This is a genomic window from Pseudomonas sp. BCRC 81390, from assembly GCF_030341915.1.
Lineage (GTDB): Bacteria > Pseudomonadota > Gammaproteobacteria > Pseudomonadales > Pseudomonadaceae > Aquipseudomonas.
Genome location: NZ_JATAAG010000083.1, coordinates 1 through 56,503, shown reverse-complemented (window position 1 = coordinate 56,503; position 56,503 = coordinate 1). Strand labels below are relative to the sequence as shown.

Here is a 56,503-nt window from a genome sequence, read left to right as displayed (position 1 = left end):
CCAAGAAGTTGGACACCAATCCAACCCTTGGGGGGATCTATGGGTAAGTACACCGAGCAATTCAAGCTCACAGCGATCACAGCCTACCTGGATGGCAGCAACGGTTTCCGAAAGGTGGCTCAACACTTAGGTATCGATTTCAGCCTGCTTCGACGCTGGGTGGCCAGATATCAGGCCAATAATGGCATTGGTCCAGGCTCGCATGGGCGGCGCTATACCAGTGATTTCAAACAGCAGGTGCTCAGTTATATGCGCGAGCATCGGCTTTCGCTGCGCCAGACCGCTGCCCACTTTGGTCTTGGGCAGTCCTCTCAGATAGGCATTTGGCAGCGGCAGTACTACAGTGGCAGTCCTGCACCCTCAACTGCCATCAAGCCAAGAAAGCCAATCGACGTGTCGAAGAAGATCAAGCCTGTCAAACCCACCGATACCAATGATGATCAGAAGTCTCGAGATCAGCTGATGGCTGAGCTTGAGTACCTGCGCATGGAGAATGCTGTCCTAAAGGAGCTCAAGGCTCTGCGCGAGGAAAAGGAACGAATACGCGGGAAAAAGTCCTGATCGTTTCCAAACTCAAGCGCAGGTTTCCTTTGCCTGACCTCCTTCAGTTGGTCGAGCTGGCGCGCAGCACCTTCTGGATAAAGCAGAGCATGTCTCGAAAAGGCAATTGCCTGGACAACGCGGCCATGGAAAGCTTCTTCGGCACGCTCAAATCTGAGTTTTTCTACCTGAAGCGTTTCGAGAGCATTGATGAGCTGAGAGCGGGTCTGGATGAGTACATTCACTACTACAACCATGATCGCATCAAGCTGAGGCTCAATGGCCTGAGCCCTGTGGAATACCGGGCTCAGGCTGCAGCTTAAAACTGTCCAACTTTTGGGGGGCAGTCCACACCTGTGGGAGCAATTGTCTTGCTCAAATGTTCAAAGCTGGCGTTATTCCTGTAGGAGCGGGCTTGCCCCGCGAACACGGGCGAAGCCTGTGCCATCCACCGCGTCGCCTGCTTCGCGGGTAAACCCGCTCCCACACTGATCACGCAGAACTCTGCATCTGCGTTGGCTCCTCGGGTCCTGGCAGGCCATCCCGCCACGGCGTGCGCGTTCTGAGCATCGCGTTGAGCCGTACGATGAAGATTCTCATGCAGGTCACCAGCGCGACCTTGGCTAACTTCCTCGTCCACGCAGAACCTTATACCGGCCTTCGAGTGTTGGACACTGTGAGAGCGCTTTGGCTTGGCCCACGCTTGTGGCGAGATTCGCCCCTCATCCAACTGTTCGGGCGCTCGCCAAAGTGGAACGGTGAATGGCAGCTTGTGCTCCCACTCGTGCTCAAGGCACCTGCGGCATTCAGCTTGCCATTCACCGCTCTCATTCCAGATTCCCCCCTCAAGACACAAGCGGCATTACCCGCGAAGAGGCCGACACAGGCAAACACATCACCCGGCAGACAATTCCTCGATACTGATCTCACGCATGCGGAACTTCTGCACCTTGCCGGTCACCGTCATCGGGAATGCTTCGACAAAGCGGAAGTACCGGGGCACCTTGAAGTGGGCGATCCGCGCCTTCGCCCAGTCGCGCAGCTCTTCCTCGCTGGCCACCTGCCCTGGGTGCAGCCGCACCCAGGCGACGATCTCTTCGCCGTACTTGCTGCAGGGCACGCCGATCACCTGCACATCGGCCACCGCCGGGTGGGTGAAGAAGAACTCCTCCAGCTCCCGCGGGTAGATGTTCTCCCCTCCGCGAATGATCATGTCCTTGCTGCGCCCGACGATGCGCACGTAGCCCTGCTCGTCCATCACCGCCAGGTCGCCGGTATGCATCCAGCCGTCCTGGTCAATGCTTTCGGCGGTGGCCTCGGGGTTGTTCCAATAACCCAGCATCACACTGTAACCACGCGTACACAGCTCACCGATCTCACCGCGCGGCACGGTGTTGCCGGCGCCATCGACCACTTTGTTCTCCAGCCGCGGCTGGGTGCGCCCGACGCTGGTCACGCGACGTTCCAGGTCGTCGCTGGCGCCGGTCTGCAGCGATACCGGGCTGGTCTCGGTCATGCCGTAGGCGATCTGCACCTCGGCCATGTGCATCTCGCCGATCACCCGGCGCATCACCTCGATCGGACAGGTGGCACCCGCCATGATCCCGGTGCGCAGGCTGGACAGGTCGAATTCGCCGCGCTGCGGGTGGTCCAGTTCGGCGATGAACATGGTCGGCACGCCATACAGCGCGGTGGCCCGTTCTTCCGCCACCGCGCGTAGCGTGGCCAGCGGGTCGAACGCGTCACTGGGGTAGATCAGGGTACTGCCGTGGGTCATGCAGCCGAGGTTGGCCATGACCATGCCGAAGCAGTGGTACAACGGTACCGGTACCACCAGCCGGTCATGCTCGGTCAGGCCCAGGCTTTCGCCAACCATGTAGCCGTTGTTGAGGATATTGCTGTGGCTGAGCGTGGCACCTTTGGGGAAACCGGTGGTGCCCGAGGTGTACTGAATGTTGATCGGGTCATCGCAGTGCAGTTGTGCCTGGCGCCTGGCCAGGGCCTCGCGGCTGACGACCGCGGCACGGGCTTGCAGCTCATGCCAGGCGAGAAAGCCCGACGGTGGCGCAGCGGCCAGGCTGATCACCCCGCGCAGTTGCGGGAAGCGCTCGCAGGCCAGTGCCCCCGGCTGACTGCAGGCCAGGCCCGGCACCAGGCCCTGCAGCATGGCGTGGTAGTCGGAAGTCTTGAACGCGTCGGCGCAAATCACCCAGCGGCAACCGGACTGGCCGAGGGCATAGTCCAGTTCGCTGGAACGGTAGGCCGGGTTGATATTGACCAGTATCGCGCCGACCTTGGCACTGGCGAACTGGGTGATGCACCACTCGGCGCAGTTGGGTGCCCAGATACCCAGACGGTCGCCGGGCTGCACGTCCAGGGCCATCAGTGCCCGGGCATGCTGGTCGACGGCATCGGCCAGTTGCTGCCAGGTGTAGCGCAGGGCCTGGTGGCGGACCACCAGGGCCTCACGTTCGGGAAAGCGGGCAACGGTGCTGTCGAAGGCGTCGCCGATACATTGGCTGAGCAAGGGCTTTTCCGGGTCGCCCTGGGAGTAGCTTGGCTGGGGCATGGGTATTCTCTTGTTGTTCTGGTGTTGGTTGTACCGGCCCTATCGCGGATAAATCCGCGCCTACAGCCACCGCTAGCCTGTAGCCGCGGATTTACCCGCGGTGAAGCCAACACCTGCTTAGCGGATGAACACCTGCGGCGTAGTGGTCGACATGTCGCCACCGGGCAGCCTGATGTTCTTCACCTTCTCCAGCGTATCGGGGTTGAACACCGCCAGGTCATTGAAGGTACCGCCCAGGTACAGCTTGTCGCCCTTCTTGTCGAAGGTCACGCAGTAGTAGGTGTGCTCCAGATTAGCCGCCTTGATCAGCTTGCGCTGCTTGATGTCGTACTTGGCCAGGCGGTTGAGCACACCGTAGATCTGGTTCGGGTCTTTCGGCGAACGCAGCCCGGTGAAGTACAGCTCGGTGAGGTCGGCGAACTCCTGGGTGTGGGTCTTGCCGGTCTTCAGGTCGACGCTCAGGTAGCCATACAGCAGGTCGGCAGTGGCGGGGTCCTGCTTGTCGTCCTTGAACCGGGCAATGGTGTACAGCATCGAGAACTCGTGGAGCGGGCTCTGGTGCGGCCAGAAGTACAGCACGTCCGGGGCGCTGTAGCCCTTGCGCTGCCAGTTGCGCAGCGGTAGCGCCACCGTGTACTTGCCAGTGCGCACGTCCATCTTGTAGATGTCCGGCCCGGCAACGTACAGGCTGCCGTCGTCCGCGGCGCGCATCAGGTACACCTGGCGCGGCATCGGGAAGGTGCGTACGGGCTTCGCCTGCAGGCCATCGGCAGTACTGAACACCTCAAGCCGCGGTGGCTTGACCACGTAGTGGTCGTTCAGGCGCTGGGTCGGGTTGACCGTGGCGTACACTTCCTTGCCATCGGGGCTGATGGCAAACGAGTACATCGACTTGCCCACCTCGCCCGCCACGCTGGACAGGTTGGCATGGAAGGTATTCTTGCAGGTGTCCAGGTCGATGCCGTAGATGTCGCCGTAGTGGTTGTTGAGCACATAGGCGGTGCGGTTGTCCGGCGCCATCATTGCGGTGCCGGGGCCGAACTTGTCGGGCATGACGCAGCTCTTGAACACGCTGTCACTGGCCACATCGACCACATGCAGGTTGTTCGGGTAGTTGGTCACGATCATGTATTCGTGGCCAGCCTTCAGCGCCGGCCCGGTGTCGGCGGCCTGTACCAGCCCGGCGCAGGCCGTGGCGGCGATGGTGAGCGCGAGTGACGCGCAGCGTCCAGCTTTCATGCGGTTTCCCCTTGTCGTTCTTGTTGGGCCGGTCACTTGTCTTTCGGGAACACGGTGCCGAGGTTGCGCCAGTCTTCGGCAGAATTGCTCGCCTGGGCGTTCCAGTCCTGGTAGGTGCTCATCATGTCCGGCACCTGGGCCGGCCACCAGCAAGGGTCGGAACAGCCATACAGGTCGGCCTCCATCGGCTGGCACAGCGAGCTGACGCCGCCGAAGGCGTCCACTTCCCAACCCGGGTCGGTGGTGGCGGTGCAACCCGCCACTGCGCTCATGGCCATGACTTCTTCGACGCGGTCCTCGGCAGCGGCCTGCTCGAGGATGCGCGCCTTGTTGTTCAGGGGCTTCAAGTGCTTCATGTCAGTGCGCCTTCCGCGGGGTGATGTAGCGATCGATGAAGGCCGGGTTGGCGGCCATGATGCGGCTGTAGACTTCGATGCCGAAGTCGACCCAGTCGCGCATCAGTTCGCAATAGTGGTAGGTCGGGTGCTGCGGGTCGCCATAACGGGCGTAGCTTTCGTGATAGCAGCCGCCGGAGCACAGGTTGCGGATGCGGCAGCTGTCGCAGCCGGTGTTGCTGCGGTCCAGGCGCTGCGACAGGAAGTCGTTGAGCTGCGCCTGCTTCACCCCCTGGTGCACATTGCCGAAGGTTGGCAGGCTGGAACCGGTGAAGCGATGGCACAGGTTCAACTCGCCTTGGTGATCCACCGCCAGCATCTTCAGCCCGGCACCGCACGGCAGGGCCTTCTTGTGCCCTTCGTGGATGTCGGTGATCAACTGGTGCAGGTTGGAGAAGCCGATGTTGCGGTGCTCCAGCGCCGCCTGCAGGTACTGGCGACCGAGCGCCTTCATGTTGGCGAACACCTGCACCAGCTCTTCACCGGTGAGGTTGAAATCGGCCATGTCGCCGGAGGTCACCGGGGCAAAACCGACTTCGGCAAAGCCCAGCTCGTTGAACAGGTGGTTCCAGATGGTCTCGACGTCGGTGATGCCCCGGGTCAGGGTCACCCGCGCGCCCACCGGGCGGCTGTGGTAACGCGACAGCAGCAGGTCGACCTTGCGCCGCACCACGTCATAGGTACCCTGCCCGCCCACCGTGATGCGGTTGCGGTCATGCACGGTCTTGGGGCCGTCGATGCTGACCGACAGACCAAAGCGATGGGCATCGAGCCAGTCGATGATTTCTTCGCTCAGCAGGGTGGCGTTGGTGGTCATGATGAATTCCACCTGCTTGCCGGCTTCGGCGAAGCGCCGCTCGCAGTAGGCCACCATATGCTCGATCAACGGCCGGTTGGACAGCGGCTCGCCACCGAAGAACACCACGCTGTAACGCGGCTCGTCGGGCGATTCCTTGAGCAGCATCTCCACCGAAGCCTCGGCGGTGGCCGCGCTCATCTTCTTGCCCGCCGAAGGCTTGTCCAGGTCTTCCTTGTAGCAATAGGTGCAGCTGAGGTTGCAACCGGTGTTGACGTTGAGCACCACGGTGTTCAGCGCGGTGCGTTCGACCTGCCTGAGGGCGATTTCCGGGGTCAGCGGCGAGCCGTCGCTGACCAGCTCCAGCGCAATCAACTCGCGCAAGGTGTCCTGGATATCATCGCCTGCAAACCGCTGGCCAAGGCGCTGCAGCAGCTCCTCGGCCGAGCAGCCTTGCTGGCGCAGGGTGTCGATGATGCCGCCGGTCACCGCATCAGCGGTGAACAGCGAACTGCTGGGAATATGGAACAGCATGCGGTCGGCATCGACCTGCACTTCGTGCAGGTTGCGTTCGACCAGGTTCAGTAGTGCGCCCATGGCGGCCTCCCGATAATCGATTCGTTGGCAAAACCGTTGTGCCCTGCCCTCAAGGCAGCGGCGGGTTGTTCCAACGCTGGACGGTGACGATCATGTGCCCTTCGCCACTCTGGCCGCCGTCGGCCAAGGTGGCGATGACCTTCAGGTTGCCGGCATTGTTGGTCATCATCCTGCGCGCCGGGTTGGGGCCGGCCCCGCCGGGCACGAACACGCCATCGGCCTGCATCTGCCCAGCGAACTTGACGTCTTCGTCCTCGACCGCACGCTCGTTGAATGGCTCGACCTTCCAGTTGGCCGGCAGATAGCCAATGCGCAGCGGCTGGCCGTTGGCGTCCCTGCCCCAGGCTTCGGCTTCGAAACGGCCCTGGACCTTGGGCACCGAGGCACCGTTCTCGCCGATACGGGCGATGGAGAATGCCGGCACCACCTTCACTTCTTCGACCTTGTCGTAGACCGCCAGGCTGGCGCCGTTGAGCTCACCCACCGCCACCTCGCGCTGGCCAGGCTTGGCATCTGCCGCCGCACGGGCCTTCACTCGCACCAGGGTCGGGGTCTGCTCCAGCACCGCGGTCACCTCAACGCCAGCCCCCAGGTCAGGCTTGCCGGCCAGGCCGGTACCGACCAGGGTGATCTCGCTTTCGCCACCGGCCTTGATGAATGCCGGCTGTACCGCCAGCAGGCGCGCCTTGCCCTCCTTCACCGCGGTGAAGTCCAGGCCACGCTCGTCGTGATCGGCCTCGAACATGCGGCCTTTCATCTCGCCGTCCAGCGCAGCGAACACCTGGCGCAGGTTGCTGTCGCCGACCTTGACGTTGCCGCGCCATTCATAGCCGTTATAGAGCAGCGCCGTGCCACTGCCGTTGAACGGCGTGCCGTCGGCGTAGCTGCCTTTGACCTCGACCTTGAAGGTATCGTCCTGGTCGGCAACCACCGTCATCACCCCCCGCACATCGCCCTTGGCCAACATGTGGCCACTGAACGCCCACTGCCCGGGCAGCGCGTCGGCTTTCGGCCTTGCCTGCTGCCATGCGGCCCATGCCGGGCTTTCCAGTGGGTAGCGTTTGGCCAGCTCGGGCACCACTTGCTGCAGGGCAATCGGCAGCCAGTCGCGGTCACGCGCCTGGGCCTGGTACTCAAGCGATGGCCACTGGCCGAGGTGGAAGTTGACCAGATGTTCCCACTCCTTGGCCGGACGACGCTGCAAGGCAACGCGGGCACCGGAGTGGCAACGGCCACAGGTTTCGCTGAGCTGGGTGTCGAACTGCTCGACGGTATTCAGCCGGCGCTCCATGGCGTAACGCACCCCTTCGGTTTCGCTGGGCGCCAGGCCCTGCTTGTCGGCGAGGTACTTGACCAGGGTGCGGCGATCATCGTCACTGATCTGCAGGCCGTGCATCACCTGCATGCGCGCAATGCTCATCAGCCAGCCTTCGGGTGTTTTTCGCTGGTGGCTGATACGGCTGTAGCTGTCGTTGCCTTCAGGGATATGGCATCCCATGCACTTGTTCTGCAACAGGCTCGGGCCCTGCTCGGCCGCCATGGCCTGGGTGCTCAGCAGCGCGGCGGCGACCAGCGCCAGTTTGCCCGCATGCCGCCGGAGTCGAGTCGTCTTCAAGGTCAGACCTCCACGGTTGTTGTTCTTATGTTTTCGCACGCTTGGGTACAGCAGATGTGCATGTGTCGGTGGCGATACAGGAACTGTGCCAGTTGCGGTAAAAGTGTTTCCTTTCAACCCCTTAGCCGGTTTGCAGCGCTTGGCCGCCATCAGCCAAAGCCAATTGCAGCGTGCCATTTCGCGACAGGGTGTTTCATCCTGAGACAGCGCAGGCCCTCGCCGGCATGCGCGCGCAGAAGCCGGCAATACTCACTGTGTCACCACCGTCTCACACCGTCTCAATGTGCAACAGCGCAAGCCTGCAAGTTCAGCCTTGCAGCAGGACAAAAGCCAACCGCTTCAACGGTTTGCGACCATCGCGCCAGCTTGGCACGCCCATTGCGCCTGTGCCCGTCACATCCAATGACAAGAGGCACAGCCCAATGCTTTCCGAACTGCCCATCCTGCCCGCCACCCGCGCCTTCCTCGAGCGCAAGCTGAAGATGCGCATTGGCGCCGACTGGCAGGACGCCGCCAGCGGCCGCACCCTGTCGTTCCGCAACCCGGCCACGGGCGACGTGCTGGGTGAAGTGCCCAGCGCCGACGCCGAAGATGTCGACCGCGCCGTCCGCGCCGCGCGCCAGGCCTTCGACGACTCGCCGTGGAGCCGCCTGCGTCCACGAGAGCGGCAGAACCTGTTGTGGCGCCTGGCCGAGCTGATGGCGCGCGACGCCCGTCAACTGGCCGAACTGGAATGCCTGAACAACGGCAAGAGCGCCGCGGTGGCCCAGGTGATGGACGTACAACTGGCCATCGACTTTCTGCGTTACATGGCCGGCTGGGCCACCAAGCTCGAGGGTAGCACCGTCGAACCTTCGATGCCGTTGATGCCCGACGCGCAGTTCCACGGCTTTGTCCGGCGCGAAGCGGTGGGCGTGGTCGGTGCCATCGTCGCCTGGAACTTCCCGCTGCTGCTGGCCTGCTGGAAGCTCGGCCCGGCCCTGGCCACGGGTTGCACCGTAGTGCTCAAGCCCGCAGACGAAACGCCACTGAGCGTGCTCAAGCTGGCGGAACTGGTGGAAGAAGCCGGCTACCCGGCCGGGGTGTTCAACGTGGTCACCGGCACCGGCCTGAATGCCGGTGCCGCACTCAGTCGCCACCCCGGCGTGGACAAGCTCACCTTTACCGGCTCCACCGAGGTTGGCAAGCTGATCGGCAAGGCCGCCATGGACAACATGACTCGCGTCACCCTCGAGCTGGGTGGCAAGTCGCCGACCATCGTCATGCCCGACGCCAACCTGCAGGAGGCCGCCGCCGGCGCGGCCATGGCGATCTTCTTCAACCAGGGCCAGGTATGCTGCGCAGGCTCGCGGTTGTATGTACACCGCAAGCACTTCGACAATGTGGTGGCCGACATCGCCGGCATCGCCAATGGCATGAAACTCGGCAGCGGCCTGGACCCGGCAGTGCAGATGGGGCCATTGATCTCGGCCAAGCAGCAGGATCGCGTCACCGGCTATATCGAGCTTGGCCGCGAACTGGGCGCGACCATCGCTTGCGGCGGCGAGGGCTTCGGGCCGGGCTACTTCGTCAAGCCGACGGTGATCGTCGATGTCGACCAGCGCCATCGTCTGGTCCAGGAAGAAATCTTCGGGCCGGTGCTGGTCGCCATGCCGTTCGATGACCTCGACGAGGTGATCGGCATGGCCAACGACAACCCTTATGGGCTTGGCGCGAGCATCTGGTCCAACGACCTGGCCGCCGTGCACCGGATGATCCCGCGCATCAAGTCGGGGTCGGTGTGGGTCAACTGCCACAGCGCCCTCGACCCGGCCTTGCCGTTTGGCGGCTACAAGATGTCCGGCGTCGGCCGCGAGATGGGCGCGGCTGCCATCGAGCATTACACCGAGCTCAAATCGGTACTGATCAAGCTCTGATCTTCAGCCTGTTGCCGGCCTCTGCGCGGGGTATGCCCACGAAGAGGCCGGCCAAGGCAACAAAAACAACAATAAGAACCATGGAGCAAACCCATGAGGCACACCCTCGCCTGCACATTGGCCCTGCTGTTGGTCGCCCCCGTCAGCCAGGCCTACGAGTTGTACAACCACGGTGGCAGCATGCTCACCGCCGACCTCGAAGCGCTGTTCGGCAGCTTCCACAGCGATGAAAGCTTCAACCTGGCCGGCAACCGCCAACCCGGCAGCAGCGCCTGGCAGGAAGGCTACGTCAAGTACGGGCTCAGCGGCAGCCAGGCCATGGCCGATAGCGGTACCCTCTACGGCGCCTTCAACCTGCTCAGTTCCGCCACCTGGGGAGATGGCGATGCTGCCGGCCTGACGCTGGGTGATGAGCGCCGCACCGCCATCGAAGACCTGTACCTGGGCTGGCGTTCAGCCAACCTGTTCCCGGCCCTGGGCGAAGACGGCGTGGATATTTCCGGCGGCCGCCAGCTGGTGACCGTGGGTGACGGTTTCCTGATCCAGGGTGACCCGGTGAACCTGGGCAAGGTCGACCTGGGGGCCAACTTCGACCGCGGCGGCGCCTACTACCTGGCCGCACGCAAGGCCTTCGACCGCACGGCAGTCCTGCGCCTGGGCGGCAAACAGGGCTGGCGCGGCGACCTGATGTGGCTGAAGTCCGACAACCACTACCAGGCCGATACCTCGCTGGCGGTGGCCAATATGGAACACGTCGCCGATGCGGGTAGTGTCGGCCTGAGCTGGATCCACGGCCTCGGCGTGGACCAGCGCTACGCGCAGATAATGGGCCTGCAACACCGCGATGGCATGGACACGGCCAGCCTGCGCGGGCGCGGCAGCCTGGGCGTCAAGGATCTGGAGCTGGCCGCCGAATACGTGACCCAGGACCAGACCGGCGGGCGCGAGAACGCCTGGTACCTGGAGGGCAACTGGACCTTTTCCGAACTGCCCTGGACACCCACCGCGACCTACCGCTACAGCCGCTTTTCCGAAAACTTCGACCCGCTGTTCTACGGCCTGAGCCGTGGCTATGGCACCTGGTTCCAGGGAGAAGTGGCGGCCAACTATGCCGGGCCATTCAACAAGAATACCCAGGTACATCACCTGGCGCTGAAGGGCAAGCCACGGGACAACCTGACCCTGGGCGCGCTGTACTTCGACTTCGACACGCTGGACACCGACCGAGGCAACCAGGGCGGACGGGAGCTGGACCTGTATGTGGAATGGATGGTCAACGAGCACCTGCTGGTCAGCCCGCTGGTGGGTTTCTACAAGCCGGAGCGCAGTGCGGCCGATGGCGGCACACAGCTGGGTGGGCGGGATAGCGGGACCTATATGCAGGTGATCGTCGGCACCTTCTTCTGATCCGAAATCCCGGGGCTACTACGCAGCCCATCGCGACACAAGGCCGCTGCTACAGGAACCGCGTCAACTCGAAGCCGACGTGGTTCACACCTGTAGGAGCGGATCTATCCGCGAAGCAGGCGACGCGGTAGATGGCACCGTCGCGAATGGGCCGTAGAGCGGCCGGGCAATCTCAAGCCAGGCCCTGCTCCGACAACCAGCGCCGCACCCTCATCTGCTGCTCCCCCGGCAGACCTGCCAGCACTGCCTCAACTGGCCGACCGGCACAAAGTTCGCGCACTACCGGCGCCAACTCCACACCCTGCAAATGCCACACCCCCAACGGCTGGTCCGCCGTAACCACCACCTCGGCCTCGTCCACCAGCCCGTTACGCAACACCGGCCGTCGCTCCACCCGCAGCGCCTGCCAGTCCACCGCCACGTGCAGCGGTTGGCGGTCCGGCCAGCCCTGACGCCGCGCCCAGAACGGCTGCTCGGCCCGGCCCTGCTCCTGCCCATGGAAATCCCGGCCGATGCGGGCAAAGCGCAAGAACAGCTGTTCGACCCGCTGCTGGTGAAATTGCCGCGCCAATGCAGCCCGCCCGGGCCTGCGCAGCAAGGTATTGATCACCACCGGCGCCTGCAACGCCGAAGACAGCGACTGGAATATGCCGTTGCCCGACAATGGGTCGACAGCCATCGCGGCATCGCCTACCCGTATCCAGTCCTGGCCGGCACATTCACCCGCCAGAATCGCTGTACTACTGCGCGCATGCACCTGCGCCGGCGCCAGCGCCCGGCCATCGAACAGCTCGGCCACCAGCGCGCTGCGGGCTCGCCGCGCTGCGCAGTACGCCGACAACCCGGCCTTGCCCGGCAGGCCGGCGGCGTCCAGGGTGACCTGCCAGTAGCAGCGGCCATCTTCCAGCCGCGCCATCCATGCCCAGCCATCCTCCAGGCTTTCCACCGCCGAGGCAGGGGTCCCAGGGGCACCCTGCCAGGCATTGAGCAGGCTGACCGTCTCCGGCCCACGCAGGCGATCAGCCGCCAACGGGGCCTGACGGCCGCGGGCTTCGACCAGGAAATCAGCGCGCAGTAGCTGGCCATCGACCAGACGCACCTGATGACCTGCGTCGTGCCGGAGCTCGCCCACCCGCCCCTCGACCACGCTTACCCCGGCGCGTTGCAGATCGTCGCGCAGTGCCCGGTCAAACTGTTGCCGGTCGAGCAGGAACTCCTGGTTCAGCTGGAGTTGCTGGCCGCCCCAGTGCACCCGCCGGGTGGCCGCTATCGCCGCCTGGCTCAGGGCCCCGCCAAGGCCAGCATGACGCAAGGCGTCCAGCACCCGCTGCGAAACCCCTTCGACCGCGGCAAAGCGGCGCCATTCGGACACCACCGTGACCGCGTAGCCCAGGCGCCGCAGGCCAATCGCCGTGGCCGCACCGGCCGGGCCCGCGCCCAGCACCACAATGCACGGTTCAGGCATGCTCGGCCCCCCGTCGCTCGGGGCCGGCAAATGCCGCATGCTGGCGCAACCAGTCGTGCACCTGCTGCTGGCGCATGCCGGGCTGCTCACGCAGCAACGCGGCAATCCTGCCGCTCAGGGCCGCGCAGCCCAGGCTCGCGCCTGCCTTGCCGCCCACCCCCACATAGCCTCCGAAGTCGGCCTGCCGCGAGCCCAGCCATGACCATTGGCCTGGCGCGCAGCGCGCATCGCCCGTGACCCGAATCACTCCAGGGTAGCTGGCCGGGTACACCGGCCCGCCTTGTGCCGGGCTGGACGCGCACAGCAGCACTCCCGCAGCCACGGCTTCGGCACAAGCCTGGTGCAACACCGGCCGGTCCTGCTGCAGGCCCAGGCTGAGGTTGACCAGCGTGGCCCCCGCCTCCACCAGCCACAGCAACGCAGCCGCCACCTGCAATGCGCTGGTACTGGCCTGGCCGGCGAACACCTGGGCGACCAACAGCGGCACCGGCCCGGCCTCGCGCTGCAAAGCCTCCACGACCGCGCTGCCGTGCCCGAGCTGGTCGGGCAAAGGTTCCCCTTCGCGCAACTGGCCGTCCTCCAGCCAGAAGCGTCGTGCCACCAGCAGGCCGCGGCCCTGCGCCAGCGAGCAGCCGCTGTCGATGACGCCAACGCGCAGCTCAGTGCCCATGCCTGATTACCTCGCGGGGCAGTACCTGCAGTTGGCCAGCCTGCAGTTGCAGATACAGGTCGGCATCGGCCAAGGTCGAAGCGCGGTGGCTGATCAGGATGCGGGTGCGGCCGGCGAACAACTGGTCGATGGCGGCGATCACCTCGCGCTCGGTAGCTTCGTCCACGGCCGACGTGGCCTCGTCCAGCACCAGGATCGCCGGGGCCTGCAGCACCGCGCGGGCAATGGCGATACGTTGTTTCTGGCCGCCGGACAATTGCTGGCCGCGCTCACCGAGCAAACCGTCCAGGCCCAGTGGCAGGCTTTCGACCAGGCTGTCCAGCCGGGCCAGCTGCACGACCCGCTCAAGCTCGGCGCGGCTGGCCTGCGGCGCGCCGTAGGCGAGGTTCTGCGCCAGGGTGCCGCGGAACAGCACGATGTCCTGGCTGACCACCGCGATGCGCCGGCGCAACGCCACCAGGTCCAGCTCGCGCAGGTCGGTGCCGTCCAGCAGGATGCGCCCGGCGTGCGGGTCGTAGAAACGCTGCAGCAGATCGATCAGGGTCGACTTGCCCACCCCCGAGGCACCGCTGATGGCGACTTTCAGGCCGCCTGGCACACACAGCTGCACATTGTTCAGCACCGCGCCCTGGCGCCCTTCATGGGCGAAACTCAGCGCCTCCAGGCGCAATTCGCCCGGCCCATCGGGCATCGGCAGCGGGTTGGCCGGCGAGCGTACAGCCACCGCTTCCTGCTTCAGTTCCATGACCCGCCCCAAGCTCACGGCCATGCGTTGCACTGCCACGTACAGGCCCAGCAGGCTCTGCACCGGCCCGACCGCCATGCCCATGTAAGTGGAAAAAGCGATCAGCGCGCCCAGCTGCCAGGTGCCCTGGATCACCCACCAACCACCGACCAGGAACGCGCAGGCGCGGCACCAGGAGGTCAGCGTGCCCGGGATGGCCTGGGTGAAGAACTCGGTCACCTGGACCTTGAGCAGCTGGTGCATGTAGCCCTGGCCCAGTTGGTCCAGGCGCCCGGCCTCGCGGCTTTGCTGGCCAGCCGCCTGGATGAACTTCATCGCTGGCAGCGTTTCCACCAGAAATGACGACACATCCGCCGCACGCTCGCGCAGCTGGCGCACTTCACGCTCCACCTTGCGTCGCATCCAGCGCAGCCACAGCACCTCGATCGGCACCAGCAGCACCAACAACAGTGATAGCTGCCAGGACAGCATCAGCATCAGTACCACCGCGCCCACCAGGCCGATCACCGCCGATACCGCCGAGAACAGCGAGTCCACGGCAAAACGCTGGATTTCTGCCACGTCGCCATCCAGCCGCGAAAGGATGTCACCGGTACGCCGCCGGCCATAGAACGTCGGCGACAATTGCTGCAGGTGCCGGTAAAGATCATCGCGCAGGGCAAACAGGATGCGCCCCGACAGGCGCGTATGCAGGTAGCGGTTGATCCCGGCCAGCCCGGTGCCCAGCAGGCCGGCGGCGATCATGATCGCCGCCATGTGCCAGAGGGTCTGGTAATCCTTGGCCAGCAGGCCCTGGTCAATCAGCGTCTTGACCAGCCAGGGTTGCGCCAGGGCCAGCAGCGAGGCGCCCAGCGACAAGCCCAGCAACAGGCCAATGGCGCGCCGATGCGGGCGCACGAAACCATACAGCCAGGCCAGCGCCTGGCGCATGAGCAGCGGGTCGCTGGATTCCACCAGCCGGGCGAACAGGCCGCCCACGTCAGCCGCGCAACTGTTTGAGCTTGCGGTACAGCGTTGCCCGGCTGATGCCGAGCGCCGCGGCGGCAGCCGACACGTTGCCCTGATGGCGCGCCAGGGCGCCGCGGATCAGCTCCAGTTCGTTGTCCTTGAGGCTGCCGGAGGGTGTCGTGCCGCTGGCCAGTTCATCCAGCAGGCAATCGGTGAGGTGCTCCAGGGTCAGCACCTGCTCGCCGTCCTCGCGCATGGCCAGCGCGGTGCGTACGACCATCTCCAGCTGGCGGATGTTGCCCGGCCAGTCGAACCCTTCGAGCAACGCGGTCAACCCCGGGTCAAGCGTGACGCCACGCGCATCTGCCTTGTCCAGCAGCCCCTGGATGATCGCCGCCAGGTCATCCCGCTCACGCAACGCCGGCAGGCGTAGCGACACGCCATTGACCCGGTAGTACAGGTCTTCGCGGAACTGCTGCTCCTGTACCAGGCGCTTGAGGTCGCGGTGGGTGGCGCAGATCAGCGCCACATCGATATCCTGCTCGTCCCCTGCCCCCAGCGGCGCCACCCGGCGTTCCTGCAATACGCGCAGCAAGCGCGCCTGCAGGGCCAGCGGCATGTCGCCGATTTCGTCGAGGAACAGCGTGCCGCCATGCGCCTGCATCAGCCGCCCGACCATGCCGCCCCGGCGCGAACCGGTAAACGCCCCCTCGCGGTAGCCAAACAGTTCGGACTCGATCAGCCCTTCGGGAATGGCCGCGCAGTTGACCGCCACGAACGGCTTGCCGGCGCGCGGGCTGGCCTGGTGCAGGGCCCGGGCGACCACCTCCTTGCCGGTGCCGGTCTCGCCCAGCAGCAGCACCGGCAGGCCATTGCCCAAGCCCTGGCGGGCCATGCGCAGGTTGCGCGCCAGGCGCGCGTCACCCCCGGCCAGGGCATCGAGGGCCGGTGACTGCTGGCCCGGTGCCGGCTTGCTGGCCGGCGTGCCGGCATTGACCCGGCCATGGCGCGGCAGCTGCAGGGCGCGAAAGTGGAACTCGCCCTTGGCCGTTTGCACGCTGCTCACCCCACCCTGCCACAAGCGCGCAATGAAGGCTGGTGAACGCTCGCCCAGCAAATCGCTGCTGCGCCGGCCGATCAGCTCATGGCGCGGCACCTGCAGCAGCTGGCAGGCACTGTCGTTGGTGGCCAGCACTTCGCCATCCAGGCTCAGGGCCAGCAGGCCATGCCAGGCACTGTTGAGGTACTGCGGGCGGCTATGGAAGGCCAGCACCAGTTGCTCGGGGTGGCACAGGCCGAACAACCGGCTTTCGATGTTGCCGGCCGCCAGCATCAGCGTGGTCAGGCTGTCCTGCGGCTGCGCCATTACCCCCTCGCGGGTGATGTCCAGCACGCCGATCACCTCGCCGCGCGGGTCGCGCAGCGGCACGGAGGTGCAGGAGAACGGGCTGAGGCGGTCCAGGTAGTGTTCGCCGCAATTGATCAGCGTGGGCCGGCCTTCGACCACCGCCGTACCGATGGCGTTGGTGCCACGCAGCGACTCGCTCCAGCAACTGCCCGGATGCAGGTCGCGCAGGCCCTCACGGCTGAGCACATGGGTCTGGCCCTCGATCGCCAGCACGTTGGCCTGGGCGTCGCCGAGGATGACGATGCCGGCCTTGCCCTGGCGGGCGACCAGGTAGTCCAGTTCCGGGGTAACGGCATCGACCAGCAGGCGGTTACGCTCCAGCAGCATGCGCAGGTCGTGGCCTTGCTCCAGGCCCAGGCCGACCTGCTCGCCCTGCAGGCAGTCCAGGCCATGGCCGAGGCTGCGGCGCCAGGAGGCGTCGATTTCATCGCGCAGCATGCCCAGCGGCAGCTCGCCTTCGCTGGCCAGCCTGAGGCGGGCCTGGCGGGATTCATGCAGCGGGTCGTGGGCGTTTGTTATGGGAAATTGTCGCGCCATTTGTTGCTCCAGCTGTGCCCTGGATCGGGCAACGGGCTTGGTATTTTTTCCGCAGTGTGCGGGAGATTTTCATGGGCGTCGAGGTGCATGCCTCGTGAGGTGTGGCGCCTGTGAGATCGAGCCGCCCGCGCGGCGCATCGCGGACAAATCCGCTCCCACATGAGTTGCAACGTGGCCATGCCTGTGAAGCCAGGGTTGTCAGCCGGTTTGTATGGCTCAAGACCTGCACCAAGGCAGGCGTTTCAGGGTGTGTCTCCCGGGCCAGCATGGGTACGGGCGCCACCGGCGCTTTCACTGAACGGCTGCTCGGCGACGAACTGCCAGTCGCTGTAGTGTTCCAGGCCCTCGAAACCGGAGAACTGCGTCTCGAAGCCACTGCGCTTGAACGGGGTGGCGTCGGAGCGGCTGTGTATGCCGGTGATACGCCCGTCGAGCCCGCGCAGCAAGCCCCACTCCTGGCTGTTGGTGATCGGGTCGGGGTACAACCGGCGGATGTGCCGCCGGGCCTGCGGGAAGCGGTCGTCCTGCAGCAGGTCGGCCAGCGCCTGTGGGTACTGGGCCAACCCCGGCGAGGCGCGGTAGTAGCTGCGCAGGGCCTGGGCGTACTGGCCGCCGACCCACAGCAACTGGCGTTCACGATCGCGCTGGGCAGCACTGGTCCACAGCGTGCCGGTGGCGGCCAGGGCCACGCTGCTGACGGCAATCAGCAGCAGCACGCCAAGGTAGGTGAAGCCGCGGTTGGCCTTACCATTCCGCGAACAGGCTGCCATCGCGGGCCCTCCCGGTAGCACCGCTCTTGACATCGGCCACCCCGCCGGCCACGCCTTCGGGGGGCGGCACCAGCTGCCAGGCATCGCTGCGCTCGGTGATCGGGTCGACCGGGGTATTGCGCAAATAGCGTTGCTCCACCAGTTGCTCCAGCGAGTCCGGGTAGTGGCCGGTGTCGCCGTAGTAATGGTCCAGCGCTTCGCGGAGCACCGCCAGGCTCTGGCGCAAGGTGGCTTCGCGCGCGCTTTCCAGGCTGTTGAAGTAGCGCGGCATGGCGATGGTCATCAGCGTGGCGATGATCGCCAGCACCACCAGCAGCTCGATCAAGGTGAAGCCTGTGCGGCGTTTCATGGCTGTCACCATTGCCGGTAGGGAATGCCGTCGAGGCCTTTGCCACGGGCCCTGGAGTACACGTCGAACACGTCTTCACCTTCGCGCGGGTTGTCGGGGCTGCTGTCGTAGGCGCGCAGGCCCCAGCCGCCAGCGTCGTCATGCCTGGCGGCCAGCAGCGGGTCGTGCGGAATACGCCGCAGGAAATAGAACTTGGCGCCCTTGGCACTGCGCACATCGCGGACACCTTCGACCAGTATCTGCAGGTTCGGCGGGTAGCCGCTGGCATCCAGACGCTTCTCGATATAACCGGCATCGAACGCCCGCTTGTAGGCATCGATGGCATCGCGGATCTGGTACAGCGCCTCGCGCAGCTGCTGCTCCTTGCCGCGGCGCACCACGGTTTCGGTCAGCGGTGCGGCCATGCTGGCGAGCAGCCCGAGCAATGCCAGGGTCAGCACCACTTCGATCAGGCTGAAGCCGCGCATGCAGCGCTGCCCGGTCATGGCTGCGGGCTCCGTTTCACCGGGGCGACGGCCATCTGGCTGTCTGCCACCGGTGCATCGGTGGCGGGTGCATTGCCCGGCACGTCCGGCGGCGGCAACGGCGTCATCTGGCGCACCTGCATGGCCGACTCGGTGCCGGTGGCGAACTCCATGTCCGACGGGCTCTGGTACGGCAGGTTGCGCACGATGCGCGGGGTGATTGCCAGCACCAGCTCCGACTTGCTCATGTCGTCCTTGTTGCTGCCGAACAGCCGGCCCAGGCCGGGGATGTCACCCAGCCCGGGGATCTTGTTGCCACTGGCGTTGTGGTCGTTGCGCACCAGGCCCGCCAGCACCTGGGTTTCGCCATCGTGCAGGCGCAGGCTGGTCTGCGCGTTGCGGGTGTCGACCTGGACCGGGATGGTGCCCTGGCGCGTCGGTTCCAGCGGCGTGGCGTTGCTCACTTCCAGGGCCACCTTGATCGCCACTTCGTTGTTCAGGTGCACGGTCGGCTGCACTTCAAGCTTCAGGCCGACGTCCAGGTAGGTGACGCTTTCGGTAATCACCGGGCCCTGGGTGGAGGGCACCGACGTGGCGCTGATGATCGGTACCCGCTGGCCGATGTGGATGCGCGCCTGCTCGCGGTTGCTGACCCGGATCACCGGGCTGGCCAGGGTATTGATGTCCTTGTCCTGGGCGTTGATCTTGGCCTGTGGTGCCGGGGAAATGCTGATGCGGCTGGAATCGATGCCCTTGAGCTGGTCAAGCACGCTGACCGGCTGGCCATCGGAGGTGAGCACACCGAAGGTGTTGGGCCATTGCAGGCCGAGGTCGAGGATGCGCGAAGTGGCCACTTCCATCACCTCCACCTCCAGCACCACCTCGGGGTTGGACTGGTCCTGCGATTGCAGCAGCTTTTCGGCCATGCGCACGGCATCGGGGGTGTCGCGCATGGTCAGGGTATTGAGGCGTTCGTCGACGAACACGTCGCGGGTCTTGAGCATGGTCTTGACCATGTTCAGTGCGGTGTTGGCATCGATGCTGGTCAGGTAGAACGTGCGCATGACCAGCTCCTGGTAGTCCTTGGCCTTCTGCGGCGAGTCGGGGTAGATCATCAGGGTGTTTTCGTTGACGATCTTCTGGCGCAGCTGGTTCTGCTCGAGCAACAGTGCCACGGCGTCCTCGATGCGCAGATCGCGAACGAAAATGGTCGCCTTCATGTCCGGGCGCAGGTCCTTGTCGAAGATGAAGTTGATGCCGGCGACCTGGGACAGCACTTCGAAGATGCTCTTCAGGTTGGCATCGCGGAACTCCAGGGTCACCGGCCGCTCCAGCTTGCTGCGCAGTTGCGGGTAAGGCTGCGCGGTACGCGCCTGGACATTTTCGATGTCGCTGCGCAGGGCCAGGCCCTTCTGGTTCTGCGGGTCCAGGCGCAACACTTCGCGCATGTAGCGCTCGGCGCCGAACAGGTCACCCTGGCGAAGCGCCGCCTGGCCCAGCGCCACGCGCTCGTCGAGGGTGCGGATCAGCTCCAGCTGGCGGATGCCTTCCTGCGCGCGGCGGTTGTTCGGCTCCAGGGTCAGCACCCGCCCATACCCCATGCGCGCAGCGGCAAAGTCATGCCGGACGCGACTGGCATCGGCCTGGGTCAGCAGCGCCTCCACCGCAGCCTGGCGGCTATGTGCCAGGGCGATGTTCAGCTCGGTGTCGCGCGGGTCTTCGAGCAGGGCCTGCTCCAGCTGCGCAATGCCCGCCTCGTACTGGCCTTCCCGCATCAGCTGGTCACTGTCCTCGCGTACCGCATCGGAAGCGCAGCCGGCAATGGCCACGCACAGCGCCACGAGCAGGAACGGGGCCGGCTTGCACAGCGTTGACGACTTCATGGAGCGCTCCCTACAGACAAGGTCTGCGGCTGATGCAAAGGCAGGTAGACCAGGCTCAGCTCACTGGCCGAGACGCGGTCGAGGCGGTAGGTGTCATCGATGACGTCGCCCTGGCGCACGACGTAGAGCTTTTCGCCGCTCTGCAGGAAAATCTGCAGGTCGTCACGGTCGCCGATGCGGCCGATGAACTGGAATGGCAAGGCCGGCGCGGCGGGCGCCTGGGGTACGACCGGGGTGGCAGCCTCGGGCTGTTCGGTGATGCTGGCCAGGGTTTCGGGGTTGCTCCACTGCTGGGTCGGGAACAGGTCCTTGGGCGCCGGCTCCGGCCCTTTCGACGCTGAAGCCGCTGCCGCTGGCCCGGCATTGCCTGCCGGCTGGGTGGCCGCGTACTTGCCGGCGAACGCCACGACCCCATCCTCCTGGCCGAACCAGTGGCCCGGCGCCCAGGCCAGCGCCGCGCTCACGCCGAGAAAGCCGGCCCAGATGACTGCACGCTGTGTGTTCATCACGACCTCGACAGGTAAAGGGTCATGCGCAGGCGGGCGTCGAGCTCGCTGTCGCCGATGCGTTTGCGTTGCAGCTCCAGGTCTTCCAGCACCAGGGTCGGCAGTTGCCTGAGCAGGCCACGGACGAAGCCGCGAATCTGCAGGTAGCTGCCATGCACCGGCAGTACGATCTGGTAGCGTGCCAGCTGGGTCTTGGGGTCGATGCCCAGGGCGTATTCACCATGGGCCAGGCTGATCTGCTCGGCGCTGGCCAGGTGGTACAAGCGTTCGATCAGCGCGCTGGCCTGGGGCTGCCCCGGCAGTTGCTGGCGCAGGCTGTCGAGGGCCTGTTGCTCGGGCTGGGTGGCGATCTTCAGCTCGCCGCGTCTGACCCGCTCCAGCTGCAGCCGGGCATCCGCTTCGCTGGCACGCAGTTCGCGAATGGCCTGCCATTGCGGCAATACCCCGGCACACAGCACGCCCAGCGCCAGCAACGCGACGATGGCTGCCGCCACGCCGACCGGGCCGAGACGACGCAGCCGCTCCTGCAGGATCAGCCTGTTCAGCGGTTCACGGGCGCGCATGGCCGGTCTCCCAGGTGGCCGTGAGGGTGAAACGCACGGGCTGCTCGGGCTGGCTGGCCAGCACCTCGTGGTTGAGCAGCGACACGTCGCTGAGCTCGGCACTGGCCTCCAGGCGCTGGTGGTATTGCAGCATCGCTTCGAGGTTGCGCGCCTCGGCGGCGATGCGCAGCTGGCCCTTGCGCGCGTCAGGGGCCAGGCTGAGCAGCGCCACGTCGCCTTGCGGCTGCGCTTCCAGCATGGCGAACAGTTGCTGCCACGGCCGTTGCAATTGCTGCGAGACGCTTTGCATCTGCGCCAGACGCTCGGCCTGCTCACGGCTGGCCGCGCTGCTCAGCGGCGCGGCGCTGGCCGGGCGGCGGCCCAGCTGCAGTTCCAGGTTGTGCACGCTGGCCTGCCGTTCGACGTGCTCGGCCTGCAGGCGCTGTTGCAGCAGCAACAGGCCGACGACCACGGCGCAGCCCAGCGCAAGCAGCGACCAGGCCAGCGGGCCACTGCGCCGGGGCTGGAATTCCAGGTCGAGGCGGCGCATCTCAGGCCACCGCCCGCCACATGGCACACAACGGGTCGGCATCGCTGGCCGGTGGGCACAGCTGCAGCGCCGCCACCCGCGGCACATCAAGCCGGGCCGGGGCATGCAGGTAGACCGGTGGCAGAGGCTCGCCATACAGCTCGCAGGTCCGCTCGATCAGCGCCTGCAGGGCCTGGTCGCTGTCGGCACAACCCTGCGTCAGCACTTGCTGCCAGGCCCCCCCGGCGGCCAGCAGCAGCACGCTGCGCTGTGGCTCGGCCAGGACGAACAGAAAGTCGCCCTGCGCCAGCTGCTCCGTGCATCGGTTGTAGGCGGCCATCAGGTACGGCTGCACCGAGCGCAGGCTCAGGTGGTGGTCGCGGCCGAGCGCCTGCAGCCGCAACAACAAGGCTTCGGGCAGCGCCGTGGCGATACGCGCGGCACCGGCAGGCTCCGGCGACAGGACGATGCGCCAGTCGTCCAGGGTCTGCCCGTAGAGCGCTTCGAAGCAGGCCCGGGCATAGGCGTCCAGTTCGCGCGGGTGGCCGATGACATCGCTCCAGGGCACCAGGCAGAAGCGGCTGTAGCGGGCCGACAGCAATACCCGCAACTGCGCGCCGCCTGCGCCACGCTCGCTCAGCATGGCGGCCAGTGCGTCGACCGCCGCCACCCCGGGCGCTTGGCCGGCGGCGCAGGTGAAGGCACGGCTGCCCAGCCACTGCTGACGGTTGGCCTGCCAGCAACCCAGGCCGACCCCCTCGGCGCCGAGCACCGCCGTGTACCGACACGAACCATGATCAGATGAACGTGACACGGTTGATCTCCTCGAGGGTGGTACGGCCATCGCGGACCAGGTCCAGGGCCGAGGCACGCAGCAGGCGCAGGCCGCGCTGGCAGGCGAGCGCCTTGATCTGCGACAGGGGGCGGCGCTCGACGATCATCTGCCGCAGGTCATCGTCCAGGTGCAGCAGTTCGGCGATCGCGCTACGGCCACGGTAGCCACTGCCACGGCACTGGCCGCAACCCTGGGCGCGGACGAACCTCCAGCCAGCCACGCTCGCGCGGCTCAGGCCTGCCCCATCCAAGGTGTCGTCATCTACCTCGCACGGCGTGGCGCAATGCGGGCAGGCCAGGCGAATCAGGCGCTGCGCCAGTACCGCATTGAGCGCGGAAACGAAGCTGTACGGGTCGACCTGCATCTGGCTGAAACGGCCGATCACGTCGAACACGTTGTTGGCGTGGATGGTGGTGAACACCAGGTGGCCGGTGAGCGCCGACTGCACGGCGATTTGCGCGGTATCCGGGTCACGGATCTCGCCGACCAGGATCTTGTCCGGATCGTGACGCAGGATCGAACGCAGGCCGCGGGCGAACGTCAGCCCTTTCTTTTCGTTGACCGGGATCTGCAGCACGCCGGGCAACTGGTACTCGACCGGGTCCTCGATGGTGATGATCTTGTCCACGCCGTGGTTGATCTCGCTGATCATGGCGTACAGCGTGGTGGTCTTGCCGCTGCCGGTGGGGCCGGTGACCAGGATCATGCCGTAGGGTTCGGCGGCCAGCCGGCGCAAGGCGCGCAGGGTGTCCTCGGCAAAGCCCAGGGCTTGCAGCTGCACGCCGTTGACCCGGTCGGACAAGTCCTGCTTGTCCAGCACCCGCAGCACCGCGTCTTCGCCGAAGATGCTGGGCATGATCGACACGCGGAAGTCGATCTGCCGCTCGCCCACGGCAACCTTGAAACGGCCGTCCTGGGGCACCCGTCGTTCGCCGATGTCCAGCTCGGCCATGACTTTGATGCGCGAAATCACCTGGTCGGCGAAGGCGCTGCCACTGGCCTTGCCGGCAGCGTTGAGCACGCCGTCGATACGGTACTTGATGGTCAGCCCCTGGCCGGTCATGCCCAGGTGGATGTCGCTGGCGTGCAGCTTGAGGGCGTCGTACAGGGTGGAGTTGACCAGCTTGACCACACGGCTCTGGTCTTCACTGATGCTGGCCAGCGACAGGCGTTGCAGCGGGCCGCTGTCATTGCTGGCCTCGGCGTCGTGGCCCAGGGCGTCGACGGCGTGGAAGCTTTCTTCCTGGCGGGCGAGGAAGGTGGCCAGGTCGGCGGCATGGGCCAGGTACAGGGGCGCGCCCTGCAGTACATCGTCGATCCAGGCCAGCCGGGCAGGCTCGAAGGGGTCGGCGAACACGCCCAGCAGTTGGCCGCCCTGCTCGATCAACACGAATTCGCGCTTCAGGCACACCGCCAGGCTGACCTTGTCGAACCGTGGGGTGCTGGCCAGCAAGGTGTGGCTGTCCAGCACCGGGTAATGCAGGGTCAGGCCCAGGCGCCGGACGAACGTGTCAGGCGTGTCGCAGGCCAGTTGTTCCAGGCGGGTGAGCAGGCGTTCGTCGCTGCTTTGCAGACGGGCCTGGGCCAGGAGGTCGCGCGGGTAGGCTGGGCAGGGTGCCCGCGAAGAGGCCGGTGCAGGCAGTAGCGCGTCCCGTGATGCATCGAATGCTTCTGGCATGGCCTGCGACTCCGCTCAGGGGCGCGTCGCAGACTGGCTCGGCCAAGGGTGCGGGCGCCGCTATTCCCCGGTGAGCAGTTGGTCGTCGTCCGGGCCGGGGGGCTTGGCGCCGTTACGGCGGCGGTCGGCCAGTACCCAGCTGCCATCGTACAACTGCAGGGGGAACGACTCGTTGCTGTTATGGCGTCGCTCGACGAAGCCTTCAGCCGGGGTGTCCGTAGCCCTGTGCTGGCGCTCGATGCCCAACAGGTCGAAAATCGCACGGGCCAGTTCCACCAGCGGGAACGGCTTGAACAGGACATGACTCACACCCAGCCCGGCAGCTCGCTCACGTACCTCGACGGTGGGGTGGGCGGTAATCAGCACGAAGTGGCACTGCCTGTTCCTGCGTACGGCTTCCAGAACCTGAAAACCCTCCATGTCGGGCAAGCGATAATCCAGCACGATGACCTGGGGGGGCAGCTTTGCAGCCAGCTCGATACCACCGGCACCATCGTGGGCAACATGGACGTCCAGGCCTTGCGCCTGCAGATACGCCTGCAGGTTCTGCGCAAGAGTCCGTTCGTCATCGACTACCAATACGCTGTTCACCAAGGTCGACTCCCAAGAACTGCCCGGTCAGCCGGTCTGCGAAGTGCGCCCTCGTACAAGCTTGAGCAGGCTTCGTGCCAGGCGTTGAAGGTCATGCTGTATCGCTTCAAACCCTTGATACCGTTCGGCTTTTTTTCTGAAACCGGCACTGCGGCAGGCAGCCGCACCGGCCCGTTTCCCCATATCCGGGGAAACTGCCGGAACAGGGCAAATTGGTTAATCCCCAGTATTGGGGCAAGGCCATGCCTGACCTCAGTCGGCGATTTCCACTGTAGCGGATGCACGCAAACGTTGGCGCACGGCCTGGCGCGCATGCGCCTGGCGTTGGGCGATGAGCGTGGCCCTGGCCAGGGCCAGGCCGTGTTCGCGTATGACCGAAGCATTATCACTTTGGTTCTGCGCTCCTTGCAGTTTTTCCCGGTTGGCCTCGTAGAACGCCTGTACTTCGTCCGGGCCGGGCGCCTCGACCGCACTGAGCAGGTCATACACCTGCTGCGCGGCCAGTTCATACCGGGCGTAGTCATTGTACTGTGCCCTGTCCAGGCCCGCCTGTGCCAGCCGCCGCTCGAAAACCGCCACGCTGCCGACCGCGGCCTCGACCTCGCCGACATGCGCCGACACTTGCTGCGCGCTGACGGTGATGCCAAGGCGCATGGCCTCCTGCCACAGCAGTTCCTTGTCGATCAGCTCGTCCAGGGCCTGGTCGCGCCAGCGCTTGTACAGGGTCGGGTTGCCGATGCTGGTCACCGCGCGGCCCCGCGCCTGTAGGAATATGCCGAAATAGCACTCCAGGCGCAGCAACCCGATCACCACGCCATTGACCCGCGCCGCCGGCACATCGGCCCAGCTGGCCTTGGCCAGCACCTGCAACAGGCACAACAACAGCATATGCATGGCAACCTCCGTTCGAGGGTTGTCCGGCGGCGGCCGGTACGGGGTGACCGCAGTAAACCGGGGCCCAGCCAGGGCCACCGCCTTCGCTGCCCATCGCCGACACCTCCGGCTGCGGCTCCGGCCCCTGAGGCGCATGGCCCTGACGGGCGAACGCCACCGAGGCGAGGATCCACAGGCAAGCGCCCAGCACCAGCCAGTCGACACCGCGCATGGCCACCCGGCGGGAGGCTGCCTGGCTCATGGTTGCACCTCGTGATGGTCGGCAATGGCGGTGCTTTTGACGTGTACCCGGCGGGCGCCGAGGCGGTTGAGCTCATCGATCAGCACCGCCGGGTCGGTAACGCCGTAGTAACGTTTCCAGTGCCCGCTGCGCCCGTCACCCACCAGGATCAGTGGCGGGTGTCGGCTGAGGTCGGCGCTGAAGCCCAGGCCCTTGAGTGTTTCGCCTATGGCATACGGTGTTCCGGTCAGCCAGCTCCAGCCGGGGCCCTTCTGGAAGGCCCTGGCATAACGTTGCAGGCGCCTGGCGTCGTCGTGTTGCGGGTCGACGCTGATCGACACCAGCTGAATGTCCTGCCCTACCCGGCCACCCAGTTGCTGCTGGACCCTGCCCATGATCGCGGACACCACCGGGCACACCGTGGTGCAGCGGGTGTAGATGAAGCCCATGACCACCAGATGCTCGCCCACCAGGTCTTGTTCCAGGCGCACCGGCATGCCGTCCTGGTTCAGCAGCGATACATCGGCAAAGCGTACGCTGGCCTTTTCCTGGCTGGCCGCCGCTGGCTGCCCGGCATGGCCGCCCTGGCCACCAGAACCACGGTCGCCATGGGCCAGCGCCAGGTTGCTGGCCAGCGCCAGGCCCAGCGCCAATGCTCTACAAGCGTGCCTGGTAGTCATCGCAGATTCCTCGCACCTGTCTGGGAAGCGTTGGACGCTGCGGCCGGCATGACCCGCAGGCTGGTGTAGTTTTCTTCGGCGAACCTGCGCCCCAGCGACGGCGACTGCACATGCAGCTGCCAGGCGCCGGCTTCGGGCAGGCTCAGGGCCGTCTGGTAGATACCATCGCCCACCTCTTGCAGTTGCAGGTTGCGTGGCATGGAAGCCGGCGCCTGGAAATAGCGCAGGCTCAGGTCGCTCAGGCCCAGGCGGGGCTGGCCGTCGTCACCGATGATGCGCACCCGCGCGGTAATCGCGCGGTCCTGCGACAAGGGCCGGTCCAGGCCGATGAACTCGGCATGCGCGCCCTTGCGCGTGCCAGCATCCGGCGCTTCGGCCACCTCGGTGCTGAAGCAGTGGATGATCGGCGGCTGCTTGAGCAGGAAAGCCACGTCGAACTTGCCGGCCGCGGGCATCTTCACCGTCGAGCCGTACACCCCCGGCGCCAACTCGCGTAAGCTGCGGTCGACGATGAGCGCGGCGCGAGCCTGGTGGCCACGGTTGTTGTAGCCGGACATCGGCGCATTCATGCCCTCGGTATAGAAGTAGGTGGTGTTGTCCACCGGGTTGACCACGAACACCGAGTTGTCATCGCGCGACACCGCCATGCCCTGGGCCAGCGGCAGCTCACCGGCCTGGCGTGGCGCCGCCGGGCCGGCCTCGAAGCCCTGGATGATCGGCGTGCGCCCTTCGCCCAGGCTGGCCAGGTTGATCATGCTGACTTTCGGCGAAGCCAGGCTGCGCACGTAGGCGTAGTTGTGGGTAAAGGTCAGCTGGTACGGTTGCGCAGCCACCGGGATATGGTGGATCAGCTTGTCGCTACTGGCATCGATGACCAGGACCTGGTTTGCCAGGCTATCGAGCACCATGCCGTAACGCCCATCGTGGCTGAAGCGCATCGGCCCCAGGCCCGGTCCGGCCTGGACGGTGTGGCGCAGTTGCTGGCTGCGGGCATCGAACACCCGCACGCTGCCCTCTTCGCCATCGACCACGTACACCGCCTGGGACAGCGCCGAATAGCTGACCGACAGCGGCTGCGGCCCCACCTGGAGGGTCTTGGCCAGGCGCATTTGCGGGATGTCGATGACGCTCAGCGTGCCACTGGCGCGGTTGCTGACGTAGGCAAAGTGCGAGTCGGCGCTGAAGGCGATTTCGTGGTGCCCGCTGCCGGTGTTGAAGGTTTTCAGGGTGTTGCGCCCCGGCACATCGATCACCGTGACACCCCCCCTGGCCGGGTCGCTGCTGTCGTTGCCCACCCACAGCCGGTGCTGGTCCGGCTGCAGGGCCACGCGCAACGGCTGCTCGCCGGCGTCCAGGTCGGCCACGCGAGAGAAGGTTTCGGTGTCGATCACCGAGACCTTGCCACGCTCGGGGATGGACACGAACACCTGCTTTTCGTCCCCGGTGGCCACCCAGTCCATGGGTCGCCCAGGCAGCTCGATGCGGGCCAGGGTACTGGTCACGCCGCCCACCGACACCGTCGGGTCGATCACTGTCAGGCTGGCGTCCTGGTTCAGCATCAGCAGGAAGTAGCTGTTCAGGTCGAGCAACGGCCTTGCGCCGATGCTGCTTTTGAGAAACAGCGCAACCCGGGCCTTGCAGCTGTGCTCACGGTCGCCCTCCGTGCTCGCCTGGGTCGGGTCGATCCACGCCCCCGGGGCCATGCCCGACAGGGGTTGGCCACTGGCCTGGTCGCTGACCTTGAAGCGGATGCTGGCGATGCTGCCCTCCTGCAGCGCCCCCCCGGCCAGCGGCCTGGCCTCGAACTCCACGGTCACGCCGTCGCGGCTCAACCGGTGCAGGGCCAGCGGATCGGCGGATGCCTGCAACAGCTCGCGCGGGTCGCACCAGAGGCTTTCATAAGCCACACCCAACGCGATCAGTGCGCCTCCAAGTGCCATCCCCAGGTAAGCAGGGCGAGTGTGTGGCGTAGCCATGCCGGACCTCCGGGACACAGGATCTCTGCGTGGAGCCGGAGCAAGGTGTATGCCACAAGCCAATTGCTTTGTTTTTCAATGCGTCAGGTCGGCAAGCGAAACAGATTGGGGAGGATGCCCCAGCCGTATTCCCCGAATCAGGGGGGCGGCAGTGATGGTAGCGGGCCGCGCCTGGCACCGCTTCGCTGCCGCTACCATCACACTGTGCCATTGCCCGCCTTGGTCCGTCAGCCGACCAGGCCGCGTACGCAGAAGTACAGGATCGAAGGCCCCATCAGGCAACCCAGGCCGGTGTGGAAGGTAGCCGTCAGCGCGCCATACGGCACCAACCGCCGGTCCGTCGCCGCCAGCCCGGCGGTCACCCCCGACACGGTGCCCGCCAGGCCGCCGAACACCATCGCCGAGCGCGGGTTGTCCAGCGCCAGCAGCCGCGCCGACACCGGGGTGAACACCATCACCAGAATCGCCTTGATCAGCCCGGTGGCAATCGACAGGGCCATCACCTCCGAGCTGGCGCCCAACGCCGCGCCGGTCACCGGGCCGACGATATAGGTCACGGCACCGGCGCCGATGGTGGTCATGCTGACCGCATCGCGGTAGCCGAAGGCATAGGCCACCGCCGCACCGACGATGAATGGCAGCACCGTGCCCAGCAACAGCGCCAGCGCGCCGATCATGCCGGCCTTGCGCGCCTCGGTGGCCTGTACCTCGAAGGCCGTGGCGACAATGGCGAAGTCGCGCAGCATGGCCCCGCCCATCAGGCCGATACCGGAGAACAAGGCCATGTCGGCCAGGCCTTTCTGCCCGCCGGTAAGGGTGCCACCGACCCAGGCCAGCACCAGGCCGATGACGATGGCGATGGCCGAGCCATGCACGCGGCCGAAGGTCAGGTACTTCGACAGCAGCACCGACAGCCACATGATGGCGCCCACCACCGCGAACGCGGTGATCAGGGCGTTGTGTTGCAGCGCATTGTCAATGATCGGCCACATGATCAACGCCCTCCTGCAGGCGCAGCCTGCACGTTGCTTTCGGGGCCGGTGTCTGTCGGCAGAGGGGTGCCACGATGGCTGCGGCTGATCACGGCGATGGTGGCGCCGCACACCAGTACTGCGCCCACCGCCGCCAACAGCGCCACCGGCCCGCCGTGCAGGGCGGTGACCACGTTCTGCTGGGCCGCCATGGCAACCACCACCGGGATGTACATGGCGCCCCAGAAGCCCACGCCGAATTCGCACTCCTTGCTCATGCCACCGTTGCGGTGCATGTACAGGCGCGCACAAATCAGCAGGATCATGGCGATGCCGACCCCGCCCACGTTGGATTTGACACCCAGCAGCAGGCCCAGGAAGTCGCCGACGATGACGCCGGCAAGCGTGCAGACCGCCAGCAGAGCCACACCATAGATAATCATTGTTGTTGTCCTCAGGTAGTGTCGAAGTTGCTTGTTGTTGTCCTTCGTGAACACACAGCCGCCGGCAGGGACCAGCTGCCCTCATCGATCGTCGGCCACCCCCTGGCGCAAAAGCGCATCCAGGCTGTCCCAACGGGTGCCTTCGACGGTCACCACCCGGCCCGGTACGAACACCGGCCTGGCCAGCCCGCTGAGTACACTGCCGGGCGGCATTTCCAAGTGCAGGCGCACGCCGCGCTCATAGGCGTTGCGCAACGTACCACGCCAGTCGACCCGCCGCGCCATGTTGCCGGCGAGGTCGTCGCGCAGCTGCTGTGGGTCGCACACCAGGCGTGCGCTGCTGCCACTGAGATAGCGGATGCGTGGCCGCCGCAGCTCTACCCTGGCGAAGGCACCGGCCAGTTCCGCCGCGGCGCCCTCCAGCAGCGGGCAATGCGACGGCACACTGACCGCCAACCGCCGGGCCACGCCCTGCCCCAGCCGACGCGCCTGGTCGGCCACGGCAGCCATCGCCGCGTCGCTACCGGCGATGACGATCTGCTTGTCGCTGTTGAGGTTGGCCACATAAGCCTCGCCGCCTACCGCCATCAGCAGCCGCTCGACGCTGGCCAGGTCCAGGCCACTGAGGGCAGTCATGCCATAACCTTGCGGATAGGCGCGCTGCATCAGCTCGCCACGCAGCGCAACCAGGCGCACGGCATCGGCAAAATCCAGGGCGCCTGCCGTGACTGCCGCAGGGTAGGCGCCAATCGACAAGCCCGCCACGTAGTCCGGCGCGGGGCTGCGTTGCATCAGCCAACGTGCCCAGGCCACGCCAGCCAGCAGCAGGCACAGTTGCACGGCCCGGGTCGTCTGCAGCGACTGCTGGCTGTCCAGCGCCAGCGCCTGCTGGCCGAGGATGTCGCTGGCCTCTTCGAGCAAGCGCCCGGCACCGTCAGGCAAGCGCTGCAGCATGCCTACCTGCTGCGCGCCCTGGCCAGGGAAGGCAAACAGGCTACTCATGCGGCACGCCCCAGGCTTGCCCATGGGTCGCTGACCAGGCGTGGCCCCTGGGCTGCCCTGAGCAGCACGCGGCGGGCCAGGCCAGCCCACTCGCGCAAGGCGATGCCGCCCGCCGGCGTTTCCAGCTGCACGTCGATACGGCACGGCGCGCAATCGAGGGCATCCAGCAGCTCCCGCGCCTGCGCGCGGGGTAGCGGTTGGGGCGTATGCAGCAACACGTCGAGGTCGCTGGCGGCGTGGACCACCTGGCTACCGCTAGCGATCTGGTAGCCGACCGCGCCGGTAGGCCCCCAGGCCAGGCCGCTGGCGTCCAGTAACGGGGTGACCGAGCGCAAAGCCTGCAAGGCAGGCCAGCGGCTTTGCGCTTGCCAGCGCAGTGCTTCGGGGCCTTGCCGACGCTGGATATCCGCCAGGCGCATCATTGCCGCCAGGCGCTGTGCCCGGCCCTGGCCGCGCAGCCCCACCGCCACCCAGCCATCGTTAACGATGGCACGACGCACTACCACCGGCTGGCCGCCGAGCAATACCTCCCGTGCCCATTGCGGCGCATCGTCAGGCAAGCCCGAGGCGGGCATGCCCCAGAGCAGGTCGTGCGGCCTTGGCGCGTTCATCTCAAACGGCCTGCCATTGCTGGCGCAGCTGTTCGCGTACCTGGCGCGAGGCGCTGCGCTGCTCGCCCGCCAGCCGCGATGACAAATCGGTCGAGGTGCCGATATCCCGCACGGCTTCGGCCAGGCAGGCGCGCACCCGGGCGATGTCGGCGGCGCTCGGTGCCTCGGCGTCCGCTACCGCCAACCGCCGCCACAGCAAGCCGAGGGACGCGTAGCTGGCCAGGTCATAGGCCATCGGCGGCAGCTCGGCAGCCAGCGCTTCCAGTTGCTCGACGCTGCGCAGGGTAATCCGCGCTGCCGCCGCCTTGCCCATGGCGTGCACCATGACCCCGGCATCGTCCAGGGCGATCAGGCGCTGGGCCTGGTAGCCGTGGGCCAGGAAGGCACCGGACATGGCCTTGCCGACCAGCAGGCCGATCACCGGGTGCCCGGCCAGGCGTGCCTGGGCATAGGCCTGCACCGCAGCCGCCAGCGCCTGGTGAATGCCCAGCGCTTCCTCGCGGCGGCCATAGGCCTGGCTGGGCACGTCGATCACGGCGACGATCGCCCGCTTCTGGCTGTCACGGTCAGCCTCGACCGCCTGGCGCACCGCCTTGGCCAGGCCCCAGCCCTCCAGCAAGCCGACTTCGCCCGAGCGGGCCCGGGGGAACGGGTTGTCGGCATCCGGCACCACGGCGATGAAGCGCGCCAGGCGGTTATCCAGTTCACCGTCGACTACCCGCAACGACGCCGGGTAGCCCGGCAAGGCTTGCCCGCCGGCCAGGCCCGGCAGCCAGTTCAAGGCACGGTTCATTGGCGTTCTCCTTGGTAGAGGGCGCGCACAGCGGTGGCGTCCAGTTGCGGGCAGGCAGCACCCAGCCGGGCCAGGCGCGCAAGAAACCAGTCGTGCTGGCTGGCACGCTGCCTGGAAGGCTCGTCGAGCAGTTGCAGCAAACGTTCGCGCAGGGCCTCGAGGTCATCGGCCACATAGCCATCCGCCAGCCCGCTGGCATGGCGCTGCTCGCCACCGCTCAGGGCCCAGATGAACGGCCGGTCGCTGGCGTCGTATTCGGCGATGCCGGCCTCCTGTTCGATCACCTGTGGGCCGTTGAGGCCCAGGCGCGCCTCACGGGTAACCAGCAAATGGCTGCACAGGCCAGCGGCGATGGCCATGCCGCCGAAGCAGCCGACCGCGCCTGCGACCAGCCCGATCACCGGCTGCCATTCGCGCAGTTCGACGATCGCCGCCTGGATCTCGGCAATCGCGGCCAGCCCCAGGTTGGCCTCCTGCAGGCGCACACCGCCGGTTTCCAGCAACAACACGGCACAGGTGGGGATGCCGTTGCGGTTGTCTTCGCAGGCCAGTTCCAGCGCAGCCGCGATCTTGGCTCCCCCCACCTCGCCCATGCTGCCGCCCTGGAAGCCGCCTTCGATGGCCGCGACCACGGCGTTGCGCCCGTTCAACCGCCCCTTGGCGATGACCACGCCATCGTCGGCCTGCGGCACGATGCCCTGGCGTGGCAGCCAAGGCGACATCAGCCGGTCGAACGGCCCCAGCAGCTCGCGGAAGGTGCCGGGGTCGAGCAAGGCGCGGGCACGCTGGCGGGCGCCCAGTTCGACAAAGCTGCGGCTGCGCAGCAAGCGTGCGGTGTCAGTCATGGGCGATCTCCTCGAAGCCTTGTTCCAGGCGCAGGCGGACCACGCCTGGGGTGGCGCCGAAATCATGGATGTCTATATTCATGGCCGGCCAGGTGTGGCCCTCGAACAGGCGCTGGAATAACTGCGTCCAGCGGGCGCCGCTACCGTTGACCGAGGTCATCACCTGGATCTGCACGGTGCCAGCGCTACCCGGTTCGATCAGCACTTCGAGGTCGCCAGAGCTGACGCAACCCACCAGCGTGCGGCCACGGCCCGGTTCGGCGGCGGGGAATTGAAAGGTCAGGGTTTCCATGTCACAGACTCCCGGCTTTGTCGAGGAACAGGCAGGCGGCCAGCAAGTCGGCGGCACCGCCCGGTGAGGCGTTGAGGCGCAACAGTCGGGCATCCAGCGCACGCAGTTGGCGGCGACCGCCAAGGGTGGCACTACCGCCGGCATCCAGTACCGCGCGGGCACCTTGCTGCACGGCTTGCAGGCCTTGTGGGCCGGCGCGCCAGAGCACGCAGGTATCGCTGAGCACGGCCATGATCGCCAGCAAGGCGTCAAGCCGGGCGTGCGCCTCGCTGGCACCGTTGGCGCGGCTGCGCCGCAGTTGTGGCAAGCCGTGGCCGATGACCGCAGGGAAGCCTTGCTGGGCCTGTTCGCGGGCGCCTCCCGAGCCATAGCGGCGGCGCACCTGCTGGCCGTGGCTGTCGTGCGCAATCGTGGCCGGATCGTCAAGCAGTGCGATGCGCCCGGCGCGGGCGGCCAGGGTAGCGGCGTCGGCGCAGCTATCGAGGGCCCTGGACGCGACCAGCAGGCCCAGTGCCCAGATGGCACCACGGTGGGTGTTGACCCCGCCGGTGGCAGCCAGCATCGCCGCCTCGCCTTCCCGGCCGATATGGCCGAGGCTGGCACGCAGCGCCTGGCTGACGCTGCCGGTCGCCTGGGCGGCTTCGGCCATTTGCCGCAGGCACGGCCACAGGGCCAGCGCCGAAGCATGCATCAGGGCCAGGGTCATGTCGTGGTGGGCGCCGTTGTCGCGGCGGTCGACCAGGCCGGGCTTGGGCGACAGGTCGGCTTCGTCGATCAGGGCTTCCACGGCCAGGTCGGCCAGGTGGTCGGCCAGGGTGATTCCGCTTGGCCTGGCTGTGCTGTTCACCGGCAAGCCCGGCGCTACAGCGACCGCAGCGGTTTCAAGGATGTCGAGTGCGTTCATCACCAGCTCCTGAACCGTGCGGGCGGGTTGTACAGGCCGCCGGACCATTCGACCAGGTCGGCAATGCTGCGCGCGGCCAACAGCTCGCGGCGGGCGTCGGTGCGGCGGATGCCGAGGTCTTCCGGCAAGGCAACCAGGCCCTGCTGGCGCAGGCGCAAGGTATCCTTGGGGTCGTGACGCAGACCGATGACAGTGACCCCGGCCACAGCGGCGATCATCTGCTGGCGCTCTTCGAGGCTGCGCGCCTTGTACAGGTAGGCAATACCCTCTTCGGTCAGCAGGTGGGTGACGTCGTCGCCATAGATCATCACCGGTGCCAGCGGCATTCCGGCTGTCCTGGCCACCTCCACGGCATCCAGGGTTTCGACAAAGGTGGGCTTGCCGCCTTCCTGATAGGTCTCGACCATCTGCACCACCAGCTTGCGGCCACGTTCGAGCAGCGTTTCCGGCACGGTCATGTCCAGCCACGCCGGGGTTGCATGGCGCCGGCCACGCGGGTCGTGGCCCATGTTCGGCGCACCACCGAAGCCGGCCAGGCGGCCACGGGTCACGGTCGAGGAATGGCCATCGCCATCCACCTGCAGGGTGGCGCCGATGAACAGGTCGACGGCGTACTGCCCAGCCAGCTGGCACATCATGCGGTTGGAGCGCAGCGAGCCATCGCGGCCGGTGAAGAACACATCGGGGCGCTGGGCGATGTAGTCCTCCATGCCCAGTTCGGTGCCGAAGCAGTGCACGCTTTCCACCCAGCCGGTCTCGATGGCCGGGATCAGGGTCGGGTGTGGGTTGAGCGTCCAGTTGCGGCAGATCTTGCCCTTCAGCCCCAGGGACTCACCGTAGGTCGGCAGGATCAGTTCGATGGCCGCGGTATTGAAGCCGATGCCGTGGTTCAACGACTGCACCTGGTGTTTTTCGTAGATGCCGCGGATCGCCATCATCGCCATCAGCACATGCACCGGCTTGATATGGCGCGGGTCACGGGTGAACAGCGGTTCTATATAGAAGGGCCGGTCAGCAACCACCACGAAATCCACCCAGGATGCCGGAATATCAACCCGCGGCAGGTCAGCGGCGCGGTCCACCAGCTGGTTGACCTGGGCGATGACGATGCCGTCACTGAAGGCGGCAGGTTCCACCAGCGCCGGGGTGTCTTCGGTGCTGGGGCCGGTGTAGAGGTTGCCGTCGCGGTCGGCCATGAAGCCTGTCACCAGGGTGACGTTGGGAATCAGGTCCACCAGCAGCCGCGAGTACAATTCGATGTAGGTGTGGATGGCTCCCACTTCCAGCAGGCCGTCTTCCAGCAACTGGCCAATGCGCAGGCTCTGCGGGCCGGCAAAGGAAAAATCCAGTTTGCGCGCGATGCCGCGTTCGAACAGGTCCAGGTGCTCGGCGCGGCTGACACTGGGCATGATCATGTGCAGGTCGTGCAGGCGCCCGGGGTCGACCTTGGCCAGCGCACGCGAGAGAAAGTCGGCCTGCTTCTGGTTGTTACCTTCCAGTACTACCCGGTCGCCAGGGGCCAGCAGCAGCTCCAGGGCTTCGACGATACGTTCGCTGGGCAGCACGACGCCATCGGCGAGGTGGCGTACCCGGTCAAGGCGACGCTGTTTCTCGGCGCGCCGTCGCGACCATTGCGGCGGTGGATTCTGTGTTGTTGTCATGGTGACTCCACGGGTTCGCTGTCGTGGGGCCACCTTAGGGCCGGGGTGGCTGGCGCATCAATCAAGCTCACGGACTGATCGTTACGGTAAAGTTAACGAACGCCGGGCTTGGCTGCCTCACGTTCGAGTGCCGGACAAATTGTTGCTAGAGTGGCGATAGGCTTGCCCAAGGCAAAAATGCAGAATCCCCCTGCAGATTTGTCGATTGTGCACGGCAAATTCGCATGACAGGATTCTGCGATCCTTCAGCGAACTCCAGACTTCACTTGGAAAATCAATAACAAAGCAGGGAGAACGCAATGACTGCGCACGCTACTACCTCAGCCACCGACCCTGTGCTGGCCGAAGTCCGCAACCACATCGGCCACCTGACCCTGAACCGCCCTGCCGGCCTCAATGCCCTGACCCTGGACATGGTGCGCAGCCTGCGCCGGCATTTCGACCTGTGGGCCAACGACCCACAGGTGCAAGCCGTGGTACTGCGTGGCGAGGGCCCCAAGGGCTTCTGTGCCGGTGGCGACATCCGTTCGCTGCATGACAGTTTCAAGGCTGGCGAAACGCTGCATGAAACCTTCTTCGTCGAGGAATACGCGCTCGACCTGGTCATCCACCATTACCGCAAGCCGGTACTGGTGCTGATGGACGGCTTCACCCTGGGCGGCGGCATGGGCCTGGCCCAGGGTTGCGAGCTGCGCGTGGTCACCGAGCGCAGCCGCCTGGGCATGCCTGAAGTGGGCATCGGCTACTTCCCGGATGTCGGCGGCAGCTATTTCCTGTCGCGCCTCCCCGGCGAGCTGGGCACCTACCTGGGCGTCAGCGGAACCCAGATCCAGGCCGCCGATGCGCTGTACTGCGGCCTGGCCGACTGGTACCTGGCCAGCGACAAGCTCGCGGCCCTCGACCAGGGCCTGGACCAGCTGCGTTTTGGCGACCACCCGCTCAAGGACCTGCAGAACCTGCTGGCCAGGCTCGGCACCCAGGTGCTCGACGATGCCCCGCTGGAGAAACTGCGCCCGGTCATCGACCACTTCTTCGCCCTGCCCGATGTGCCGGCGATCGTCGAGCAACTGCGCGCGGTCAGCATCGGCGATAGCCACGCCTGGGCCGTGGCCACCGCCGACCAGCTGGAAAGCCGCTCGCCGCTGGCCATGGCGGTTACCCTGGAGATGCTGCGCCGCGGCCGCCACCTGGGCCTTGAGGACTGCTTTGCCATGGAGCTGCACCTGGACCGCCAGTGGTTCCAGCACGGCGACATCATCGAGGGCGTGCGTGCGCTGATCATCGACAAGGACAAGCAGCCACGCTGGAACCCGCCGACCCTGGCCGCCTTGCAGCGCCAGCGCGTCGAACAATTCTTCGAAGGCCTGTGAGCCGGGGAGTACACAGATGCAAGACCTGGAACTGAGCGAAGAACAGATCATGATCCGCGACATGGCCCGGGACTTCTCCCGTGGCGAGATCGCCCCGCATGCCCAGGCCTGGGAAAAGGCCGGCTGGATCGACGATGGCGTGGTACGCAAGATGGGCGAACTGGGCCTGCTCGGCATGGTCGTGCCGGAACAGTTCGGCGGCAGCTACACCGACTATGTCGCCTACGCCCTGGCCGTGGAAGAGATCGCCGCCGGCTGCGGTGCCACCGGGGCGATGATGAGCATCCACAACTCGGTGGGCTGCGGCCCGCTGCTGGCCTATGGCACAGCGGAGCAGCAACAGCAGTGGTTGCCGCGCCTGGCCAGCGGCGAAGTGATCGGCTGCTTCTGCCTGACCGAACCGCAGGCCGGCTCCGAAGCGCACAATCTGCGCACCCGCGCCGAACTGGTGGACGGCCACTGGGTAATCAACGGCGCCAAGCAGTTCGTCAGCAACGCCCGCCGCGCCGGGTTGGCGATCGTCTTCGCGGTGACCGACCCCGAGCTGGGCAAGAAAGGCCTGTCGGCATTCCTGGTACCCACCGACAACCCGGGCTTCAAGGTCGACCGCAGCGAGCACAAGATGGGCATCCGCGCTTCTGATACCTGCGCGGTGACCTTCGACAACTGCCGCATTCCCGCTGCCAATATCCTCGGTGAACGCGGCAAGGGCCTGGCCATCGCCCTGTCCAACCTCGAAGGCGGCCGGATCGGCATTGCCGCGCAAGCCTTGGGCATTGCCCGCGCCGCATTCGAGGCGGCGCTGCAGTACTCACGTGACCGCGTGCAATTCGGCAAGCCGATCAACGAGCACCAGAGCATCGCCAACCTGCTGGCTGACATGCAGGTACAGGTCAACGCCGCGCGCCTGCTGATCCTGCATGCCGCGCGCCTGCGCAGCGCCGGCAAGCCGTGCCTGTCGGAGGCGTCACAGGCCAAGCTGTTCGCCTCGGAAATGGCCGAGCGGGTGTGTTCGATGGCGATCCAGGTGCATGGCGGGTATGGTTACCTGGAGGACTACCCGGTGGAGCGCTACTACCGCGATGCGCGGATCACGCAGATCTATGAAGGCTCGAGCGAGATCCAGCGGATGCTGATTGCCCGGGAGCTGAAGCACTACCCGATTTAAGGCCTTGCGCGCCCCCTCAGCGGCCTTGTATCGCGACGGGGCCGCAACGCCGTTCCGAGGATGTCAGCTTCGAGACACAACTTGCCGGGGCCGCCATGCGGCCCGGTCGCGACATAAGGCCGCCGACAAAGGCCAGCGTTCGCCACCCCGCACTCGGCTATCGCCAATAGCGCGCATCATCCACCACCCTGGCATGCCCCTCGAACAACGCCGGCAACTGCTCCTTGAGGTAGTCGATCCAGGTCCGCACCTTGGCATCCAGGTAATGGCGTGATGGGTACACCGCGTACAACGCGTTCTCCCTCAGCCGGTACGGCGCCAGCAGCCGGCACAAGCGCCCTTGTTCGATCGCCTGGCTGGCGGTATAGAACGGCAGCAGGCCAATACCCATGCCCAGTTCGCTGGCCACCAGCATAGCGTCGGCGACGTTGGTGGAGAAACTGTCGTTAGGGGCGATCACGCACTGGTCCACCCCTTGCGGAAACACCCAGTCCCCTTCGTACATCGGGTAGGCCATGCGCAGGCAACGGTGCTGGTGCAGGTCTTCCGGGCGCTCAGGTACGCCATGGGCTTGCAGATAGCTGGGCGCCGCACAGGGGATGCTGAAGATGTTGCCCAGCGGCACGGCGATCAACTGTGAGTCCGGCAGGGCCCCGTCCACGGTGATCACCACGTCATGCCCTTCGGCCAGTGGATCCGGATTGCGCTGGGACAGGGTCAGCTCGATCACCACTTCCGGGCACAGCGCGTTGTAGCCGGCCACCAGCGGCATCAGCAACAACCCCAGCCCGTGCGGGCAATGCAGACGCAGGTGGCCACGCGGGGTCAGGTGTGCACCACGGGCTTCGCCCACCGCTTCTTCGGTCAACAGCAGGATCTGCCGGGCACGTTCGAGAAACCGCTCGCCGGCCTCGCTCATGCGCAAACGCCGCGTCGTGCGGTGCAGCAGGCGGGTCTGCAGCTGGTTTTCCAGCTCGGCAACAATGCGCGACACCTGCGCTGCGGAAATGTCCAAGGCATTGGCAGCCGCAGCGAAGCTGCCGCATTCCACTACCCGGGCGAAGGTACGCATGGCATGCAGCATGTCCATGAAGGGCTCCTTGTTCGATGTATTCTTGCGCCATAGGCAGGAATCTATCACGGATTGGCCCATTTATTGTGGATGACCAATGAATACATCATGAGTCATCCATTCAAGAAGGAGCCTGCCATGAAACGCTCGATCGCTGCCCTTGTCGTTGCCACTACCCTCGCCTCGTTCGGTGCCTTCGCCGATACCGGCAGTAGCCAGCCGGTGCGCAGCCAGTACCAATACGGCATGCCGCTGGACGTGGCCAAGGTCATTTCCATCACGCCACCCAGCAATGCCGCCGACTGCCAGGTTGGCACCGCGCACATGGTGTATGTCGACCATCAGGGGCAGAAGCGCGAGATCGACTACCGGGAAATGGGCAACTGCTCGCAGCAGTGAGTCAGGCCAGTACCGCGTTGATCCAGCCCACCTGCTGGTTGAAGTCATCGATCTTCGCCTGAGGCACCGCATCGCGGGCACGTTCGAAGTTGGCCAGGGTCTGCTGCTTCTGCCGCAGCATGCGCCGCCACTTGACCAGGAACGCCTCGCTCTTCTCCTGCAACAGCACCGGGCCGAAGTACAGCTGTTCAGCGCTGTATGTCGCCGTGCCGGGCGCGGCGACGATGATCTCGTAGTCGAAGCGGTTCTCCCGCAACAGCTCCTCGCTGACGATGCGCAAACCGTTGTCCATCAGCCATTGGCGCAGCTCGCGCTCACCGCCATTGGGCTGCAGCACCAGGCGGGTGACGCCGGCCAGGCGCTGCTTGCCGGCCTCGAGAATGTCACGCATGGTATCGCCGCCCATGCCGCAGATGCTGATCACCGAGATTCGGTCCTGCGGCTCGATCGCTGCCAGGCCATCAGCCAGGCGCACGCTGACCCGGCCTTCCAGGCCGTTCCTGCGCACGTTGCGCCGGGCCGAGGCGAATGGCGTTGATGCGACCTCGCCGGCAACCGCTGCCTCCAGCACGCCGCGCAACATCAAGGCCACCGGCAGGTAGCCATGGTCCGAGCCGATGTCGGCCAGGCGCGCGCCCTGTGGCACATGGGCTGCCACGCGCTCCAGGCGCCTGGACAATGTCTGTTCGTTCAAGGTAGCCCCCTGGCTTTGCAATGGGCCGCGATTCTGACGGCGAACGCCGCGCATTTCAAACACCGGGCTGCCCTCGACCGGGCCAGCATGCTCGCGTAGGCTTGCCGCTTTCCTTCCGTTGCAAGGCAAGACACACCATGGCAAATGCAGACATCATCTACACCCCGGACCCGGACGCCGAGTCGATCTCCTCTGACGTCGCCGAATTCAATGGCGTGCTGGTCTCCACCCAGATCCCGACCCACGCCGATGGCAGCCTGGAACTGGGCGACATCGTCGCGCAGAGCGAGTGCACCCTGCAGGCGCTGAAGGTTGCCCTGGAAAAGGCCGGCAGCGGCATGGACCGGGTCTTGCACCTGACCATCTACCTCACCGACATGGCCGACCGCGCGGCGTTCAACGAGGTGTACCAGCGTTTCTTCAGCAAGCCCTGGCCGGTACGCGCCGCAGTCGGCGTGGCCGCGCTGGCGGTGGAAGGCATGCGCGTGGAAGTGACCGCGATGGCCGCCAAGCGCTGATCGATCCATAGCGCACAATCCGTGCAGGAACGGCCTTGCGTCGCGAAAGGGGTGCGCAGCGCCCCCAGGCCATCAGCTATCGCCAGGGCCGCGTTGCGGCCCACCGCGACGCAAGGCCGCTCTACACCGAACCGTATCCGCTACCCGAGTTGCACCTCTCGGCAGCGCAATGATGCCGCCGGCCGCTTTCGCCGCTACAATGCCCGCCTAACCGTGCCAGCCCGAACCTAAAACGACATGTCCCTTCCAAAGAACCACCTGGAACTGCTCAGCCCTGCCCGTGACGTCGCCATCGCCCGCGAAGCGATCCTGCACGGCGCTGACGCCATCTATATCGGCGGCCCGAGCTTCGGCGCGCGCCATAACGCCTGCAACGAAGTCAGCGATATCGCCGGCCTGGTCGAGTTCGCCCATCGCTACCACGCACGCGTTTTCACCACCATCAATACCATCCTTCACGACAACGAACTGGAACCCGCGCGCACGCTGATTCACCAGCTGTACGACGCCGGCGTCGACGCCCTGATCGTGCAGGACCTGGGGGTGATGGAGCTGGACATCCCGCCGATCGAGCTGCACGCCAGTACCCAGACCGACATCCGTACCCTGGCGCGGGCCAAGTTCCTCGACCAGGCCGGGTTCTCCCAGCTGGTGCTGGCCCGCGAGCTGAACCTGCAGCAAATCCGCGCCATCGCCGCCGAAACCGATGCCGCCATCGAATTCTTCATCCACGGTGCGCTGTGCGTGGCCTTCTCCGGCCAGTGCAACATCTCCCACGCGCAGACCGGCCGCAGCGCCAACCGTGGCGATTGCTCGCAGGCCTGCCGCCTGCCCTATACGCTGAAGGATGACCAGGGCCGCGTGGTGGCTTTCGAGAAGCACCTGCTGTCGATGAAGGACAACAACCAGACCGCCAACCTGCGCGACCTGGTCGAGGCCGGCGTGCGCTCGTTCAAGATCGAAGGCCGCTACAAGGACGTGGGGTATGTGAAGAACATCACCGCCCACTACCGCAAGGAACTCGACGCCATCCTCGAGGACCGCCCGGACCTGGCCCGCGCCTCCAGTGGCCGCACCGAACATTTCTTCGTGCCCGACCCGGACAAGACCTTCCACCGGGGCAGCACCGACTATTTCGTCACCGACCGCAAGGTCGACATCGGTGCCTTCGACTCGCCAACCTTCACCGGCCTGCCGGTGGGCGTAGTGGAAAAGGTCGGCAAGCGTGACCTGCAAGTGGTCACCGAAGTGCCGCTGACCAACGGTGACGGCCTCAATGTGCTGGTCAAGCGCGAGGTGGTGGGCTTCCGCGCCAACATCGCCGAACTGCGCGGCGAGTTCGAGGAAGACGGCGAAAAACGCTACCGCTACCGCGTCGAGCCCAACGAAATGCCCGAAGGCCTGCACAAGCTGCGGCCCAATCACCCGCTGTCGCGCAACCTCGACCACAACTGGCAGCAGGCCCTGCAACGCACCTCGGCCGAGCGCCGGGTCGGCGTGCAGTGGCATGCGGTACTGCGCGAGCAGCGCCTGGCGTTGACCGTCACCAGTGAGGAGGGTGTCAGCGCACAAGTGGCACTGGACGGGCCGTTCGGCCCGGCCAACAAGCCGCAGCAGGCGCTGGAGCAGTTGCACGACCTACTCGGCCAGCTGGGTACCACGATGTACCACGCCGACAGCATCGAACTGGATGCCCCGCAGGCGTACTTCATCCCCAACTCGCAGCTCAAGGCCCTGCGCCGCGAAGCCATCGAGGCCCTGACCGCAGCACGGGTGCAGGCGCACCCGCGTGGCGGGCGCAAGGCCGAGACCAACCCGCCGCCGGTGTACCCCGAGTCGCACCTGTCGTTCCTGGCCAACGTGTACAACCAGAAGGCCCGCGACTTCTACCACCGCCATGGCGTGCAGCTGATCGATGCGGCCTACGAGGCTCATGAAGAGCATGGCGAGGTGCCGGTGATGATTACCAAGCACTGCCTGCGCTTCTCCTTCAACCTGTGCCCCAAGCAGGCCAAGGGCGTGACCGGCGTGCGCACCAAGGTGGCACCGATGCAGCTGATACAGGGTGATGAGGTGCTGACCCTGAAGTTCGACTGCAAGCCGTGCGAAATGCATGTGATCGGCAAGATGAAAAGCCACATCATCGACCTGCCGACCCCAGGCAGCGCGGTGGCCCAGGTGGTCGGCCACATCAGCCCGGAAGACCTGCTCAAGACCATTCCGCGCGGGCCACATTGACCTTGGCTTGCAAGCGCCGCTGCGGCTAGGCCCGGTTCTCCAGCACCGGGCAGGCCGCCCGTTCAGCGTATCTGGTGCTTGTGCAGCAAGCGATAGAAGGTCGGGCGCGAGATGCCCAGTACCTTGGCTGCCACGCTCAGGTTGTCACTGTGCCGGTCGAGCACATCGCAGAGGGCCTGGCGCTCGGCCCGGTGCTTGTACTCCTCCAGCGTGCCCAGTGGCGAGCGGGCCTGGTCTGGCGTTTCCAGGCCCAGGTCCTGCGCCTCGATTTGCCGGCCTTCGGCAAGTACCAGCCCGCGGCGAACCCGGTTGGCCAGCTCGCGGACATTGCCCGGCCAGTCATGCCGGCCCATCGCCGCCAGGGCGTTGTCGCTGAACGAACGCGGGCGGCGCCCGGTTTCCGCGCTGTAGAGCTGGGCAAAATGGTTGGCCAGCATGGGCAGGTCGCCATGCCGGTCGCGCAACGGTGCGGTTACCACCTGCAGGACGTTGAGCCGGTAGTACAGGTCTTCGCGAAAACGCCCTTGCTCGATAGCCCTTTCCAGGTCCACATGGGTGGCCGCGAGCACGCGCACATCAACCGGGATCGGCTGGCTGCCTCCCACCCGTTCGATGTGCTTTTCCTGCAGAAAACGCAGCAGATTGGCCTGCAATTCCAGCGGCAGGTCACCGATTTCGTCGAGGAAAAGCGTGCCACCGTGGGCGGCTTCGATGCGCCCGCTCTTGCGCTGGTGAGCACCGGTGAAGGCGCCCTTTTCGTGGCCGAACAATTCCGACTGGATCAGGTGCTCGGGGATCGCCCCGCAGTTGATGGCGACGAACGGTTGCTCGCTGCGCTGCGACTGGCGATGCAGGGTGCGGGCCACCAGCTCCTTGCCGGTACCGCTTTCCCCGCGAATCAGTACCGGTGACTCGGTAGGCGCCAGCTTGCCAAGCAACTTGCGCAACTCGCGGATCGGCCGGCTTTCACCGAGTAGCTCATGGCTGGAGCCGTCCAACTTGCGCACACCCCTGCCGCGCAGGCGGGCCATACCGAAGGCACGACCGAGGGTGACCTGGACCCGGGAAACGTCGAACGGCAGGGTATGGAAGTCAAAAAACCACTCGCAGACAAAATCACCGACCGCCGGCATGCGCAGCTGTTCGGCGCTGAGCACGGCAATCCATTCGGTATTGCTGCGTTTGATCAGGTCCTTGACCGCATCCGGGTGCCGCAGGTGCCCGGCCTGCAAGCGCAGCAGGCCCACATCGCACGGATGATGCAGCGCGGCGCCGAGCATGCAGCTGTTTACATCCCAGCCTGCGATACGCAGGCCTGGCAACAAACGGTGGCAGTCATCGCAAGGGTCAACGATGAGCAAACGGCGTTGGGCGGCTGGCTGTTGCATGACCGATCCTTGGCGCCAGTTTTTGGTTTTTTGAAATAAAACAGCAAGTTGTGGCGCCCGATTAACAGTAGCAACGAAGTTGACGGTTCCCAGTACCGTCTGTCTGCCGAATTATTTTTTTACAATCTGTCATGGGAATTTTCGCACTTTATCGACATCACATGGCGGCCAGGGCAGCAACGGAAGCCCGCCTTGCAAAAATTTTTACAATGCCTGTGTGACTTGCCCCCGGACATTGAGCATCAGTACACATAACCCCGCGCTGCAGTTCGCGACCACTGAGGCGACTTCCAGGCAACGCGGACTTTATCTGGATGTTTGGGACCAATAGAGAGACCGAACCATGAATGCCCCGCTCCGTGTCAACGAAGCACTGCTGATTGCCGACCACGCCTTCGAACCCTTCCAGTGCGTAGCCTGGGATGCACCCAACGGTACTGGTGAGCTGAGCCTGGCAGTGATCGACCGGACCAGCACTCGCATCGGCAGCAAGCAAGTGTCGTCGCGCATCTATTCCGACCCGGCCCAGTGGGCCAGCCTGCTCGAGGAAGTACGCGCCGAGCTGAGCGAAAAAGGCTACGACCTGCAACCGTGGTCGATGCCGAAATAATATAAGCCGGTCAATCAAGTGCGTGCGCCAGCACGCACTTGTACAACTAGCCTGTTGCTGTTCTGGCTATGTTTCCTGTTGCGACATAGTGTCGCGCAAACCGTTTTCAATCGACGATTCTGAACTGTTGCAAGTGCTGGTAATCCGCTTGCAGTTGTTCTGCCAGACGCTGCGCGCGGCCCAGACGCACCGGCGCCAGTTCCATATCCACCAGCAACGTGGCACACGGCATCGGCTGTACGCCATTGCAATGCTGCAGGCGGCCATCGGTAAACACCAGGCAGCGCTGCGCTTCATGCGGGTAGGCGCGTTGCCGCGCCTGCAGCCAATGCCGGGCCTGTGCCAGTGCCGCGAGCAACGGCGTCCCGCCACCGGCCCCCAAGGCTTGCAGCCACGGCTGCAAGGCGGCGGAAGCCTTCAGGCCATGGCGCTGCCATTGCGGCGCGTGCCCGCTGGCAGTCAGCAGGGCCAGCCGGGCGCGCTGGCGGTATGCCTGGTCGAACAACGCCGCCAGCAGCCCCTTGGTCTGCGCCAGCGCCTGGTGACGCCGGGTCGAGGCCGAGCTATCGACGATAACCAGCCACAACGCTGCGGGGCTGGCCTGGCGCTGCTGCCAGCACAGGTCCTGGCGCAGCCGTGGCCGGCCCTTGAGCAGGGTCGGCAGCCAGGCCACCCGGCCGCTGGCGGCAATGCGCGCGCGGCCCGTGCGGCTACCGTCCTGCTTGCCTGCGCCTGCTTTGGCATCCGGCCCCTTGGCAGTTGGCTGGGGGATGCTCAGGGCTTTTTTGCCCAGTTCGGCACCTCACGGCGGGCACCGCTGGCGACCGGCTGTGCCGGCAGCGCCCCCCAGTCACCCTGCCCGCCCTGCTCACCCGGCTGGCGGGCGCCTTGCGCCAGGGGATGCTGTTCAGCTTGCGGCGGCGCAGATGGGCTGGCCTGCGGCGTGACCCGGCGGCGGTGGCGCAAGGCAAACTCTGCCACCGCCTCGACATCGGCTTCTTCGATGGCTGCGCCGCCACGCCAGGCGCAGTGAGCGCGTGCAGCCCGCAACCAGACCAGGTCGGCGCGCAGGCCATCGACCCCGGCGGCATAGCAGCGCTCGGTGATCCAGGCCAGCGCCTGGTCGTCCAAAGCGATTTCGGCCAGCGCCTGGCGAGCGGCCTGGCAGCGTTCGCGCAATTGCGCCTGAGCCTGGGCCCATTGCGCGCAGAAGGCCTGCGGGTCAGTGTCGAAGGCCAGACGGCGACGAATGATCTGCTGGCGCGCCTCGGGCTCGGGCAAGCCCTCCAGGGCCACATTCAGGCCAAAGCGGTCGAGCAGCTGTGGGCGCAGTTCGCCCTCCTCCGGGTTCATGGTGCCGATCAGGACGAAGCGCGCATTGTGCCGGTGCGAAATGCCGTCACGCTCGACGCGGTTGGTACCGCTCGCCGCCACGTCGAGCAGCAGGTCGACCAAGGTGTCGGGCAGCAGGTTGACCTCGTCGACGTACAGCACGCCGCCATCGGCCTGGGCCAGCACGCCGGGGGAAAACTGCGCCTTGCCCTGGCCGAGCGCGGCATCCAGGTCGAGGGTACCGACCAGGCGTTCCTCACTGGCCCCCAGCGGCAGGGTGACGAACGGCCCCTCACCCAGCAGGTCGGCGAGACCGCGGGCCAGGGTGCTCTTGGCCATGCCACGCGGCCCCTCGATCAGCACACCGCCGATCTTCGGGTCGATGGCGGTCAGGCACAGCGCCAGTTTCAGCGCGTCGGCACCGACCACGGCAGCCAGCGGGAATTGCACGGGTTCACTCATTTCAAGCCTGTTCCTCGCCGTCGAGCAGTTGCTCCTCGAGGGCTTCGCGGTAATCGCCCGGCGCCTGCCACAGGCCTCGCTGCTGGGCCTCCAGCAGGCGCTCGGTAAGGTCGCGCAAGGCCTCGGGGTTGTGCTCGCGCATGAAGTTGCGGGTCGCCGGGTCGAGCACATAGGCATCGGCCAGCGCCTGGTAATGATGATCGTCGATCAGGTGCGTGGTGGCATCGAAGGCAAACAGGTTGTCGACCGTCGCCGCCATCTCGAACGCGCCCTTGTAGCCATGCCGCTTGACCCCGTCGATCCACTTCGGGTTGAGCGCACGGGCGCGGATGACCCGGTTCAGCTCTTCCTTGAGGGTACGGATGCGTGGTCGGTCGGCCTGGCTGTGGTCACCGTGGTAGCTGGCCACAGCCGCAGCGGACAAGGTTTCCGACGCCGCCAGCATGCCGCCCTGGAACTGGTAATAGTCGTTGGAATCAAGCAGGTCGTGCTCGTGGTTGTCCTGGTTCTGCAACACCGCCTGCACCCTGGCCAGGCGCTGGGCGAACTGGGCGCGGGCCGGAGTCCCGTCGTCGCTGCCGCCGTAGGCATAGCCGCCGTAGTTGAGGTAGACCTCGGCCAGGTCGTCGCGGCTGTGCCACAGGCGCCCGTCGATGGCGTTCTGTACCCCGGCCCCGTAGGCCCCGGGCTTGGCGCCGAACACCCGCCAGCCGGCCTGGCGCGCAGCCTGCCCGGCATCCAGCCCTTGCGCCTGCAGCGTGGCACGCTCGCTGCGCACACGGGCAGCCAAGGGGTTGAGGTCGTCGGGCTCATCCAGCGCAGCAACTGCCTGCACAGCGGCATCGAACAGACGAATGAGGTTGCCGAACGCATCGCGGAAAAACCCGGAAACGCGCAAGGTCACGTCCACACGCGGGCGGTCGAGCAGGCTCAACGGCAGGATTTCGAAATCGTCCACGCGCTGGCTGCCGCTGGCCCAGACCGGGCGTACGCCCATCAACGCCATGGCCTGGGCGATGTCGTCGCCACCGGTGCGCATGGTCGCCGTGCCCCACACCGACAGGCCGAGCTGGCGCAGGTGGTCGCCGTGGTCCTGCAGGTGGCGTTCGAGGATCAGGTTGGCCGAGGCGAAGCCCAGACGCCAGGCGGTGGTGGTGGGCAGGTTGCGCACATCCACGGTATAGAAGTTGCGACCGGTGGGCAGCACATCCAGGCGCCCACGGCTGGGTGCCCCACTCGGGCCGGCAGGCACGAAACGCCCTGCCAGCGCGGCCAGCAGGCCGCCGATTTCGGCGTCGCCGCAAGCGTCCAGGCTGGGCGCCACCGCTTCACGCAGGGCCTGCACCACATCATGCACCGGCTGCCACTCGCCCTGCTCCGGTAACTGTACAGTGCCGCCCAGGGCCTGCTCTATCAGCTGCAGGGCTAAAAGTTCGAGGCGCTCGCGGGTGTCGCCACAGGTACGCCAAGGCTCATCACTGATGGCCAGCAGACGCTCGGGCCGCGCACCCTGCCATGGCTGGCCAAGGTCGCAATCGAGCGGGTCGAAGCCCGGCACCAGCGCCTTGGCCAGCACGCGCAGCAGGCTGGCATTGCCGCCGCGACCATCGCCCCGCTCGACCCGTAGCAGCGCCAGCAGGGTATCCACGCGCAGCCGCCCTTGCGGCGACTGGCCGAACACATGCAGGCCATCGCGAATCTGCGATTCCTTCAGGTCGCACAGGTAGGTGTCCAGGCGCGGCAGCCAGACGGCAGCGTCGTCGAGTTGCCCTTCCAGTTGCAGCTCGCGGTCGATGTGGTTGACCTTGACCAGTTCGAGGATGTCGCGCTGCAGCTCGCGCGCGCGCCTTGGGTCGAGCAGTTGCGCTTCATAGAATTCATCGGCCAGTTGCTCCAGGTGGCGCAACGGGCCGTAGGTTTCGGCGCGCGTCAACGGCGGCATCAGGTGGTCGATGATCACCGCCTGTGTACGCCGTTTGGCCTGGGCGCCCTCGCCCGGGTCATTGACGATGAACGGGTAGATGTTCGGCAGCGGGCCGAGCAATGCGTCCGGCCAGCACTGTGCCGACAAGCCGACGCCCTTGCCCGGCAGCCATTCGAGGTTGCCGTGCTTGCCCACGTGGATCACCGCGTCGGCGGCAAAGGCATGGCGCAGCCAGAAGTGAAACGCCAGGTAGCCATGCGGCGGTACCAGGTCGGGGTCGTGGTACACCGCGCTGGGGTCCACCTGGTAGCCGCGTGCCGGCTGGATGCCGACGAAGGTCAGGCCGAAGCGCAGGCCGGCGACCATCAACCGGCCACTGCGGTGCATCGGGTCCTGCTGCGGCGGCCCCCAGCGTTCCAGTACCGCCTGGCGGTTGGCTTCGGGCAGGCGGTCGAAGGCGGCCTGGTAGTCGGCGAGGCTCAGGCTTTGCGCGCAGGGGCGCAGGTCCAGCTGGTCGAGGTCATTGGTCACGCCGCCCAGCAACTGCTGGATCAGCTGCGTGCCGCTGCCCGGCAACTCCGCCACAGGGTAGCCCTCGGCCCGCAGCGCCTTGAGGATGTTCAACGCAGCCGCTGGCGTATCCAGGCCGACGCCGTTGCCAATCCGGCCATCCCGGGTCGGGTAGTTGGCCAGCACCAGGGCCACGCGCTTCTGGGCATTCGGCAGACGCGCCAGCTCGACCCAGCGGCGGGCCAGTTCGGCGACGAAGTCCATGCGTTCGGGGTGGGCACGGTAGCAGACCACATCGGACTGGCTGCGCTCGCTGCGCCAGGCCATGTCCTTGAAACTGACCGGGCGGGTGATGATGCGCCCGTCCAGTTCCGGCAAGGCAATGTGCATGGCCAGGTCGCGCGCGCCCAGGCCCTGCTCGCTGGCTTCCCAGCCGGGCTGGTTATCCTGGGCGCAAATGGCCTGGAGTACCGGGATGTCGCGGCGGAACGGGCGCAAGTTGGGCCGTTCGGGGCTGGACAGGGCAAAACCAGTGGTGTTGACCAGTACCTCGGCGCCAACCTCGTCCAGCCAGGCTTCGACCTGCTCCAGGCAAGCGCTTTCCTTGAGGCTGGCCACGGCGATCGGCAGCGGGTTGAGCCCGGCGGCCTGCAGCCGCTGGCAGAACACGTCGATGAACGCGGTATTGGCCGCCTGCAGGTGCGAGCGGTAGAACAGCAGCGGTGCCACCGGCTGCTCGGGGCGCCACTGCCGGTACCAGTCCTGCAACGTGGCACCGCCCCTGGCCGGGTGATACACCGCGGTGCGTGGCAACGGTTGCGGCTCGTCCCAGGCATAATCGCGGCCCAGCCACTGGCTGGCCAGGCAGTTGAACAGGTTGATGGCGTTGGCCTTGCCGCCCTGGCGCAGGTAATGCCAGAGGCGCTCGGCCTGCTCGTCGCTGACGCTGCCCAGGCGGGTCAGCTCCGGGTCCGGGCGATCATCGCCCGGCACCAGGATCAGTTGCACACCACGGGCAGCCAGCTCGACCAATTGCTCGACGCCATAGCGCCAGTAGCCCACGCCACCGTGCAACGACACCAGGATGACCTTGGCATGGCGCAACACTTGGTCGACGTACAAATCGACCGAGGCATGGTTCTGCACCTGCATCGGGTTGGCCAGGCGCAGGCTGGGGAAATCCTCGGGCAACAGCTCGGCGGTATCGGCGAGCAGTGCCAAGTGCGAATCGCCGCTGCAGAGGATCACCAGCTCGGCGGGGGTCTGGCCAAGGTCGGCAATGCTGTCATCCGGCACGAAGCCGCCGGGCTGGGTCCGCAGCAGGTGCATGGGTCAGGCGCCCAGGGCCTGGCGCAGGCGCGCTTCCAGGCGGGCGGCGTCGAGGTCCTGGCCGATCAGCACCAGGCGGGTGATGCGTGGCTCGTCGGCACGCCAGGCGCGGTCGAAGTGCTTGTCGAAACGGGTACCTACGCCTTGCACGAGCAAGCGCATCGGCTTGCCCGGGATGGCGGCGAAGCCTTTGGCACGGAGGATGCCGAAGTCGCCCACCAGCTGGGTCAGGGCATCGAGCAGCAGGCTTTCGTCGGCCTCTGGCAAGTCGATCGAGATCGAATCGAAGGCGTCGTGGTCATGGTCGTCATGGTCATCGCCGTCATGGTGCGCGTCGTGGTGGGTACGGCGGCCATCGATGTGCGCCTCGGCTTCGGCGCCCACGCCCAACAGCACGTCCAGTGGCAGCTTGCCACTGCTGGCCTCGATCACCTTGACCGCTGGAGGCAGCTCCTCAGCCACTTCGGCGCGGACCTTGTCCAGGCCCGCAGCGTCGATCAGGTCGGCCTTGTTCAGCACCACCAGGTCGGCGCTGGCCAGCTGGTCGGCGAACAGTTCGTGCAGCGGCGACTCGTGGTCGAGGTTGGGGTCGAGCTTGCGCTGGGCATCGACCTGCTCCGGGTAGGCGGCAAAGGTGCCGGCGGCCACCGCCGGGCTGTCGACCACGGTAATCACCGCATCGACGGTGCAGGCATTGCGGATTTCCGGCCACTGGAAGGCTTGCACCAGTGGCTTGGGCAGGGCCAGGCCGCTGGTTTCGATGAGGATATGGTCGAGGTCGCCGCGGCGTGCCACCAGCTCGCGCATGACCGGGAAGAACTCTTCCTGCACGGTGCAGCACAGGCAGCCGTTGGCCAGTTCGTAGACCCGGCCGCTGGCTTCCTCCTCGGTGCAACCGATGCTGCATTGCTTGAGGATTTCACCGTCGATGCCCAGCTCGCCGAACTCGTTGACGATCACCGCGATGCGGCGGCCCTGGGCATTGTCGAGCATGTGGCGCAGCAAGGTGGTCTTGCCCGAGCCGAGGAAGCCGGTGACGATGGTGACGGGAAGCTTGGCCAGTGTTTTCATGTCGCATTGCCCTTGGCAGATTGGCGCGGGCATGCAGGACGACAGCCACAGGCCAGGCCGGCCGGGCTTGTTCGCCACCGGATCACCCCGCCCGGTTGAAAGTCGAAAACGTGACGAGGCAGGTCTCCTGGCTCGCACCACTCCAGTTGCACGCCGCTGCGGCAGGCTGGCAGGACGACGCCTTCCCGCGCGCTGGCGCAGTGGCTGTGTCGATCCGTTGTCGGTGCTTACAGTTGCGGGGGCAGCCGCGGCTTGTACCGCGTTCCCGTCTTAGCTTCGGCCTGGCCGAAGAACCTCGAAGTGGCAAGGCTACGCAGTGGTTGGCGGGTGGTCAACCATTGCCGCTGGGGCTTGCCTCGATATGTGCGGCGCCAGGGAGACCGAGCGCCGCCTGCGCGGCGCATCGCGGATGAATCCGCTCCTACGGTTGTGTCGGGCGAGTAACGCCTGTGGCAGGCGTCATGCGCCAAGGTATCAGCACGCAAATCCCCTCCAGGAGCGGATTTACCCGCGATGCGCCGCGCAGGCGGCACTCGCTCTCCCAGGCGCTGAATGACCTCCGCCAGCAGGGAGTTTCGTGACTGGCCGTTCCCGATCTGCCGCGGATGTATTATGGTGGCGTGGTGCGCATATAACAGCAGCCCGATCGATTGGGCACTTGCAAGACAATGAGGGTGTCATGAGCAACGAAAGCATTAACTGGGACAAGCTGGGTTTCGACTACATCAAGACCGACAAACGCTACCTGTCCGTATGGCGCAATGGCGAGTGGGACAAAGGCACCCTGACCGACGACAACGTGCTGCACATCAGTGAAGGCTCCACGGCCCTGCACTACGGCCAGCAATGCTTCGAAGGCCTCAAGGCCTACCGCTGCAAGGACGGTTCGATCAACCTGTTCCGCCCGGACCAGAACGCCGCGCGCATGCAACGCAGCTGCGCCCGCCTGCTGATGCCGCAGGTGCCGACCGATGTGTTCATCGAGGCGTGCAAGCAAGTGGTCAAGGCCAACGAGAAGTTCGTCCCGCCACACGGCAAAGGCGCCCTCTACCTGCGCCCGTTCGTGATCGGCACCGGTGACAACATTGGCGTGCGCACCGCCCCCGAGTTCATCTTCTCGATCTTCGCCATCCCGGTTGGCTCGTACTTCAAGGGCGGCATGAAGCCGCACAACTTCCAGATTTCCAGCTTCGACCGCGCGGCCCCGCAGGGCACTGGCGCGGCCAAGGTCGGTGGCAACTACGCCGCCAGCCTGCAGCCGGGCGCCGAAGCGAAGAAGGCCAACTTTGCCGACGCGATCTACCTCGACCCGCTGACCCACACCAAGATCGAGGAAGTCGGTTCGGCCAACTTCTTCGGCATCACCGCCAACAACGAATTCGTCACCCCGAAGTCGGCCTCGGTGCTGCCGGGCATCACCCGCCTGTCGCTGATGGAACTGGCGCAATCGCGCCTGGGCCTGACCGTGATCGAAGGCGATGTCGAAATCAACAAGCTGGACCGTTTCGTCGAAGCGGGCGCCTGCGGTACTGCTGCGGTGATTACCCCGATCGGCGGCATCGAGTACAACGGCAAGCTGCACGTGTTCCATGACCTGGAAAAGGTCGGCCCGGTTACCCAGAAGCTCTACAACGAGCTGACCGGCATCCAGAGCGGTGATATCGAAGCACCGGCTGGCTGGATCGTCAAAGTCGCCTGAGGCGCCTTGGTGGAATGAAACGGGGCATGCCAGCGATGGCATGCCCCGTTTTTACTTGCATCCATGGAAGTTGCGCGCTGCTACAGGATTCGTGTCGGGCTGGTGACTCGTTCAGCACGGCGCTGCAGGAACAGGTGCCGCGCCTTGTCGAACACCCAGTTGTACAGCACGGTGTAAGGCAGGATGATCACGAAGAAGCCCAGCTCCACCATGAACGCCTGCACCAGGGAAATATCCAGCATCCACGCCGCCAGCGGCAGGCACCAGACCACCAGCCCCGCCTCGAAACCCAGGCCGTGCACAAACCGTGCGCGGGCCGTCCAGTGGATCCGCTCAAGCCGTACATGGCGATCGACCAGCGCGTTGTAGACCATGTTCCACAGCATCGCGATCAGCGACAGCATCACCGCCAGCATCCCGGTGGTTGCCAGCGACTTGCCCATGAGCCAGGACAACAGCGGCGCACACAGCAGCACGGCGAACACTTCATAACCAACGGCATGAACCAGGCGTTCAATGAAGGAAACGTTTTTCATGGCAAAGCCCATCATATTGCTTGAGTCGTGCTTTCCATTTTCTTTGTTAAAACTGATACTCGCGACATAGCTACCATCGGTTTTATCAATACCATGCGCTACTCACCCGAAGCTCTGCTCGCCTTTGTCGAAGCCGCATCACTGGGCTCGTTCTCTGCGGCAGCGCGCAAACTGCGTAAAAGCCAGTCCACCATCAGCATCGCCATCGCCAATTTCGAGGCCGATATCGGCTGCCCATTGTTCGACCGCAGCGGTCGCCACCCCACCTTGAACCAGGCTGGCCGGCAAGTGTTGAGCCATGTCGAGGCGATTCTCGATGCCAGCGCCCAGCTCGATGCCTTGGCGGTACGGCTGGCGGAAAATGTCGAGGCGCTGGTGTCCGTGGTGATGTCGGACAGTTACAGCGTCACCTTCCAGAGCGCGCTGATGGCCCGCTTTGCCGAGCGATATCCGCATACCGAGCTGCGCTGCGGGCCGTCAGAAGATGCCGACGTGATCGAGCTGATCCAGCAGGGCCTGGCGCAGATCGGCATTCTTGCCGCGCAACCTGGATACCCCGCCGACGTGGCCGTCGCCCGCTTGCCGGAACAAGCGGAGTTCGGCGTGTACGTGGCCAGCGGTCACCCCCTGGCGAACCGGGCACCGTTGCAGATGCGGCACCTCGAAAGCACGCGGCAGCTGTACATCAAGACCTATGCCCCCAGCCCGCACCAGGGCCGCGGCCAGGCCTGGTCGGCGCCGGACTACCTCACCCTGCTGGAGTTCGCCGTGCGCGGGTTTGGCTGGGCCGAACTACCCAGGGCGCTGGTGGCGCGGTTTGGCGAAGGCTTGATCGAGCTGCAGGTGGCCGGTTACCCACGGCGTGTCGCCATGGATGTGGTCTGGTCAGGCCGCCGGGCGCTGGGGCCTGCGGGGCAGTGGCTGGTGCGGCAGATGCTGGGGCAACAGGCTGATCTCGCCGGCACGCAGCCAGCCCGCACCGAACGCTAAACCGAAAATTCCTACAACGTTTTAGGAAGCCCATTGCTCCCCCGCGAAGTCGTTCCTCGCTAGTGTTCTGACCGTTGCGTCAATCACTGGAAAAGGAACGCCTCATGAGCATCAGCAAAGCCATCCACATCGCCATGCAGGAAGAGATTCCCAACACCTACGGGCGCTGTCATTTCTGCGAACGCTCCGGCCTGCCGATCCTGCTGCTGCGCGAAGCCTACGCCCCGCGCCCGGATACCGAGCGCCCCTATCGCCTGGCGCACGACAGCGAAATCACTTTTCACCCGATGCACACCGACCAGTTGCGCCTGTTGCGCCAGGGTTACGTCTACGTGCTGCTCGACCAGGAAATCTGGCAAGCCTACGAGGTTGCGGCAGCCGGGACCCTCAAGCGTTTCCCGGTGTCGCAGATGCCCCTGGCGCCACCCAGGCCAGTGCCCCAGTGGTGCGCCACCGAGGGCCATGACGTCATCGCCTCGTTCATCAACATCGATACCCTGCTCTACCGCAAAGCCTGGATCGCCTTCGCCAACGACCCCTGGCCGCGGGTGGTACTCGACCGCTACCGGCAAGGTATCGCCAGCGGCGACCCGGGCACCCTCGCCCGCTTTGTCGAGGTGGACCTGGACACCGCGCGCAACGACCCTGCCAGCCTCGGCATCGCCATGACCGACAGCTTCCGCTTCGGCCTGGAGGATGTGCTGGAGTTCTCGACGTTTTCCTCCGCCAGGTATGCCAGCGTGCATGGCTTCTACAGCCGCCTGGGGCGCTGGCACGAAACCCGCGTCCAGGCGCGCAACGCCATCCAGCGCGAGCAACTGCCCAACGGCATACTGGCGCTGACAGTGCCCGACCCGGTCGGCATGGTGATGGAGCTGAACGCGCAGCGCACGGGCTGGGTACAGCG

51 protein-coding genes, 3 pseudogenes and 1 riboswitch are annotated in these 56,503 nt (G+C 65.9%); of the genes and pseudogenes, 13 read left to right on the top strand and 41 right to left on the bottom strand.

Going from position 1 to position 56,503, the window contains the following annotated elements; all coding sequences use genetic code 11:
- The first annotated feature begins 39 nt into the window (after nt 1–39).
- Nucleotides 40–561 carry a helix-turn-helix domain-containing protein gene (locus QSV36_RS23450; protein ID WP_289134975.1) on the top strand — a complete coding sequence of 174 codons (522 nt, stop codon included), beginning with the start codon at nt 40–42 and terminating at the stop codon, nt 559–561.
- Between the two features lie 77 nt (nt 562–638).
- Nucleotides 639–863: pseudogene (locus QSV36_RS23445) on the top strand (transposase); the annotation flags it as partial.
- Nucleotides 864–1,032: 169 nt separating this feature from the next.
- Here QSV36_RS23445 and QSV36_RS23440 read toward each other — a convergent pair.
- From QSV36_RS23440 to peaA, 6 genes and pseudogenes are all read right to left on the bottom strand, one after another.
- Nucleotides 1,033–1,205: pseudogene (locus QSV36_RS23440) on the bottom strand (IS110 family transposase); the annotation flags it as partial.
- Nucleotides 1,206–1,435: 230 nt separating this feature from the next.
- On the bottom strand, nt 1,436–3,109 hold the full coding sequence (locus QSV36_RS23435; protein WP_289134972.1) for a fatty acid CoA ligase family protein: 1,674 nt from the start codon (nt 3,107–3,109) through the stop codon (nt 1,436–1,438).
- 117 nt (nt 3,110–3,226) lie between these two features.
- The gene (gene peaD, locus QSV36_RS23430) at nt 3,227–4,348 is read right to left on the bottom strand and encodes a quinohemoprotein amine dehydrogenase subunit beta (RefSeq protein ID WP_289134970.1); all 1,122 of its coding nucleotides are present in this window, start codon (nt 4,346–4,348) and stop codon (nt 3,227–3,229) included.
- A gap of 32 nt (nt 4,349–4,380) precedes the next feature.
- Nucleotides 4,381–4,704, bottom strand: coding sequence for a quinohemoprotein amine dehydrogenase subunit gamma (qhpC, locus tag QSV36_RS23425; protein WP_004375838.1), 324 nt, complete (start codon nt 4,702–4,704; stop codon nt 4,381–4,383).
- Nucleotide 4,705: 1 nt separating this feature from the next.
- Nucleotides 4,706–6,136: a quinohemoprotein amine dehydrogenase maturation protein gene (gene peaB / locus QSV36_RS23420; RefSeq protein ID WP_289134964.1), complete on the bottom strand. Its 1,431-nt coding sequence runs from the start codon at nt 6,134–6,136 to the stop codon at nt 4,706–4,708.
- 49 nt (nt 6,137–6,185) lie between these two features.
- A complete protein-coding gene (gene peaA, locus QSV36_RS23415; RefSeq protein ID WP_289134961.1) occupies nt 6,186–7,751 on the bottom strand; it encodes a quinohemoprotein amine dehydrogenase subunit alpha in 1,566 nt (521 codons plus the stop codon).
- A 422-nt stretch (nt 7,752–8,173) separates the two neighbouring features.
- Between peaA and QSV36_RS23410 the strand changes: the two genes are divergently transcribed.
- Together QSV36_RS23410 and QSV36_RS23405 are read left to right on the top strand one after the other, a co-directional pair.
- Nucleotides 8,174–9,667, top strand: coding sequence for an aldehyde dehydrogenase family protein (locus QSV36_RS23410; RefSeq protein WP_289134960.1), 1,494 nt, complete (start codon nt 8,174–8,176; stop codon nt 9,665–9,667).
- 93 nt (nt 9,668–9,760) lie between these two features.
- Nucleotides 9,761–11,074, top strand: coding sequence for an alginate export family protein (locus tag QSV36_RS23405; RefSeq protein ID WP_289134958.1), 1,314 nt, complete (start codon nt 9,761–9,763; stop codon nt 11,072–11,074).
- A gap of 172 nt (nt 11,075–11,246) precedes the next feature.
- Here QSV36_RS23405 and qhpG read toward each other — a convergent pair whose 3' ends face one another.
- The 27 genes and pseudogenes from qhpG to mdcA all read right to left on the bottom strand — a co-directional run bounded on the left by qhpG (nt 11,247) and on the right by mdcA (nt 36,286).
- Nucleotides 11,247–12,539 (bottom strand): flavin-dependent monooxygenase QhpG, encoded by a 1,293-nt coding sequence (qhpG, locus tag QSV36_RS23400; RefSeq protein WP_289134955.1) that lies wholly within the window; start codon nt 12,537–12,539, stop codon nt 11,247–11,249.
- Nucleotides 12,532–13,209: a subtilisin-like serine protease QhpE gene (gene qhpE / locus QSV36_RS23395; protein WP_289134953.1), complete on the bottom strand. Its 678-nt coding sequence runs from the start codon at nt 13,207–13,209 to the stop codon at nt 12,532–12,534. The genes qhpG and qhpE overlap by 8 nt, the downstream gene beginning before the upstream one ends.
- A complete protein-coding gene (locus QSV36_RS23390) occupies nt 13,199–14,932 on the bottom strand; it encodes an ABC transporter ATP-binding protein (RefSeq protein WP_289134950.1) in 1,734 nt (577 codons plus the stop codon). The genes qhpE and QSV36_RS23390 overlap by 11 nt, the downstream gene beginning before the upstream one ends.
- Nucleotide 14,933: 1 nt before the next feature.
- Entirely contained in the window at nt 14,934–16,847 is a 1,914-nt protein-coding gene (locus tag QSV36_RS23385; protein ID WP_289134947.1) for a sigma-54-dependent Fis family transcriptional regulator, read from the bottom strand.
- Between the two features lie 242 nt (nt 16,848–17,089).
- On the bottom strand, nt 17,090–17,617 hold the full coding sequence (locus QSV36_RS23380; protein ID WP_289134944.1) for a type II secretion system protein: 528 nt from the start codon (nt 17,615–17,617) through the stop codon (nt 17,090–17,092).
- Nucleotides 17,592–17,966, bottom strand: coding sequence for a type II secretion system protein (locus tag QSV36_RS23375; RefSeq protein ID WP_225777591.1), 375 nt, complete (start codon nt 17,964–17,966; stop codon nt 17,592–17,594). Before QSV36_RS23375 ends, QSV36_RS23380 begins: the two co-directional genes overlap by 26 nt.
- Nucleotides 17,967–17,971: 5 nt before the next feature.
- Entirely contained in the window at nt 17,972–18,451 is a 480-nt protein-coding gene (locus QSV36_RS23370; RefSeq protein ID WP_289134941.1) for a type II secretion system protein, read from the bottom strand.
- Nucleotides 18,448–20,313, bottom strand: coding sequence for a secretin GspD/PilQ domain-containing protein (locus tag QSV36_RS23365; RefSeq protein ID WP_289134938.1), 1,866 nt, complete (start codon nt 20,311–20,313; stop codon nt 18,448–18,450). Before QSV36_RS23365 ends, QSV36_RS23370 begins: the two co-directional genes overlap by 4 nt.
- Nucleotides 20,310–20,819, bottom strand: coding sequence for a hypothetical protein (locus QSV36_RS23360; protein ID WP_289134935.1), 510 nt, complete (start codon nt 20,817–20,819; stop codon nt 20,310–20,312). The genes QSV36_RS23365 and QSV36_RS23360 overlap by 4 nt, the downstream gene beginning before the upstream one ends.
- Entirely contained in the window at nt 20,819–21,382 is a 564-nt protein-coding gene (locus QSV36_RS23355) for a GspMb/PilO family protein (RefSeq protein ID WP_289134932.1), read from the bottom strand. The genes QSV36_RS23360 and QSV36_RS23355 overlap by 1 nt, the downstream gene beginning before the upstream one ends.
- Nucleotides 21,369–21,911 (bottom strand): PilN family protein, encoded by a 543-nt coding sequence (locus tag QSV36_RS23350; RefSeq protein WP_289134928.1) that lies wholly within the window; start codon nt 21,909–21,911, stop codon nt 21,369–21,371. Before QSV36_RS23350 ends, QSV36_RS23355 begins: the two co-directional genes overlap by 14 nt.
- Before the next feature lies 1 nt (nt 21,912).
- A complete protein-coding gene (locus tag QSV36_RS23345) occupies nt 21,913–22,734 on the bottom strand; it encodes a hypothetical protein (protein ID WP_289134924.1) in 822 nt (273 codons plus the stop codon).
- On the bottom strand, nt 22,688–24,403 hold the full coding sequence (locus tag QSV36_RS23340) for a GspE/PulE family protein (RefSeq protein WP_289134920.1): 1,716 nt from the start codon (nt 24,401–24,403) through the stop codon (nt 22,688–22,690). The genes QSV36_RS23345 and QSV36_RS23340 overlap by 47 nt, the downstream gene beginning before the upstream one ends.
- Before the next feature lie 60 nt (nt 24,404–24,463).
- Nucleotides 24,464–24,997, bottom strand: coding sequence for a response regulator (locus QSV36_RS23335; RefSeq protein WP_289134917.1), 534 nt, complete (start codon nt 24,995–24,997; stop codon nt 24,464–24,466).
- Between the two features lie 249 nt (nt 24,998–25,246).
- Nucleotides 25,247–25,888 (bottom strand): SurA N-terminal domain-containing protein, encoded by a 642-nt coding sequence (locus QSV36_RS23330; RefSeq protein ID WP_289134913.1) that lies wholly within the window; start codon nt 25,886–25,888, stop codon nt 25,247–25,249.
- A 76-nt stretch (nt 25,889–25,964) separates the two neighbouring features.
- A pseudogene (locus QSV36_RS23325) lies at nt 25,965–26,129 on the bottom strand (SCO family protein); the annotation flags it as partial.
- On the bottom strand, nt 26,126–26,788 hold the full coding sequence (locus QSV36_RS23320; protein WP_289134909.1) for an SCO family protein: 663 nt from the start codon (nt 26,786–26,788) through the stop codon (nt 26,126–26,128). The gene QSV36_RS23320 and the pseudogene QSV36_RS23325, both read right to left, overlap by 4 nt.
- Nucleotides 26,785–28,764, bottom strand: a complete 1,980-nt coding sequence (locus QSV36_RS23315; protein ID WP_289134906.1) for a beta-propeller fold lactonase family protein — start codon at nt 28,762–28,764, stop codon at nt 26,785–26,787. The genes QSV36_RS23320 and QSV36_RS23315 overlap by 4 nt, the downstream gene beginning before the upstream one ends.
- Before the next feature lie 227 nt (nt 28,765–28,991).
- Entirely contained in the window at nt 28,992–29,756 is a 765-nt protein-coding gene (gene madM / locus QSV36_RS23310) for a malonate transporter subunit MadM (RefSeq protein WP_289134903.1), read from the bottom strand.
- A 2-nt stretch (nt 29,757–29,758) separates the two neighbouring features.
- A complete protein-coding gene (madL, locus tag QSV36_RS23305; RefSeq protein ID WP_289134900.1) occupies nt 29,759–30,178 on the bottom strand; it encodes a malonate transporter subunit MadL in 420 nt (139 codons plus the stop codon).
- A gap of 81 nt (nt 30,179–30,259) precedes the next feature.
- Nucleotides 30,260–31,180 (bottom strand): malonate decarboxylase subunit epsilon, encoded by a 921-nt coding sequence (gene mdcH / locus QSV36_RS23300; protein WP_289134897.1) that lies wholly within the window; start codon nt 31,178–31,180, stop codon nt 30,260–30,262.
- Nucleotides 31,177–31,791 (bottom strand): malonate decarboxylase holo-ACP synthase, encoded by a 615-nt coding sequence (locus QSV36_RS23295; RefSeq protein WP_289134894.1) that lies wholly within the window; start codon nt 31,789–31,791, stop codon nt 31,177–31,179. The genes mdcH and QSV36_RS23295 overlap by 4 nt, the downstream gene beginning before the upstream one ends.
- A 1-nt stretch (nt 31,792) precedes the next feature.
- A complete protein-coding gene (gene mdcE / locus QSV36_RS23290; RefSeq protein WP_289134889.1) occupies nt 31,793–32,584 on the bottom strand; it encodes a biotin-independent malonate decarboxylase subunit gamma in 792 nt (263 codons plus the stop codon).
- Nucleotides 32,581–33,429 carry a biotin-independent malonate decarboxylase subunit beta gene (locus QSV36_RS23285; RefSeq protein WP_289134886.1) on the bottom strand — a complete coding sequence of 283 codons (849 nt, stop codon included), beginning with the start codon at nt 33,427–33,429 and terminating at the stop codon, nt 32,581–32,583. Before QSV36_RS23285 ends, mdcE begins: the two co-directional genes overlap by 4 nt.
- A complete protein-coding gene (locus QSV36_RS23280) occupies nt 33,422–33,721 on the bottom strand; it encodes a malonate decarboxylase subunit delta (protein ID WP_289134883.1) in 300 nt (99 codons plus the stop codon). Before QSV36_RS23280 ends, QSV36_RS23285 begins: the two co-directional genes overlap by 8 nt.
- A gap of 1 nt (nt 33,722) precedes the next feature.
- The gene (locus QSV36_RS23275) at nt 33,723–34,625 is read right to left on the bottom strand and encodes a triphosphoribosyl-dephospho-CoA synthase (protein ID WP_289134881.1); all 903 of its coding nucleotides are present in this window, start codon (nt 34,623–34,625) and stop codon (nt 33,723–33,725) included.
- Entirely contained in the window at nt 34,625–36,286 is a 1,662-nt protein-coding gene (gene mdcA / locus QSV36_RS23270; protein WP_289134879.1) for a malonate decarboxylase subunit alpha, read from the bottom strand. Before mdcA ends, QSV36_RS23275 begins: the two co-directional genes overlap by 1 nt.
- 299 nt (nt 36,287–36,585) lie before the next feature.
- Between mdcA and QSV36_RS23265 the strand changes: the two genes are divergently transcribed.
- Nucleotides 36,586–37,656, top strand: a complete 1,071-nt coding sequence (locus QSV36_RS23265; protein WP_225777569.1) for an enoyl-CoA hydratase/isomerase family protein — start codon at nt 36,586–36,588, stop codon at nt 37,654–37,656.
- 16 nt (nt 37,657–37,672) lie between these two features.
- Complete coding sequence (locus QSV36_RS23260; RefSeq protein WP_289134875.1) at nt 37,673–38,824, top strand: acyl-CoA dehydrogenase family protein; 1,152 nt, start codon at nt 37,673–37,675, stop codon at nt 38,822–38,824.
- Nucleotides 38,825–38,981: 157 nt separating this feature from the next.
- Here the strand turns inward: QSV36_RS23260 and QSV36_RS23255 are convergent, their stop codons facing one another.
- Nucleotides 38,982–39,914, bottom strand: a complete 933-nt coding sequence (locus tag QSV36_RS23255) for a LysR family transcriptional regulator (RefSeq protein ID WP_289134872.1) — start codon at nt 39,912–39,914, stop codon at nt 38,982–38,984.
- 120 nt (nt 39,915–40,034) lie between these two features.
- Here QSV36_RS23255 and QSV36_RS23250 point away from each other — a divergent pair, with 120 nt between their 5' ends.
- Entirely contained in the window at nt 40,035–40,295 is a 261-nt protein-coding gene (locus QSV36_RS23250) for a DUF2790 domain-containing protein (protein ID WP_225777567.1), read from the top strand.
- Between the two features lies 1 nt (nt 40,296).
- Here QSV36_RS23250 and QSV36_RS23245 read toward each other — a convergent pair whose 3' ends face one another.
- A complete protein-coding gene (locus QSV36_RS23245; RefSeq protein WP_289134870.1) occupies nt 40,297–40,989 on the bottom strand; it encodes a tRNA (adenine(22)-N(1))-methyltransferase in 693 nt (230 codons plus the stop codon).
- A gap of 137 nt (nt 40,990–41,126) precedes the next feature.
- Here QSV36_RS23245 and QSV36_RS23240 point away from each other — a divergent pair, with 137 nt between their 5' ends.
- Entirely contained in the window at nt 41,127–41,507 is a 381-nt protein-coding gene (locus tag QSV36_RS23240) for a RidA family protein (protein WP_225777565.1), read from the top strand.
- A gap of 237 nt (nt 41,508–41,744) precedes the next feature.
- The gene (locus QSV36_RS23235; RefSeq protein ID WP_289134865.1) at nt 41,745–43,745 is read left to right on the top strand and encodes a peptidase U32 family protein; all 2,001 of its coding nucleotides are present in this window, start codon (nt 41,745–41,747) and stop codon (nt 43,743–43,745) included.
- Nucleotides 43,746–43,807: 62 nt separating this feature from the next.
- On the opposite strand, the gene QSV36_RS23230 is transcribed toward QSV36_RS23235, so the two are convergent.
- A complete protein-coding gene (locus QSV36_RS23230) occupies nt 43,808–45,133 on the bottom strand; it encodes a sigma-54 dependent transcriptional regulator (protein ID WP_289134862.1) in 1,326 nt (441 codons plus the stop codon).
- Nucleotides 45,134–45,476: 343 nt separating this feature from the next.
- On the opposite strand from QSV36_RS23230, the gene QSV36_RS23225 reads away from it, so the two are divergent.
- Nucleotides 45,477–45,743, top strand: coding sequence for a hypothetical protein (locus tag QSV36_RS23225; protein WP_225777562.1), 267 nt, complete (start codon nt 45,477–45,479; stop codon nt 45,741–45,743).
- Between the two features lie 106 nt (nt 45,744–45,849).
- On the opposite strand, the gene QSV36_RS23220 is transcribed toward QSV36_RS23225, so the two are convergent.
- The 4 genes from QSV36_RS23220 to cobW all read right to left on the bottom strand — a co-directional run bounded on the left by QSV36_RS23220 (nt 45,850) and on the right by cobW (nt 52,371).
- A complete protein-coding gene (locus QSV36_RS23220) occupies nt 45,850–46,416 on the bottom strand; it encodes a vWA domain-containing protein (protein ID WP_353853262.1) in 567 nt (188 codons plus the stop codon).
- Nucleotides 46,417–46,517: 101 nt separating this feature from the next.
- Nucleotides 46,518–47,537: a magnesium chelatase ATPase subunit I gene (locus tag QSV36_RS23215; RefSeq protein ID WP_289134859.1), complete on the bottom strand. Its 1,020-nt coding sequence runs from the start codon at nt 47,535–47,537 to the stop codon at nt 46,518–46,520.
- 1 nt (nt 47,538) lies between these two features.
- Entirely contained in the window at nt 47,539–51,300 is a 3,762-nt protein-coding gene (gene cobN, locus QSV36_RS23210; RefSeq protein WP_289134856.1) for a cobaltochelatase subunit CobN, read from the bottom strand.
- A gap of 3 nt (nt 51,301–51,303) precedes the next feature.
- Nucleotides 51,304–52,371, bottom strand: coding sequence for a cobalamin biosynthesis protein CobW (gene cobW / locus QSV36_RS23205; protein ID WP_289134853.1), 1,068 nt, complete (start codon nt 52,369–52,371; stop codon nt 51,304–51,306).
- A 100-nt stretch (nt 52,372–52,471) separates the two neighbouring features.
- A riboswitch (cobalamin riboswitch) is annotated at nt 52,472–52,684 on the bottom strand.
- A gap of 366 nt (nt 52,685–53,050) precedes the next feature.
- Here cobW and QSV36_RS23200 point away from each other — a divergent pair.
- Nucleotides 53,051–54,070, top strand: a complete 1,020-nt coding sequence (locus tag QSV36_RS23200) for a branched-chain amino acid aminotransferase (RefSeq protein WP_225777558.1) — start codon at nt 53,051–53,053, stop codon at nt 54,068–54,070.
- 80 nt (nt 54,071–54,150) lie between these two features.
- Here the strand turns inward: QSV36_RS23200 and QSV36_RS23195 are convergent, their stop codons facing one another.
- Nucleotides 54,151–54,606, bottom strand: coding sequence for a multidrug/biocide efflux PACE transporter (locus tag QSV36_RS23195; RefSeq protein ID WP_289134846.1), 456 nt, complete (start codon nt 54,604–54,606; stop codon nt 54,151–54,153).
- Nucleotides 54,607–54,699: 93 nt separating this feature from the next.
- Here QSV36_RS23195 and QSV36_RS23190 point away from each other — a divergent pair, with 93 nt between their 5' ends.
- Nucleotides 54,700–55,596 carry a LysR family transcriptional regulator gene (locus QSV36_RS23190; RefSeq protein ID WP_289134843.1) on the top strand — a complete coding sequence of 299 codons (897 nt, stop codon included), beginning with the start codon at nt 54,700–54,702 and terminating at the stop codon, nt 55,594–55,596.
- A gap of 104 nt (nt 55,597–55,700) precedes the next feature.
- A partial coding sequence (locus QSV36_RS23185) for a T6SS effector BTH_I2691 family protein (protein WP_289134840.1) occupies nt 55,701–56,503 on the top strand: 803 nt, incomplete at its 3' end.

What these genes read in the sequence shown, in the direction of transcription:
- peaD (WP_289134970.1), bottom strand. Translation starts at nt 4,348, where the DNA reads ATGAAAGCTGGACGCTGCGCGTCACTCGCGCTCACCATCGCCGCCACG.
- QSV36_RS23280 (WP_289134883.1), bottom strand. Translation starts at nt 33,721, where the DNA reads ATGGAAACCCTGACCTTTCAATTCCCCGCCGCCGAACCGGGCCGTGGC.
- QSV36_RS23275 (WP_289134881.1), bottom strand. Translation starts at nt 34,625, where the DNA reads ATGAACGCACTCGACATCCTTGAAACCGCTGCGGTCGCTGTAGCGCCG.
- QSV36_RS23285 (WP_289134886.1), bottom strand. Translation starts at nt 33,429, where the DNA reads ATGACTGACACCGCACGCTTGCTGCGCAGCCGCAGCTTTGTCGAACTG.
- QSV36_RS23360 (WP_289134935.1), bottom strand. Translation starts at nt 20,819, where the DNA reads ATGAACACACAGCGTGCAGTCATCTGGGCCGGCTTTCTCGGCGTGAGC.
- madM (WP_289134903.1), bottom strand. Translation starts at nt 29,756, where the DNA reads ATGTGGCCGATCATTGACAATGCGCTGCAACACAACGCCCTGATCACC.
- qhpG (WP_289134955.1), bottom strand. Translation starts at nt 12,539, where the DNA reads ATGCCTGAACCGTGCATTGTGGTGCTGGGCGCGGGCCCGGCCGGTGCG.
- QSV36_RS23355 (WP_289134932.1), bottom strand. Translation starts at nt 21,382, where the DNA reads ATGCGCGCCCGTGAACCGCTGAACAGGCTGATCCTGCAGGAGCGGCTG.
- QSV36_RS23320 (WP_289134909.1), bottom strand. Translation starts at nt 26,788, where the DNA reads ATGACTACCAGGCACGCTTGTAGAGCATTGGCGCTGGGCCTGGCGCTG.
- QSV36_RS23340 (WP_289134920.1), bottom strand. Translation starts at nt 24,403, where the DNA reads ATGCCAGAAGCATTCGATGCATCACGGGACGCGCTACTGCCTGCACCG.
- mdcE (WP_289134889.1), bottom strand. Translation starts at nt 32,584, where the DNA reads ATGAACCGTGCCTTGAACTGGCTGCCGGGCCTGGCCGGCGGGCAAGCC.
- QSV36_RS23450 (WP_289134975.1), top strand. Translation starts at nt 40, where the DNA reads ATGGGTAAGTACACCGAGCAATTCAAGCTCACAGCGATCACAGCCTAC.
- QSV36_RS23385 (WP_289134947.1), bottom strand. Translation starts at nt 16,847, where the DNA reads ATGGCGCGACAATTTCCCATAACAAACGCCCACGACCCGCTGCATGAA.
- qhpE (WP_289134953.1), bottom strand. Translation starts at nt 13,209, where the DNA reads ATGGGCACTGAGCTGCGCGTTGGCGTCATCGACAGCGGCTGCTCGCTG.
- QSV36_RS23250 (WP_225777567.1), top strand. Translation starts at nt 40,035, where the DNA reads ATGAAACGCTCGATCGCTGCCCTTGTCGTTGCCACTACCCTCGCCTCG.
- QSV36_RS23190 (WP_289134843.1), top strand. Translation starts at nt 54,700, where the DNA reads ATGCGCTACTCACCCGAAGCTCTGCTCGCCTTTGTCGAAGCCGCATCA.
- QSV36_RS23225 (WP_225777562.1), top strand. Translation starts at nt 45,477, where the DNA reads ATGAATGCCCCGCTCCGTGTCAACGAAGCACTGCTGATTGCCGACCAC.
- QSV36_RS23265 (WP_225777569.1), top strand. Translation starts at nt 36,586, where the DNA reads ATGACTGCGCACGCTACTACCTCAGCCACCGACCCTGTGCTGGCCGAA.
- QSV36_RS23200 (WP_225777558.1), top strand. Translation starts at nt 53,051, where the DNA reads ATGAGCAACGAAAGCATTAACTGGGACAAGCTGGGTTTCGACTACATC.
- cobW (WP_289134853.1), bottom strand. Translation starts at nt 52,371, where the DNA reads ATGAAAACACTGGCCAAGCTTCCCGTCACCATCGTCACCGGCTTCCTC.
- mdcA (WP_289134879.1), bottom strand. Translation starts at nt 36,286, where the DNA reads ATGACAACAACACAGAATCCACCGCCGCAATGGTCGCGACGGCGCGCC.
- QSV36_RS23380 (WP_289134944.1), bottom strand. Translation starts at nt 17,617, where the DNA reads ATGGCAGCCTGTTCGCGGAATGGTAAGGCCAACCGCGGCTTCACCTAC.
- QSV36_RS23195 (WP_289134846.1), bottom strand. Translation starts at nt 54,606, where the DNA reads ATGAAAAACGTTTCCTTCATTGAACGCCTGGTTCATGCCGTTGGTTAT.
- madL (WP_289134900.1), bottom strand. Translation starts at nt 30,178, where the DNA reads ATGATTATCTATGGTGTGGCTCTGCTGGCGGTCTGCACGCTTGCCGGC.
- mdcH (WP_289134897.1), bottom strand. Translation starts at nt 31,180, where the DNA reads ATGAGTAGCCTGTTTGCCTTCCCTGGCCAGGGCGCGCAGCAGGTAGGC.
- peaB (WP_289134964.1), bottom strand. Translation starts at nt 6,136, where the DNA reads ATGGGCGCACTACTGAACCTGGTCGAACGCAACCTGCACGAAGTGCAG.
- QSV36_RS23315 (WP_289134906.1), bottom strand. Translation starts at nt 28,764, where the DNA reads ATGGCTACGCCACACACTCGCCCTGCTTACCTGGGGATGGCACTTGGA.
- QSV36_RS23350 (WP_289134928.1), bottom strand. Translation starts at nt 21,911, where the DNA reads ATGCGCCGCCTCGACCTGGAATTCCAGCCCCGGCGCAGTGGCCCGCTG.
- QSV36_RS23410 (WP_289134960.1), top strand. Translation starts at nt 8,174, where the DNA reads ATGCTTTCCGAACTGCCCATCCTGCCCGCCACCCGCGCCTTCCTCGAG.
- QSV36_RS23240 (WP_225777565.1), top strand. Translation starts at nt 41,127, where the DNA reads ATGGCAAATGCAGACATCATCTACACCCCGGACCCGGACGCCGAGTCG.
- QSV36_RS23435 (WP_289134972.1), bottom strand. Translation starts at nt 3,109, where the DNA reads ATGCCCCAGCCAAGCTACTCCCAGGGCGACCCGGAAAAGCCCTTGCTC.
- QSV36_RS23235 (WP_289134865.1), top strand. Translation starts at nt 41,745, where the DNA reads ATGTCCCTTCCAAAGAACCACCTGGAACTGCTCAGCCCTGCCCGTGAC.
- QSV36_RS23405 (WP_289134958.1), top strand. Translation starts at nt 9,761, where the DNA reads ATGAGGCACACCCTCGCCTGCACATTGGCCCTGCTGTTGGTCGCCCCC.
- QSV36_RS23365 (WP_289134938.1), bottom strand. Translation starts at nt 20,313, where the DNA reads ATGAAGTCGTCAACGCTGTGCAAGCCGGCCCCGTTCCTGCTCGTGGCG.
- QSV36_RS23370 (WP_289134941.1), bottom strand. Translation starts at nt 18,451, where the DNA reads ATGACCGGGCAGCGCTGCATGCGCGGCTTCAGCCTGATCGAAGTGGTG.
- QSV36_RS23260 (WP_289134875.1), top strand. Translation starts at nt 37,673, where the DNA reads ATGCAAGACCTGGAACTGAGCGAAGAACAGATCATGATCCGCGACATG.
- QSV36_RS23345 (WP_289134924.1), bottom strand. Translation starts at nt 22,734, where the DNA reads ATGGCCGTACCACCCTCGAGGAGATCAACCGTGTCACGTTCATCTGAT.
- QSV36_RS23295 (WP_289134894.1), bottom strand. Translation starts at nt 31,791, where the DNA reads ATGAACGCGCCAAGGCCGCACGACCTGCTCTGGGGCATGCCCGCCTCG.
- qhpC (WP_004375838.1), bottom strand. Translation starts at nt 4,704, where the DNA reads ATGAAGCACTTGAAGCCCCTGAACAACAAGGCGCGCATCCTCGAGCAG.
- QSV36_RS23375 (WP_225777591.1), bottom strand. Translation starts at nt 17,966, where the DNA reads ATGAAACGCCGCACAGGCTTCACCTTGATCGAGCTGCTGGTGGTGCTG.
- QSV36_RS23230 (WP_289134862.1), bottom strand. Translation starts at nt 45,133, where the DNA reads ATGCAACAGCCAGCCGCCCAACGCCGTTTGCTCATCGTTGACCCTTGC.
- QSV36_RS23255 (WP_289134872.1), bottom strand. Translation starts at nt 39,914, where the DNA reads ATGGACATGCTGCATGCCATGCGTACCTTCGCCCGGGTAGTGGAATGC.
- QSV36_RS23330 (WP_289134913.1), bottom strand. Translation starts at nt 25,888, where the DNA reads ATGCATATGCTGTTGTTGTGCCTGTTGCAGGTGCTGGCCAAGGCCAGC.
- cobN (WP_289134856.1), bottom strand. Translation starts at nt 51,300, where the DNA reads ATGCACCTGCTGCGGACCCAGCCCGGCGGCTTCGTGCCGGATGACAGC.
- QSV36_RS23215 (WP_289134859.1), bottom strand. Translation starts at nt 47,537, where the DNA reads ATGAGTGAACCCGTGCAATTCCCGCTGGCTGCCGTGGTCGGTGCCGAC.